The sequence below is a fragment of the Bacillus sp. MC1252 genome, from assembly GCF_056838025.1.
Genome location: NZ_CM166369.1, coordinates 3,275,067 through 3,332,737 on the forward strand (window position 1 = coordinate 3,275,067; position 57,671 = coordinate 3,332,737).

Consider the following 57,671-nt stretch of genomic DNA (forward strand, 5'->3'; position numbering starts at 1 on the left):
ATCTCCTTTTGTTGAAATAGTTGAGATTGTGCCTCGTAAAGCCTTTTGTACTCTCCGTTTAGCGTCATAAGCTCATCATGGTTCCCCTCTTCGACGAAAGCACCATCTTTCATAACGATAATACGGTCTGCTAAGCGGGCCGCTCCCATACGATGTGTAATAAACAAAACACCTTGATCCTGCGTATGATCGAATAACTTTCGAATGAGTGAAATCTCCGACAGTGGGTCGAGAGCAGAAGTTGGTTCATCTAAAATGATAAAATCACTCTCTCTAAAAAAGGTTCTCGCCATCGCAAGCTTTTGCCATTGTCCACCAGACAGTTCATGGCCTTCTTCAAAAAAGCGGCCAAGCTGCGCATCATACGTTTCTTCCATTTGATTGATTCTTTTTTCTATACCTGCTTGCCGCGCAGCTAAAATCATTCGCTCTTCCTCATCTATATCGTCGATACGGCCAAACCCAATGTTTTCTTTCACAGTGAATTCGTACTTCATAAAATCTTGAAAAAGAACAGACATTCTAGCATGATATGACCTTTTATGAATGGTGGAAATAGACTCACCATTGACTTTCTGCATATTCGGCTGATCTGGATCGTATAAGCCGGTCAAACATTTGATCAAGGTGGTTTTACCTGATCCGTTATCCCCGACTAATGCTATACGTTCACCTTTATTGATATGAAAATGTATATGCTCAATAGCAGGCGTTTTCATATTCGGATAAGTAAAAGAGAGATTTTCTAGTGTGATGGACTGAATATGCTCGATCCTCCGAAGCGATGCTGCACTTTCTGACTGTTCATGAATTTCCTCTTCTCTCTTTTGAAAAGTTCTCATTTCATCAACATAAAGACTCGTTTCATATAAACTAGAGAATTCCCTCGTTAAATCTTGAAAACCACTTTGAATGTTTTGTACAGCTTGCAGCACAGCGACAAACGTCCCCGCCGCGATTTTTTTTTGGAAAATAAGAAAGACAATAAAAAGACCGCAGCACACATAGGCAAAGGTCATGAGCAATCCGCCCGCCATCTCCCAGCGGACTTGTCGTTTAAGCAATTTATATTTCTCATCTGCACTTTTTACATAATGACCTTTCCATTTTTGAAGAAGATAATTCCCTATTCCATATAAACGTATTTCCTTCAGAGAATCTCTTTGTGCTACAAGATCGGACACATACATTTCTCTTCGATCATTGGCAGTTAACATGCGGTTTAATTGATAACGCGCACCTCCAAAAAAAAGTTCAATCCACAAGACAGGCAGGGTAAACACGATCAGAATGACCGCCAAGCCCCAGTGGATACCGACCATGTAAATGAGAAGTGATACAACAGTAATCAACGCGCTCATGATTGTGAAAATACTCCTGACCATACTCAGAACGTGCTGATGACTGTTCATCACACGTTGACTTTCATTATAAAAAGACGGGTGTTCAAACGTAATAAACGGAAGCCTTATCGCCTTCTGAAGCAATTCACCCTTCAAATGCAAACCAATCAGATTTGTCGCTTTCTGCTGACTAAGCTGAAGAATGAACTGAAGCCCATATCCTAAAACCACAATGACCATTTGCAACCCAAATAACCACAAAACCTTTTGGATGTCTCCTGAAGAAGTCATAAATAAAATAATTTCATTAATCAATGTTTGAATAATCCAGACGCTAGCCAAGGGCATAAAACCAACGATCACTTGGACCAACAAGGTTAAAAGAAGATAAGAACGACTTCTTTTCCAAGTATAGGAGATTGCATATAAACAATGGTTTACTGTACTCATCAAATGCTCCACCTTACACCATTTAGTATAATTGACATATTTTTGATATTTGTATTATGATAGCTTTGCGTAACTTCACTCTGAGAGGACGATATACGATGAATTCAATCTTACTTTTACAGCTCACTCTTATTCTTTGCAGTCTTTTATTAACTGTCGGAGTCATCACTTATTTAAAACATCAGATGAAGCTGATCATCTTACCTATTCAACATGTTGGACAAAAACTTGTGCATCCGCTTCTCGAACAACCATCACCCATTCATATGAATGATCTGCTGCAAACAAGTCAAATGCAGCAATTACTTATTTTCACTGACACAGCATGTCCGCACTGCATCCCGTCACTTGAACAATTCCTAGAAACGAAAGAACAGCGTAAATTAAACGTCTCATTTAGTATCTTGTTAAAGAATGGGCAAGAAAAGGATCAAGAATTATATCGTGATAACCAAACCAACATGCGAATTATCCCGGTAGATGAGCAATTGATAGAGGCATTCCAGATTCAAGAGTTTCCATATTACATCATGGTAGAAGACGATGAAACAATCTCATATGCGGCACCTTTTCCGGATGGTCTTTATTCAAGGTTGCCTGCAAAATAAAGATAAATGAGGCATGTGAAGAGTATCAAACACACGCCTCATTATTTATTATTGTGGATTTGGCTGAACATCCTTATCTTTTTCCCCTGTAGCGATTTCACTAGCTTCACCTGAAGCTGATGCTTGTTCCTCAGCTTGTTCAAACTCACTGCGAGCTTCATTTGAAATGTCTACTTGATCACCGTGCTGATTCACAGTAACGGACGAAGAAGACCCCTCTTTTTGAACCTCTTCCTCTAGTTCCTTTAATTTAGAAACATGAAGCTCTAAATCTTTTCCTTGCTGAACTAAAGTCAGTTGTTGAAATAATGCCTTTCTCTCTTCTGGAGAATGGTCGCCTTGAACAATTTGCGCAGCTTGGGTTAAAAAAGAATTTGATGTCTGGCCCGCTTGACGACTGTTCGACGTCTGCATAGCATCTGTTAAGAATGAAATTGAAGATATGCTCATGCGTTCACATCCTATTAAATAAGATACCTAGATTTAGCAGCCGCATCTAACGCGTTCTTGGCTAGTACAAATCTCACCTGTGTCACGATCCACGTAGTAACGGAAAGTTCCAACACCTTGAAGGAAACAAGTTGGTGCTGATTTGCAAGAAGTTACTAATTTTTGCAAAATGCATCTAGCAGCTGCAGGTTGAACATTGGTCATTTTGTTTAAAAACCGATCTAACATATAAATTCCACCTTCCAATTTTTATGGTAATACAACACAATAATAACCAATCTAAAGACAACTAACAACATATTTTGATATTTTTACTAATTATTTTTAACTACTATCCTTATTTATGACATAATTTGTCGTTAAAAATCATAGTAAATGTTACTTTTTTCTTATTTGAAAATAATTTATTTATCCATAAATAGTAAAGTGAAGATAAAACATATTTAATTGTTCAACATTCACTCTTCCTAAAGTACTACTTGCTCAAGTATGATAAAGAGTGAATACATAAAGGAGTGAACACGATTGCAACAAACTGAAAAAATCATTCAATCTCTTCATTCAATAGCAAAGTGGGGAAAAGTTGGTAGTATCTTTCTCTATATTTCAGGTGGACTTTCGATCCTTATTGGGTTTTGGCTTGTTCTTCCTGCTGCCCTTGGCGTTTTCCTCATTATGATGGGGATACATGTACAAAAATCTGTGAAAGCAGCTGAACAATTGATTCAAGCTCCTGATACTTCTTACGAAGACTTGTTAGAACAATATGCTAAGATGATGAAAATGCAGACACTGTTCGCCATTTCAAGTATTGCCGCAGTCATTCTCTCATTCATCGCCATCATTTTGATGCTTGTACTAGGAGGACTAGCCTTTCTCCAAGAGATCCCTAGTGATGTCCAGCAGTACGAAGGTGATTACGAACAAGAACTCGGTGACTTTTATTAAAGGATGGGGGTATCAATTAAAATTCGATACCCCTTTGTTTTGTGATTTGGCATTGATCATTTGATACTAAGCTTGACAATCAGCCTTTATCATTTTAAAATACAAATCGTAACTATTACGAATTAAAGGAGGATCATATCACTTATGCGTGTGAAAATCACCTTAGCCTGTACTGAAACAGGTGACAGAAACTATATCACTACAAAAAATAAACGAACAAATCCAGACCGATTGGAATTAAAAAAATATTCTCCTCGATTAAAGAAATATACCCTTCATAGAGAAACAAAATAATTTTTTAAGTTTTAAATCGTAATGATTACTTTTAAGTGAGGCGGAAAACAAAATGAGCATTTTCAAAAGGACAGAAACAAATGAATAAACGAATACCTGTTACAGTATTAAGCGGCTTTTTAGGAGCGGGAAAAACAACGATATTAAATCATGTTCTTCAAAATCGTAAAGGATTAAAAGTAGCTGTTATTGTAAATGACATGAGTGAAATTAATATTGATGCGGAATTAGTCAAGCAAGGCGGCGAGCTCTCTCGATCAGATGAGAAACTTGTTGAACTATCTAATGGTTGTATTTGCTGCACATTGAGAGAGGATTTATTAATCGAAGTAGAACGCCTTTGTAAGGCTGGTAATATCGATTATATCGTCATTGAGTCAACAGGTATTAGTGAACCAATCCCTGTCGCTCAAACTTTTTCTTACATCGATGAAGAAATGGGCATAGACTTGACACGCTTTTGCCGGCTAGACACGATGGTAACAGTGGTAGATGCAAACCGTTTCTGGACTGATTTCCAATCTGGAGAAAGTCTATTAGATCGTAAAGAAGCCGTTTCCGATGATGATGAACGTGAAATTTCCGATTTACTCATTGATCAAATTGAATTTTGTGACGTGCTGATTATCAATAAATGTGATCTTGTATCACCATCAGAACTAGATCGACTTGAGCACGTGCTAACCACACTTCAACCAGAAGCAACTATCATAAGAACCACAAAAGGTAAAGTACAGCCAAGCGACATTTTGAATACTGGTTTATTCGACTTTGAAAAATCCAGTGCTTCTGCTGGCTGGATAAAAGAAATCAACGCTGGACATTCTCAGCATACGCCGGAAACAGAAGAATACCAAATCTCATCATTTGTTTATGAAAGAAGACTCCCTTTTCATACCGGCAGGCTGAATAATTGGTTAGATCAGATGCCTGAGCAGATTGTTCGCGCTAAAGGATTTACATGGCTTGCCACACATAATGATTTAACCATTTTAATTTCACAAGCCGGAAAATCCGTGGCAATTGAACCTATTGCATACTGGATTGATGCCTTGTCCGAGCAAGAAAAAGCACGGATTTTAAATCAGGAACCAGAGCTTCTTGATGAGTGGGACGCAGAGTTTGGCGATCGACATACTAAACTGGTTTTTATCGGTGTGGACTTACCTAAAGCAGATATCATTCGCACACTTGATCAATGCTTACTCACTCCTGAGGAATTTGATCAAGATTGGACAACGTTTGAAGACCCCTTTCAATGGAAAATACACAATTAAACCAGGAGGGTTTTAAATGGCAAAGAAATCAAAGATTGCTAAAGAAAAAAAGCGGCAGCAGCTTGTTTTGAAATATGCGGAATTAAGGAAAGAGTTAAAAGAAAAAGGTGACTATGAAGCTTTGCAGAAATTACCTAGAGATTCCTCTCCCACTCGCTTAAAAAACCGCTGTGAATTAACGGGCCGTCCTAGAGGTTACTTACGGAAGTTCAAAATGTCTAGGATTGCTTTTCGTGAGCTTGCTTATAAAGGCCATATCCCAGGAGTGAAAAAATCGAGCTGGTAAAGATTGATTCGATGTTATCACAGCTCCTGTAAAAGTAAAGCAGCGCAGTATGATTGAAAATCTATTTTCCACACTTATCTTACGGTTTTTGAGGCAAAAAATAGCATTTTAAAAAACAGCAGAACCCTCTGCTGTTTTTTTATGATGATTGCGTTTATATGATGAATCAGCCTGTTTTCAAAAAAAGATTTTCAACAGTGATTATGCCATTTCCTCTTCTTTTCAAAAATACATGATCATGATACTTTGTTGTCACTACCCACCGATGTATGACATCTCAACTTTTTTCTGATCTTTCTTTTGCTCTCTCTCGGCTGAATATTGATCATGTCTATTTGACCATAGCTCCTTCAATATTTTCGTTATATCTTCATCATTTTCTGTCGTACGAATGATCCGTTTCAGATCAAAACCCGAAGATGCAAAGAGACATGTGAACAATTCACCGCGTGCAGATAGCCTTGCTCTATTACATGATCCACAAAAAGCATCTGAGACAGAAGAAATAATGCCAATCTCTCCTGAACCATCTTCGTAAAAAAAGCGATTGGCTACTTCACCCGCATATCGAGGGGGTTCTGGTTTGATAGGATATTTTGAATCAATCAGATCAATTATCTCTTTTTTCGTCATCACATGCTCTAGATTCCATTTATTTGTATTGCCGACATCCATAAATTCGATAAATCTCAGAATGTGTCCTTCTTTTTTAAAATAGTCTGCCATTGGTAAGATATCCTGATCATTCACACCTTTTTGGACAACCATATTGATCTTAATAGCAAGTCCAGCCTTTTTTGCAGCCTTAATTCCATCAAACACTTTTTGGATGGAAATATGCCTTCCATTCATTTGCTTAAAACGTTCGGGATTTAATGAATCCAAACTAATAGTAACTCTCTGAAGACCTGCTTTCTTTAACTTATCAGCATATAAAGGTAAAAGCGTTCCATTGGTTGTCATAGCGATGTCTTCGATTCCTGGGATTTTTGCGAGCTTTTCTATTAAGATGGACAAATCTTTACGTATTAAAGGTTCACCGCCCGTGATGCGTAATTTCACCACACCTAAGTCCTTTGCAAAAAGGGTAGCAAGTCGTTCAATTTCTTCGAAACTAAGCAGCTCTTCTTTATTCAAAAAAGGAAAATCTGGTCCAAAGATTTCAGCAGGCATACAGTACGTACATCTAAAGTTACAGCGATCGGTTACCGAGATTCTTAAATCGCGCAATGATCGATGTCTTTTATCCAAAATACTGACCATACTTTGCCTCCTATTCTGTAATACGCTGGTGATGAGTATAGATATTAAAAGATCCTCCTCTGACGAATCCAACTGTCGTGATATTTAATTCTTCTGCCATTTTAAGCGCTAGCTCTGTAGGTGCTGATTTTGATATCACAATAGATACTCCTAGTTTCGCTGCCTTCAACAGAACTTCCGACGATATCCGGCCGCTAAACACAAGGATTTTATCTCTAAGTGGGATTCGGTGAAGTAAACAATATCCATAGATTTTATCCAAAGCATTATGTCTTCCTATATCAGTTCTAGTGATGAATAGCTTCTCTGTGTCACACAGTCCAGCATTATGCACACCACCAGTATGTCGAAATAATTGGCTTTCGTCTTGTAAACACTTCATTAAGTGCATACAGGTTTCAGCAGAAATGTTAATTTGATCAATGGCTGTTTTTGCAGTCTTCACATCTTGGAGAAAATAAAAGTGTCTCCCTTTCCCACAGCAAGAACCAATCACTCGTTTTGTAAAGTCTGATGAATGAAAACGACTTGAGTGGATTAAATCAACATATGCAAAGCCCATACTTTCATCTATTGTAAACCTTTTAATCTCATTTTCAAATCGAATGACTCCTTCTGAAGCTAAAAAGCCGATAACCAATTCTTTCAAATGCTCTGGTGAACAAACGAGTGTCACAAACTCTTCTCCATTCACCATCACAGTTAAAGGAAATTCTTCTACAACTTCATCTGTTTTGCAGGTAAATTTTCCTTCACGATATTGGTGTATGACTCGTTTCGTTTTAACAGAAGGATTCATTGTATGATCTTCCTTTCAACACAAATTTAGTTATATGAACCAATCAAATTGTGATATTATTTTAAAAAGTCATAAAAATGTAACATATTTCTATCTTATCAAACTTTTTGATTGCTTTATATGGGGGGAACACAATGAACAAATCAAAAAATCGTTGGCTCATTGCGACAAGTGCTGTGGGAATCCATTTATCTATTGGGTCTGTTTATGCATGGAGTGTTTTTACGAATCCTTTACATCAAACCTTTCAGTGGTCATTAACAGAAATAAGCCTCACCTTCAGCATTGCTATTTTATTTTTAGGTTTATCTGCTGCTTTCATGGGACATTTCGTTGAAAAGTATGGCCCAAGGGCATCGGGGCTCTTCTCAGCTATTTTCTTTGGCATTGGAATGACTGGGTCAGGGTTCGCTGTCCACATGTCTTCACTGCCTCTCCTCTATTTATTTTATGGTGTACTTGCTGGAATAGGATTAGGTGTAGGCTATATTGCACCTGTATCAACATTAGTCAAATGGTTTCCGGATCGAAGAGGACTTGCAACCGGTTTAGCCATTATGGGTTTTGGATTTGCTTCACTTATCTGCAGCCCAATTATTCAATTTCTCATTGAAAAAGTTGATATCGCAAATACCTTTTATATTCTTGGACTCTCCTATTTTACGATCATGGTGATCTCATCTCTTTATTTATCACCACCAACGCCAGATGACATCAAACAATTTGACGTGTTGAAAACAAGTCAAAGAAAATTCCCTCAAGATTTATCACAGCTCACAGCAAATGAAGCGATCAAAACACGGCGTTTTTATTATTTGTGGCTCATGCTCTTTATTAATATCACGTGCGGAATTGCCATTATTTCAGTAGCGTCGCCTCTTGCTCAAGAAAGTGTTGGATTCACTGCAGGCGCTGCAGCTACTCTTGTTGGTGTTTTAGGTGCTTTTAATGGGCTAGGACGAATTGGCTGGGCATCCTTCTCTGATTATATCGGAAGGCCAAATACGTATACGATTTTCTTTAGTATACAGCTCATCGCTTTTCCCTTACTTCCCTACTTAAAAGAACCACTTATCTTTTCAATCGTGATGGCGATCATTTATACGTGCTATGGAGGAGGGTTTGCCTCAATTCCAGCCTATATTGGAGATTTGTTTGGTACGAAACAACTTGGTGCAATACACGGTTATATTCTGACCGCTTGGGCCGCTGCTGGTTTAGCAGGACCTTTATTTTCATCCTTTATTCGAGATATAACAGGCAATTACACACAAAGTCTCATGGTGTTCTCTGGCTTATTTTTCATTGCTTTTATCCTATCTCTTCTCATTCGGAAGGATATTCAACAGCTTAGAGAATCAAACCTTACTGCTACTTCTTCTGTCACAGCCCGTCCTTAATTTGAATTTGACAGAATCACAATCTACAGGTAATTTTTAGATATGAAAACGCTTTACAAAGTAATAGGAGGGTGATGATATCATGGGGAAAACAAAACACAAGGGGCCTGTTAAACTCAACAAAAAACCCTCACCAAAGCTATGGGCCTCTTTTGCTCCTATGGGGCTTGGAAAAGTGAAACCTAAGCACATTCGGGATACGATGAAGGTGGCTTGGGAAAACAAAGATAACCTCCCTTACGCGTACCGTATTTTAACGCAGGGCGTTTGTGACGGCTGCGCCCTTGGTGTATCAGGTTTATACGATCAGACACTTGCAGGACCCCATATATGCACAACAAGGCTAAATGTTCTTCGCCTTAACACAATGCCAGCTATTGACCCAAAATGGTTCGAAGATATTCATCAGCTAAAAAAAATGGATAGTACCTCTCTGCGTAAGCTTGGGCGTATTCCTTATCCACTGATCCGAAAAAAAGGGCAAAATGCCTTTACACGTATTTCTTGGGATGATGCATTAGATCAAATCGCTGCTAAAATCAAATCAATTGACAAACGACAGCTCGCTTTCTACTTAACAGCCAGAGGAATTACAAATGAAGTTTATTATACCGCTGCGAAGGCTGCACGATTTATAGGAACAAATCATATCGATAATGCTTCCCGCATTTGCCATTCACCGAGCAAAACCGCTCTTAAACGTTCCCTTGGCATAGGTGCTTCTAGCTGTAATTACAGTGATTGGATCGGAACGGATGTATTGGTTTTTTGGGGATCAGTCGCAGCAAACAATCAGCCTGTTTCCACTAAATATATGTACGCTGCTAAAAAGAAAGGAACTAAAATTATTGTCATTAATCCGTATAAAGAGCCTGCGATGGAAAAGTACTGGGTTCCCTCTATTCCAGAAAGTGCTTTATTCGGAACAAAAATAGCTGATGATTTTTACCAAGTCAATATAGGCGGCGATATTGCGTTTATGAACGGCGTCATCAAACATTGGTTTGATATGGAGCAGCATGCTCCTCACTCCGCTCTTGACCATGAATTTATTCAAGCCCATACAACTGGCATAAAGGATTTAAAGCAACATGTCGAACAGTTGAAGTGGGAGGACCTAGAAGCATCGTCAGGCTTGTCAAAAGAAAGAATGAAGGAATTCGCAGTCCTCCTTGCCAATGCCAATTCTGGCGTTTTTATTTGGAGTATGGGTCTTACCCAGCATCGATTTGCAACAGATAATATATCGCAAGTCGCAAACCTTGCCATGTTACGTGGATTTATTGGCAGAAAACATTGTGGCGTCATGCCGATTCGCGGACATAGTGGTGTCCAGGGTTCAGGCGAAATGGGCGCCGATCCATTTGTTTTGCCAGGCAGTGATTTTGATGAAGAGAATATTGAAAGAATTGAGAAGATATGGGGATTTGACATTCCGAAATGGCATGGTGATACCATCGGTCAATCGTTTGAAAAGATGGCTCTCCCAAAAGAACACCCGCAAAAACTCAGCATGCTGTTTACTAGCGGTGGAAACTTTTTAGAAACGATGCCAAATCCAGAAGCGATCGAAAAAGCATTATCTGGGCTCGAACTCCGTGTCCATCAAGATATCATTTTGAATACCTCTACACTGGTAGAGGCAGAAGAGACGGTGATTGTTCTGCCTGCTATGACAAGGTATGAACAGCCAGGCGGCGGTACGTCAACCAGTACGGAACGCATGGTATATTTCAGTCCGGAAATTGAAGGACCTCGTATTGAAGAAGCCAGAGCAGAATGGGACATTTATATTGATCTTGCGAAAAGGGTCCGACCAGAGGATGCCGAGCTGATTCATTTTGAACATGCTGAAGACATTCGCCGCGAGATTGCCATCGCAAATCGAAACTATGATGGCATACAGCATTTGCGTCATAAAGGAGACGTTTTCCAATGGGGAGGCGCATGGCTTTGCGAAGATGGTGCATGTCCAACACCGGACGGCAAGGGACACCTTCTTCCTGCCCAGCTGCCTCAATACCGGAAAACTGAGGGGCATTTCAATATTACGACAAGACGAGGTAAACAATTTAACTCTATGATCTACAGTGAAAAGGATGCCTTTAATGGCGGAAAGCGTCATTCTATCTTGATGAATGAGGAAGATGCAAAAGAGCTTTACGTCCAAGAAGGTGATCCAGTTGTTCTTTTTAATCAATATGGGTCCTATCAAGGAGCTGCTCAATTGGGGGAATTGAAGCGGGGAAATATCGCTGTTTATTGGCCTGAAGGGAACGTTTTAATTCCTAAAGGTGTTTATGAGAGCTATTCACAGATTCCAGAATATAATACGACTGCGATATTAGAAAAAGCCGAAACCTTTCATGCAAGAAAAGATCAGCACTACGTGGAGAAACGAATTGATGAATTAGAAACGACTTTAAATTGATCTCCAACTAAAAAACAGCTGGGGAGTGTTTTCCCCAGCTGCCATTCACACCCTACTGACCAAAAGTGCTCGCTTCTTGTTGAAGAATCTGTTTCAATTCTTCTGCATTTGCTGCCGGTTGATATTGTCCACCACCAGCTTTTGCAACAGATTTTAGACTGTTTGCTTCTTTTTCATTCACATCGAAGCCAATGATATTGACGATTGTATCAATACCGTCTTCATGTAATTCCTTTGCTGATTGAGAAGGGCTTCCACCACACGTTTCTTCACCATCGCTGACAACATATACGATATTTTTCCCTTCAGCCTGGTGATCTTCAAAATCTTGTTTCGTATCAGTTAATGCTTTTGCTAGTGGTGTCCAGCCTGTTGGACCATACACATTCAGCGCTTGCTGAAATGTTGTTTGCTCATATGTTCCAAATCCATAAACGGCTTCAGAACTTGCACATGAAACGGCTTTTCCTGCATTTTTATTGGTCCCTTCATGACCAAATACACGAAGCAGGACTTGCGTATCTTCTGATAAAATACTTGCGAAGCTTTGAATAGAACGTTTTGCGATATCGATTTTCTTTTCTCCCTCAACCGATTGTGCCATGCTGCCGCTTAAATCGAGTAATATGACCACATGAGCAGGCTCCTGTTTTGTCACAGCATGAGCTGGTGAAGAAAGAAGCAAGACAAGACTAGCTAAAATGGTTAATACAATATTTTTTTTCATCAATGAAAACCTCCCTTTTTACATTTGTACAGAAAAAGAGAAACGAAAGCATAAATCAATCGTTTCCCTTTTGTTCAACAAGTTATTCGTGTAGTTTTAATGATTCTGCCGTAAAGATAGAACCCATTTCTTTACCAGTACTTGCTTGGTAGTAGTGACCTTTACCAGCTTTGGCTACTTGCTTTAATTGGCCTTCATAGCCATCGTTAAAGTCTAATCCGATGACATTGACAACAGTAGATCCTTTTGATTGATGCAATTCTTTTGCTACCTTCACAGGATCTCCGCCACAAGTTTCTTCACCATCAGTAATTAAATACACAATATGTTTTGTTCCCTCATGAAGCTGCTTATCCGTTTGCTTTGCACTTTCAAGGGCACGTGCAATCGGTGTCCAGCCGTTTGGTCCAAGTCCGTTTAAAGAGTTTTCAAAGCTTTGCTTTTCGTAAGGCTGTACGCCGTAAACTCCTCTAATGACTTCACATGATTGAGCTTTACCTGAATTTTTGTTGTTTCCTTCAGAGCCAAACAAGCTCATACGAATTTTAGCGTCTTTCGGAAGTGACTGGGCAAATTTAAATACCTCTTGTTTTGCGAGATCAAATTTGCGCTCTCCATCTACTTTTCTTGCCATGCTTCCACTTGCATCAAGTAAAATTGTGACTCTTACATCATTCTTATGTTTTTTGGCTGCTGTTGCTTCTGCAAACACTGGTGAAGAGATTGACATGGATAATGTCAATACAGCTAAGGCTACGAGTGTAAATACTTTTTTCAACATACTTTTCATTCCTCCTTATGTATTTAATTGAAACATCTTAATCGTAAATTATTCTTTCTTGGAATGGTATAGGACTCGATCCCTTTTTCTCTTTCATCGAAATCACTAAAATTCTGTCAGATGTCTAGATATTTTCACCTAACGCATCATTTATCCCTTCGTTTTCTCTGTCTTTCGAGGGACTTTGTATCGGCCATCGGTTCTTGTCAGGACATAAATGTTTAAGATTTCCTGACCTGCATCTTAAGTCGCAATTTGACACATTCTGTTCAAACCTCTTTGAACAAACAAAAAGATGCCCCGTTTCTAAGGCACCTTTTCTTTTATTTTTTAGCCATATACGTGTTGAGAAAACGATCAGCTGATTCAATTTGAATCCCTTTATAATAATGTTTCACAATGGCTTCTACTTTTTTGCCTGACTGCGCCATATAATGCGCACCATATTGGCTCATCCCTACACCATGGCCGTATCCTTTTGTCGTGATCACAATTTGCTGGCCCTTTCTTTCCCATGTAAAATCTGCAGAGTGAAGTCCCAGTGATTCTCGAATGTCTCTGCCTGTCAGTGTTTTACCGTTTATCACGGCTTTTGCTACTTGGTTTCCTGGTGTCCGCTCTACAATCTCTCCTACCTGAGTCTGCTGACTGAGGGTCACACCTAGTTTTTGCTGAAATTCACTAACCGTGATGGTCTTCGTGTTTTGAAATTTTGGTGATTTTTCGTCCCATTTACTTGAGACACTTTTCAAATAAGGGATTTCGTTTTTCCAATAGGCTTCTGCATTTTCAGTTTTCCCATTACTTGTAGAAAAGAAAGAAGCATCAATTGGTTTTTCGTCATAGGTCAGCACTTTCCCTTGTGTGCTGGCGACAGCTTCTGTGACCTTTTTTAATTTCCAGTTGTACGCTTTCCCCCAAATTTTCTTGAGTTCCTGCTTATTTTTGTAGACTTGGAACATTTGTGTGTCATCTACAAGAGAGCCCTTTGGTGATTTGACAGTCTTATCGATGATCATTTGTCTGACGATATACGTTCTAGCAGCGAGTGCCTGTGCCTTGAGCGCCTCCATTTCAAAATCAGCTGGCATTTCAGAAGCTACGACACCGATCACATACTCTTCTAGGGGAATGTTTTCTACCTGCTGATGAGTTGAACGATAGACGGGAATGGAGACGGGCGATTGCTTCAATTTGACTGAACCTTTCACTTCTTTTTTAACTGATGGTTCTGCTGCTACGTGTTGGCTAGCCGCGGGTTTCCCTTGGAATGTCGGCAACACGAGTAAGGTTGGAATCATTAAAATGATGATGCATATTCCTGCGATTGTCCATATCATTGGTTTCATATTTGGCTGCCCCCATTTGTCATTGAATCTCTTTTATCCTATGGGCAAGGACAAGCTAATATGACAGCTTCTTTCATTCATTGGACAAGACTTTCGATCATGCCAACATGCTCTTCACCAATTGATTTTACTGTTCGTCTTTATGAATAAAATTTAAAACGATTGGATACACTAATGATAAGCTTTTAAAAATGAAGCATTCTATGATTCTAAAAAAAAATCAGTATGCCCCAATGGACACACTGATTTCTTTATCATTACGCGTTCAGATCTGACACAACTTGTTCTTGTGTAACATCAGCTGATTCATCGTTTACTCTTTCAATATCTGCACCGATTGCTGCAAGTTTTTGGTGGAAGTTCACATATCCACGGTCAATATGCTTCAATTCCGTGACACGTGTATGACCTTCTGCCACTAATCCAGCAAGTACAAGTGCTGCTCCTGCTCTTAAGTCAGTCGCTGAAACTTCAGCACCTTGAAGTTGAACCGGCCCATTGATAATCACAGAGCGACCCTCAATTTTAATATCGCCATTCATGCGGCGGAATTCTTCAGCATGCATAAAACGGTTTTCAAACACAGTTTCTGTGATCATGCTTGTTCCGTTCGCACGAAGCAATAGCGCCATCATCTGAGACTGCATATCCGTTGGGAACCCAGGATGCGGCATTGTTTTTAGATCGATTGGCTTGAGCTCAGATGGTCCAATCACTCTTAAACCTTCTTCTTCTTCAATGATCTGAATACCCATTTCTTCCATTTTTGCAACAAGTGATGTCATGTGCTCTGGCACTGCGCCTTTTACAAGAACATTTCCTTCTGTAATGGCTGCTGCCACCATGAAAGTACCCGCTTCAATTCTGTCAGGGATGATGTTGTGTTTTGCACCGTGAAGTGTTTCCACACCTTCGATTTTGATTGTACCAGTACCAGCCCCGCGAACCTTACCGCCCATGGCATTGATGTAGTTTGCCAAATCAACAATTTCAGGTTCTTTTGCTACGTTTTCTAAAATCGTTGTTCCTTCAGCTAGTGCTGCTGCCATGATGATGTTTTCAGTTGCACCCACACTTGGGAAATCCAAATAGATTTTTGCACCTTTTAAACGGCCTTCTACTTCAGCCTCGATGAAACCATTGCCTACTTGAATTTTAGCTCCCATTGCTTCGAAGCCTTTTAAATGCTGATCAATTGGTCTTGAACCAATCGCACAGCCTCCAGGTAATGCGACTCTTGCATGACCTGTTCTTGCTAAAAGTGGTCCCATGACGAGCACAGATGCTCGCATTTTACGCACATACTCAAACGGAGCCTCAGTTTCTAGTGCATGAGATGCATCTACTGATACTTCGTTATTTTCAAAATGTACTTCTGCTCCTAAATGACGTAACACTTCATTGATTGTATATACATCGGAGAGCGTAGGTACATCACAAATTACGCTTTTTTCTGTACTTGCTAACAAAGATGCAGCGATAACTGGTAAAACGGCATTTTTTGCGCCTTCTACTTTAACTGTGCCGTTTAACTTTTGACCGCCGCGGACGATGATTTTTTCCAAGGTCTTCCCCTCCGCGTCCCAAATTCTCTATATTAATATTCAGTCGTTACGATTGGTGTGCCAACCGTAATCGTATGATTTTCGTTCATTTCCGAACTTCTGATGGCAATTTGAACATTCATTTTATCATTTGAAGTCATAATGAACTGTTCCCACTTATCTGTGTAAGCGGAAAGCGACACAAAATTAGACTCAACGAGATACTCAACTGGTTTTGCTTGAAATTCTTTTGCTAACATTTCAGCTTTTTTTTGCAAAACAACATCCATCATACCATTTACATGACCATCGAGACAAGTAAAAATCACAAATTTTTCTTGTAATATGCTTTTTGCATGACGTACGAACTGATCATATGTATGCTCCCAGGTATTCAGTGGGCGAGCACCTTTTTGCTCATATAATAAATACGACTTTTGGTTTGATTTTGTGTCGGTCTTCACGAGTAAAATTTTCGATAAGGTATCATTTTTTTCATCTTTGTACATTCCTGTGACTTTGGTGACATGTTTCTCTTTTTTTTCGGTCCACTCATACTGTCGTAGTTCGTCTTTCAAACGTTTCACTTTTTTTGAAAATTGTTCGGATGAAATGTCTACATTTTTTTTGGCATGAAGGGTCCAGCCATCGACTTCGATTTGCTGGTTTTTCAGACCTTCTGCTATTTGAGCGAGTGGGGAAGATTCTTCCGCACGAACACCTTGAATCATCAGAACAAAAAAAAGAATAAACGCAAATAATGGCCAGCCTTTCAAATAATTTCTCACTTGTCATTCCCCCTTGCTACCAGTGTTGCCGCAAGGGGTTAAATGCATACGTGGAAAAGTCAACAAAGGCCATGCTTTTGACACTTCTTTTTACGTTCCCGCAGAAGGCTTTAACCAAACCTTTTATGTTAGAACATATAAGGAATTTGTCTGGAGAAATTTAAATAATCAAGGAAGAAATTGCTGACCGCAGATGCGATAGCAATGGTGATGAGCATCATCAGCAATCTTGCCTGAATGATTTTCCCTTTTTTAATCAGTGGATCAATATTTACGGCAAGCAATGCCCACCACGTAATGGCAATAAAAAATAGGTGGATCACAATACTCACAATTGCTTGTTGTCCTACGTCTTCCATACAGCTGAATCCTCCTTTTATTTATTTCTGTAAAGGAAAACTCCCTTTCATTATATCCTCGAAAATCGGAAAGATGAATCATTTGGAAAAAAGAGCTACATTTAGTGTGAATCCCCTCTTATACTGTTGCCTAGGAGATGATATACTGCGTGTGGAAGGAGCTGATCAGTTTGAAAGATTCTTTTCCTGACTTTGTTGATTTGTACGGAGAATTGGTTCCCTCATTTGATCATGAATGGGAGGCCATTGCTTTCTACTTTGATTATAGACAGACACAGCTAGAAGAATTAGCACAATTGTGTCATTTTCATAACATTTCTTTGGATTACTCAGAGGAAAGCCTGTATCAGTTAGAATCTTTATACTTTGATGCGTTTACCCAGCAGCTTTTTGCTGAGTGGAAAATGCCCATTGATGCATTAGAAGCAATGATGAGTGTGTATATAGGAGAGGTTGTCCTCCGTCATCATTCAGATGCTGACTGGGTGGTGCGGCCTTATATGGACTCTCCGCATCAATATACGCTTGGTTTGCGCCGGCACAATAAAACGTGGCATAGTACGCAGTTTTGCGAGCACTTATATCTTGAAAAACAGGATTCTCACCCTTATGTGTCGATGTACCAATCCCTCATGTCATTCTAAAAAAAATCCTTCTTATCATTGTGATAAGAAGGATTTTCTGTTTTATTTCCCTGCTACATTTAAACGGTTTAACGCCCGTTTTAATGCGAGTTCCGCCCGGCGTACATCACTTTCATTCGGGTGGTTCAAATGCTCTTCAGCACGCTGTTTCGCTGATTTCGCACGATCTACATCAACTTTGTCTGATGTTTCAGCGGCCTGAGCAAGAATGGTTACTTTTTCAGGGCGAACTTCAACAAATCCGCCACTTACTGCAACCAATTCAGTTGATCCACTATGTTTTAAGCGAACTGCACCGATTTTTAGCGGAGCAACCATTGGAACGTGGCCAGCTAAAATACCAAGCTCACCGCTTTCTGCTCTGACACTGACCATTTCCACATCCGCTTCATACACTGGGCCGTCGGGAGTAACGATATTGACTTGAACGGTCTTCATGCTTTTACCCTCCTAAGGACCAGATTAGGCCTCTACACCCATCTCTTTGGCTTTTTCAACCACTTCTTCAATGCGTCCAACTAAGCGGAATGCATCTTCTGGAAGGTGATCGTATTTACCAGATAAGATTTCCTTGAAGCCTTTAACAGTTTCTTTCAATGGCACGTAAGAACCTTTTTGGCCAGTGAACTGTTCTGCTACGTGGAAGTTTTGAGATAGGAAGAATTGAACACGACGTGCTCTGTGTACCACAAGCTTATCGTCCTCAGATAATTCATCCATACCTAAAATGGCAATGATATCTTGTAGCTCTTTATAACGTTGCAATGTTTGCTGAACTTCACGCGCAATCGCATAATGCTCTTCGCCAACAATCTCAGGTGCAAGTGCACGAGATGTTGATGCAAGTGGATCAACCGCTGGGTAAATACCCATTTCTGTCAGCTTACGCTCAAGGTTCGTCGTTGCATCAAGGTGAGCGAACGTTGTGGCTGGAGCTGGATCCGTATAGTCATCCGCAGGTACATAGATCGCTTGAATCGATGTAACCGATCCTACGTTTGTAGACGTGATACGCTCTTGCAGCTGACCCATTTCTGTTGCAAGTGTCGGCTGATAACCTACCGCTGAAGGCATACGTCCAAGAAGGGCTGATACTTCAGAACCTGCTTGTGTAAAACGATAGATGTTATCGATGAAGAACAATACGTCTTGACCTTGTTCATCACGGAAATGCTCTGCCATTGTCAAACCAGTTAAGGCAACACGCATACGTGCACCTGGTGGCTCGTTCATTTGACCGAAGACCATCGCTGTTTTTTCGATAACGCCAGAATCTTTCATTTCGTAGTAAAGGTCGTTTCCTTCACGTGTACGCTCTCCAACACCAGCGAATACAGAAATACCGCCGTGTTCTTGTGCGATGTTGTTGATTAATTCTTGAATCAGAACGGTTTTACCTACACCGGCTCCACCGAATAGACCGATCTTTCCACCCTTGATATAAGGAGCTAGAAGGTCAACAACTTTGATACCTGTTTCAAGAATTTCAACTTCTGTAGAAAGTTGATCAAAAGAAGGCGCTTGTCTGTGGATTGGATCTCTCTGAGCTTCCACACCAAGTGGCTCATCTAAGTCAATGTTATCTCCCAGTACGTTGAATACACGTCCAAGTGTTACGTTACCAACTGGTACTGAAATTGGTGATCCAACGTCTACAGCTTCCATGCCGCGCTTAACACCGTCTGTTGATGCCATTGCGATGGTTCTCACTGTATCATCACCTAAATGTAGTGCTACTTCTAAAGTTAAGTCGATATCAACTTCACTTTCGCTTTCCGCTTTATGCGAAACTTTGATCGCATTATAAATCTCAGGCAAGTGACCGTCTTCAAAACGAACGTCTACGACTGGTCCCATGATCTGACTGATGCGTCCTGTTTTCATTGCATTCCCTCCTGACAATTATTTCTATTCTAAGGCAGCTGCTCCGCCGACAATTTCTGTAATCTCTTGTGTAATCGCTGCTTGACGAGCACGGTTATAAGAGAGTGTCAGGTTGTCGATCAATTCTTTCGCGTTGTCTGTTGCACTCTTCATTGCTGTCATTCTTGCAGCATGTTCACTGGCTTTGCTGTCAAGAAGCGCACCGAAAATCAAACTCTCTGCATATTGAGGAAGGAGAACTTCTAGAATTTCTTCTTCAGAAGGCTCAAACTCATAAGATGCGGAACGTTTATTTGGTGTCGCTGCGGCCGAAAGGTCCGTTAGCGGCAATAATTTTTTCTCTGTTACTTCTTGTGAAATGGCACTGACAAAATGGTTGTAGAACATGTAAAGTTCATCAAACGCTCCATCAGAGAACATTTGAACTGTACTGCTTGCTAATTCTTTAATATCAGCAAACGCTACTTCATCACCAAGCCCTGTTACTTCAGAAATAACTGGAATACCGCGCTTTTTGAAGAAGTCGCGTCCGATTTTACCAATGACAATCACCGCATATTCATCAGCGGATTGATGACGAGATTGAATGGTTTGGTAAGCGGCACGCAAAATCGAGCTGTTAAAAGGTCCTGCAAGCCCTCGATCAGATGTAATGACGAGATACCCTGTTTTTTTGACAGGTCTTGAAAGAAGCATTGGGTGCTTAGCACTTGTTCCAGTTGCTATTGCTGCAACGACTTCTTGGATTTTCTCCATGTAAGGAACAAAAGACTTCGCATTGTTTTCAGCACGATTCAGTTTCGCAGCTGATACCATTTGCATCGCTTTTGTGATCTGACTCGATTTTTTCGTTGACGTGATCCTTGACTTAATATCGCGTAATGAGGCCAAAGATTTCACCACCTTTTTTCAGGAATCCGTGTTCATTTACGTGAAAAGAGAGAAAAAGAGAATCTTTTTCTCTCGGAAAGATTACTAATTAGTTGCTTGGCGCAAACGTACGTTTAAAGCCTTCGATTGCTGTATTCCACTCTTCATCAGCAGGCATGTTTCCTGTTTGAGAGATTGTATCGAACAAGTCTTTATGGTTTTCTTCAATGTACATGAATAACTCAGCTTCAAAACGTTTGACATCAGCAATTGCCACATCGTCTAAGTATCCTTTTGTCAGTGCATAAAGAATCGCTACTTGTTTTTCAACTTTAAGCGGTTTGTTCAAGTCTTGTTTTAAGACTTCAACTGTTCTTGCACCACGGTTTAATTTCGCTTGAGTCGCTTGGTCTAGATCAGAACCAAACTGAGCGAATGCTTCAAGCTCACGATATGAAGCAAGGTCCAAACGAAGTGTACCTGCTACCTTTTTCATCGCTTTGATTTGTGCAGAACCACCTACACGGGATACAGACAATCCTGCGTTTACTGCTGGACGTACGCCTGAGAAGAAGAGATCAGATTGTAAGAAGATCTGTCCATCTGTGATCGAAATCACGTTTGTTGGGATATATGCAGAGATATCACCAGCCTGCGTTTCTACGAAAGGCAATGCTGTGATAGAACCGCCACCCTTTTCGTCACTAAGCTTCGCTGCACGTTCTAATAAACGAGAGTGAAGGTAGAAAACATCACCAGGGAATGCCTCACGACCTGGAGGACGACGAAGCAATAATGAAAGCTCACGGTAAGCTGCCGCTTGTTTAGAAAGGTCATCATATACAACAAGTACGTGCTTGCCGTTATACATGAATTCCTCCCCCATCGTTACACCTGCATATGGAGCAAGGTAAAGAAGTGGAGCTGGCTGTGATGCAGAAGCTGTCACAACGATTGTGTAATCAAGCGCACCATGCTTACGTAGTGTTTCAACAACGCCACGAACTGTTGATTCTTTTTGTCCGATCGCTACATAGATACAGATCATGTTTTGATCTTTTTGGTTTAGGATCGTATCAATTGCAACAGATGTTTTACCTGTTTGACGGTCACCAATGATCAATTCACGCTGTCCACGTCCGATTGGAATCAAGGCATCAATCGCTTTAATTCCTGTTTGAAGCGGCTCATGTACAGATTTACGATCCATAACGCCTGGTGCTTCACTTTCGATTGGACGTGTTTTGCTTGTTAAGATTGGACCTAGTCCATCAACAGGCTGACCAAGTGGGTTCACAATACGACCGATTAACTCTTCACCTACTGGAACCTCCATGATACGACCTGTACGTTTTACGTCATCACCTTCGCGGATATCTTTGTAAGGTCCTAAAATAACGATACCTACGTTAGACTCCTCAAGGTTTTGAGCCATACCCATTACACCGTTAGAGAACTCAACCAGTTCTCCTGCCATAATGTTGTCAAGGCCATGTACACGCGCGATACCGTCCCCTACTTGAATGACTGTACCGACATCTTTTACTTCGATTTCAGATTGATAGTTTTGGATTTGCTGCTTTATCAGCGCGCTAATCTCTTCAGCTTTGATACTCACTAAGGTTTCACCCCTTCTAACGATTTTCGCCTGCAAGCTGACGTTCAATGCGGGAAAGCTTTCCGCTGACACTGCCGTCATAAATGCGGTTTCCGATACGGATTTTCACTCCGCCTATTAGATCCTTGTCAATCACATTTTCAACACGCAGTGATGTGACTCCGGCTTTTTTGGCAAATACTTCAGATAATGATTGAATTTCAGCCCCGCTAAGCGGTTTAACTGAATACACGATCGCATCGTCTATTTGTTTCGTACGGTTTGCAAGTTTCACAAACTCAGACGTCATTTCAGGAAAAATATTCGTGCGTCCGCGGTCAATCAGTAAATACATTGTGTGCAATACATAAGTTGAAACACCTTTGAAAGCTTCTGCAATCAAATGTTTCTTTTTGTCTGCCGTAATCTTCGGATGAACAAGAAAGTCGTTCAGTTCTTGATCAGCCTTTAGCACTTTTTTGATCTCATTCAGCTCTTTTTCAGTTTCGTCTACTGCCGAAGAAGCAAGAACGATGTCAAAAAGAGCAGAAGCGTAACGCTTAGAGACAATAGTTACGCTCATCGGCTTTCGCCTGCCTCTTTAAGATACTCTTGGATCAATTTCTCTTGTGCTTGCTCATCAAGTTCTTTTTCAATCACTTTAGAAGCAATTAGCACAGATAGTGATGCAACCTGCTCACGCAGCGCAGCCACAGCTTGTTCTTTTTCTTTCACGATTTCAGTTCTAGCAGATTCTTTCAAGCGCTCTGACTCTTGACGTGCTGCTTGAATGATTTCTTCTTTTTGTTTCTCACCAAGCTTTTTCGCATTTTCGATGAGTGTATGTGATTCTTCACGTGCTTCTTTCAATAAAACACGTTGTTCTTCAAGAAGATTTTCAGCTTGAACATGCTTTTGTTCAGCACTTGAAATTTCATTTCCTATATAATCTTCACGCTGCTTCATAATACCTAATAAAGGTTTAAGCGCAAATTTCTTTAAAAGTGCAAGCAGGATGAGCATAGCGATCAGCTGGAATAACATATCCCCGGCGTTGAAACTTAAGCCTCCTGCTCCTAAAACCAATGGTAACTGAGACATTTAGTACGGCAACTCCCTTCTTCAAATAATATGTTAAGAAACAAAACATAAAGGAATGGCGAAGTTTCGAACTAATCTGATCTTCGCCATTAAAATTCATATTAGAACGCTTCTCACATATTAACCAAAGAATGCCAAGAATGCGATAACGACAGCGATAATTGGAAGTGCCTCAACTAAAGCGACCCCGATGAACATAAGTGTTCTTAGTTCTCTACCAGCTTCTGGCTGACGGGCGATTCCTTCAACTGTTTTAGATACGATTAGACCGTTACCAATACCTGCTCCTAGTGCTCCTAAACCGATTGCAATTGCTGCTGCTATTAAATTCATTAAAAAGCTCCTCCTTTAAAATAACGTCCTTTTTGGACTCTCAATTTTTTTAGTGTTCGTCGCTGACTTTATGGGATATGTACACCATTGTCAGCATGGTGAAGATAAATGCCTGGATTGTTCCGACAAACAAACTGAATGCCTGCCATACAATCATCGGCACGATGGCACCTAATGTACCAACGATACCAAGCGCAATGTTTTGCGTGTAGAAATTGGTCGCAAGTCCTGCAAGTAAACCAAGAAGAATCTCTCCAGCGAAAATATTTCCGTAAAGACGCAAACCAAGTGTTAGCGTGTTTGCAAATTCTTCAATAAGTTTCAATGGTACTAAAAGCGGAATTGGTCTAAAGTAGTCTTTCGTATATTCCTTGACTCCTTTTGCCTTGACACCGTAGTAATGTGTTAATCCCATGACCATAATCGCTAGTGTCATTGTGATTGCTGGGTCTGCTGTTGGTGATTTCCACCACAAGTTGTGATCGACCGTAATCGAGAATGGCAGTCCAAGCATGTTTGAAACAAATATGTACATGAGTAATGTAACGCCAAGCGCTAGAAATGGGGCTCCTGTTTTCATGTCCATCGAACTACCTATGATATTTCGAACAAAATCAACAATCCATTCCATGAAGTTCTGCGCCTTTGTCGGACGAATAGACAGAACACGAGTAGTCAGCACCGCTATGAGAAGAACGATGATACTAGCAATCGTAATCATGAGAACATTGGATAAGTTGAACGTTAACCCTAAAAATTCTGTAGTTTTTGAACTGTGACCCAAAGAGTATTCACCTCTCTTCCATAGTAGAACGTTTAAGTTGAATGAAGGAATCTATCATAATGACAGGATATATTGTCATTAATCCTATAACAACACCTGCCAGATGAACTTCATTAGGGTAACGCCAAGCAATCGCTACTGCGAGAATCGCGTTGGCCCACCTGGCTGTACTTCCCATTGAACGAATGGATTTTCCTTTTTTAACCGCCCGATCAAAAGCGTGCATTCTCCGTATAAGTAGGAATAAATTAAAGAAAGCAAAAATTGTGCCGATAATGAAACCGAGGAACAGTGGTTTAAAACCAAGCATGGCATAGCCAAACACAAAAATTGCCAATAGATACAACATGTATTTACTCTGTCTGCGGAAAATCGCGTTTGGATCGTTCATTCATCTGACTCCCGATGAAAAATATTGTAAAAAAGGTGATAAATGGTGATGAAAACTGCGTAGAAGACGCTGATGATAAGACGTCCTGTTCGAAAAAAATCAATCACCCATCGGTCTAATTACACAATCAGACTTGGAATCTTTAGATCTATGGGATGCTGCTTCATTCGCTGATACAAACCCTGATAATTAAAGGGTTCACAATGAGGATTAGTAGAGTGCTATAGGCTATGAAAACCTTACCATAATACCCTCGTTTAGCATACAATAGCGTCTATGATGTGTCAATCCGTTGAAAGTTAAAAAACTTTTCTATAATGATAGAGCACACAAAATGTTCACAATTTCATCAAACTTTAGGAGACACGTGACATTCATTGAAAAAAACAGCTAATGTTCAGTATACATTGATTTTTCTAAGAACGATATCAACCGTTTGTCATATTTTTCAAAAAACCCACATGCACGTTTGCATGTGGATTTCATTTGAACATTCTTATTTTGTTCCATACATACGGTCACCAGCATCACCAAGGCCTGGGATGATGTAACCTTTTTCGTTTAATTTCTCATCTAATGCTGCAATGTAGATATCCACATCTGGATGATGTTTTTGCATTTCTTCTACACCTTCAGGGGCAGCAATCAGACACATGAAGCGGATGTTTTTCGCACCGCGTTTTTTCAAGCTGTTTAACGCTTCGACTGCTGAGCCGCCAGTTGCAAGCATTGGGTCTACGACGATAAATTCACGCTCTTCCACATCAGATGGAAGCTTCACATAATATTCAACAGGCTTTAATGTTTTCGGATCACGGTATAAACCGACATGTCCCACTTTAGCAGCTGGAATGAGCTTCAAAATCCCGTCTACCATTCCAAGACCTGCTCTTAAAATTGGCACAACACCGAGTTTTTTCCCTGAGATCACGTTTGATTTAGCTACTTGTACAGGTGTTTCTACATCTACCTCTTCAAGCGGTAAGTCTCTTGTGATTTCGAATGCCATTAATGTGGCGACTTCATCCACTAGCTCTCTAAATTCTTTTGTTCCTGTATGAACGTCACGAATATATGTAAGTTTGTGCTGAATTAGCGGGTGATCAAATACATAAACCTTTGCCATTGCTTGCTACAACTCCTTCTCTGTCATCTTCCGGTGAACTTTGCACACTTCCTACAATTCTACATAAAAAGACATCATCTTTCAATATGATTCGCAAATCCTACAAAAAAAACCCACATGCCAAAAATAGGCAAATGGGTCTGCTTTTTAATAATCTAATTCATTATATAGAGGGAAGCGGGCAGTGAGATCAGACACACGCTTTTTCGCCTCTTCTAATTTCGCTTCATCTTCATGATGTTTCAGAGCAAGCGCAATAATGGAACCAACTTCTTTCATCGCTTCTTGATCGAACCCGCGGCTTGTCACTGCTGCTGTACCTACACGTACACCACTTGTGACAAATGGTTTCTCTGGATCATAAGGAATCGCATTTTTGTTCACTGTGATGCCGATTTCATCTAGAACATTTTCTGCAATTTTCCCTGTGATGCCAAGAGTACGCAAGTCGATGAGAACAAGATGGTTATCTGTTCCACCAGATACAAGCTGAATATCCTCAGATAAAAGTGTTTCAGCTAGTTGTTTTGCGTTATCAATCACGTTTTGTGCATATGTTTTGAAATCTCCGTTCAATACTTCACCGAAAGAAACAGCTTTTGCAGAGATGACATGCATCAGTGGTCCACCTTGAATACCAGGGAAGATCGATTTGTCGATCTTTTTACCAAACTCTTCACGGCATAAAATCATTCCGCCGCGAGGTCCGCGTAAGGTTTTGTGTGTCGTCGTTGTCACAAAATCTGCGTAAGGAACTGGATTTGGATGAAGACCTGCTGCAACAAGACCCGCAATGTGAGCCATGTCGACCATAAAGTAAGCCCCGACTTCATCAGCAATTTCACGGAACTTTTTGAAATCAATTTGACGCGGGTATGCACTTGCACCCGCAACGATTAGCTTCGGCTTATGCTCACGTGCTTTTTCAAGTACATCTTGATAGTCGATATGCTGTGTTTCTTTATCTACACCATATTCTACAAAGTTGTATTGTACCCCGCTAAAATTTACAGGGCTTCCGTGTGTTAAATGCCCACCATGTGATAAGTTCATGCCTAGCACTGTATCGCCATGCTCAAGAATTGTAAAGTATACGGCCATATTCGCTTGAGCACCTGAGTGAGGCTGTACGTTCACATACTCAGCGCCAAAAATTTCTTTTGCGCGATCACGTGCGATATCTTCTACAACGTCTACATGTTCACAGCCGCCATAGTAGCGTTTACCAGGGTAGCCCTCAGCATATTTGTTTGTTAAAACTGAGCCCTGTGCTTCCATGACTGCTTCGCTTACGAAGTTTTCTGATGCAATTAATTCGATTTTGTCCTGCTGGCGTTTCCGCTCTAGTTGAATTGCTTTGAATACTTGTGCGTCTTGCTCAGGTAAATGTTTCATCAGCGAAATCCTCTCCAATCTATTTCCATTCGATGTTTTCACCATCTCATTGTACACGGTTTTTGAGTAAAATGTAAAAGTTTTTTTTGGAAAACGGACTTCTTTTTTATGAAAAACCGAATATTAAAGGGGTGAAGCGTCTTCATCATTCAACATTATATTAGAAATATAATCGAGCTATGATCTTGTATAAACTGCTCGTTCTCCGCCAATCAGCTTCGGACGTGTTTTCGCAAACGTCACGTGCGCTTGTCCTAATTGATGTCGACTAAGACGGACAGGAACGGCTACTCGCTTTAAGTGCATTCCAATCAATGTATCGCCGATATCAATTCCTGCATGCGCCGTAATGGATTCAACTAACACAGGGTGTTCCATTTGCTGATACGCATGAGCTGCCATAGAACCCCCCGCCTTACGAACAGGTACTGCGGCCACAATTTCTAGGTTCAGCCGGAAAGCCACTTCTTCTTCAACGACGAGGGCACGATTGAGATGCTCGCAGCACTGGAAGGCCAGCTCAATACCAGTCTCTCTTCTTAGCTGGTCCAGCTCTTGATAGATGGCCTCCGCAATTTGCTCGCTTCCTGCTGTACCAATATGTTCGCCAGCCACTTCCGACGTACTGCAGCCAATCACTAAAATTTGGCCAGCACGCAGTTCGACTGCTTGATGAAACTCTTTTAACATTTCAAGCCAATCTTGACCAATGTTCATGTTAAGCGCTCCTTATAGGTGCTTTTCTTCGTAATCAGCGATTTTACCAATCCGCGTAGCATGACGTCCTGCCATAAATTCTGTCGTCAGCCAAATGTGTGCGATCTCACGTGCTAGTCCCGGTCCAATGACACGTTCTCCCATCGCAAGAACATTTGTATCATTATGTTCTCTCGTTGCTTTCGCACTAAATGTATCATGTGCCAGCGCACAGCGAATGCCTTTCACTTTGTTTGCTGAGATGCTCATGCCGATGCCTGTCCCGCAAATTAAAATACCACGATCGACTTCTCCGTTTGCCACCATATTGGCTACAGGAAAAGCATAATCTGGGTAGTCTACAGATCCTGATCCACATTCACAACCCATATCAATGTATTCAATCTTCAATTCATCCATCAGTTGCTTGATTTCTTCACGAATATTCGTTCCGCCGTGATCGGATGCAATGGCTACTTTCATCGGGCTATTCCTCCTAAGGGTGAGTTGATCTGTCATGTCTTACATTCATTCTTTATTCACAGTTATATTTTAACCTCTGCCTAGTCATTTGCAAACAAAAGCAGAAAAACCGTTTTCGCAACGGTTTTACAGGTTGTCCATTTATGAGGATGTTCTATCCTTTTTCAGTTTTTCAGCCAGCTGATAAAGCAATGCTTCTAGTTCATCACGTGTTTCCTGATAAACAGCAAGACTTCCTCCAAATGGATCGGATACATCGCCTTCTGTCCCTGTCGCAAATTCCTTTAATGTGAAAACCTTCTCTTTTGCATGTGCATATTGCTCCACAATCAACTGTTTATGCTGAATCGTCATGGTGAAAACGTAATCAGCTTCGTGAAGAAGATCCTCTGTCAGCAATGACGATGAGTGATTGAGTGGAATGCTTTTCTCAAATAATGCTTCGACCGCTTGCGGAGAAGCCTTCCCCTCATTCGAGGCAAAGATGCCCGCTGATTTTACAGTGGCCTGCAAACCTTTTTCATCCGCAATTGAAGCAAAAAGGGCTTGAGCCATCGGACTTCTGCATGTATTTCCAGTACAAACAAATAAGATATTCATCATTCGCCCTCCTTTTCTTCTATTATATAGGATTTCATTCTACATGTTATGTAAGGAGACTGGCTATAGCGGGAATAATAATTTGATTCCAAAGGCTAGTAAAATGATGCCGCCAAGCGCCCCGCTATATGAACCAATCCATGAACGGACCTGTTTACCGAGTAATAATCCGAGCCACGTAAGCATCATACTAAAAAAACCAAACAATAAAATGGTCACCCACACCCGAGAACCGTAAATTCCCAGGCTTAAGCCAACGGAGAAACTGTCTAAGCTCACACTTGTCGCAAAAAGAACGAGACCAGTACCAACAGGCGCGATAAATGGTTTATCCTCTTTTCGGATAGACGCAATGATCATTTGCAGCCCCAGCACCAAAAGCAGCGCCCCTCCGATATAGGTTGCAAGGAGACCGAGCCAACCAGATAAAAGCTGACCTGTCAGCATGCCAAAAAGCGGCATAAACATATGAAATATCCCAATGACAAGTCCAATATAAATGATCTGGCGGAACCTCAGCTGAATCATCCCCATCCCAAGTCCAACCGAAAAGGCATCCATCCCAAGCGCAAAAGCCATGATACTGAGTGTCAGCAATTCGCCAGCTAGTTCGTTCATGTAAATCCCCCTTGGACACGCATTCTCCTTTAACCTATGTTTGTCCAAGAAAGGTTAGAACTATTTGACCGAAGAGAGTGTACGCCCTCCTGCCGCTTTTTGCAGACGGTTCATAATGGCAGAACCAACACCCTGCTCTGAAAAGGCTTCTGAAATGATCATGTCTACATCCGTCTCATCAAATTGTCTCAGCACACGATATAGGTTTGCAGCAACAGTTTCAGGCTTCTCTCTCCATCCACAACAGTAAACAACATCTGCCGTAAACAACGATTTCTTTTCTTCTGTTGTGAGTACACCAACTTTTTTCCCCTCAGCCTGGTACTTTTGAATGTGACGCTGCATCTCTTCATCACTTCCATAAAATATATACATATGTGCTTCAGGTGCATAATGTGTGTATTTCATCCCTGGCGATACTGGTGCCTCGTCCTTTTTCGTTAACCCTGGATCGACGCTGACTGTCCCCACTACTTCTTCTAAAGCTTCTTTTGTAATACCGCCCGGCCTTAAAATCACTGGAATTTCGTCTACACAGGATACAACCGTTGACTCAACGCCAATACCAGTAGAACCACCATCGACAATCCCAGCAATTCTTCCATCGAGATCACTCGCTACATGGTCAGCTAGTGTCGGTGATGGTTTCCCTGAGCGATTGGCACTCGGTGCGGCAATTGGCAGACCAGCTGCTCGGATGAGTTCAAGTGCAATGGGATGATCAGGCATTCTCACGCCAACTGTGGATAGACCCGCTGTGACCTGCTTTGATAAAGTGCCCGGTTTACATGGAAGAACAATGGTTAAGGCACCCGGCCAAAAGGCATCCATCAGCGCCTTCGCTTTTTCATTTTCTATTTGTGCAAATTCATGAAGCTGCTGAACGTCCGCAATGTGGACAATCAACGGATTATCACTTGGACGCCCTTTCGCTTCATAAATTTTCATGACGGCCTCTGTCTCTTTCGCATTTGCCCCTAGTCCGTAAACGGTCTCTGTCGGGAAAGCGACCACTTCGTTTTGCTGTAACAGCAGGGCTGCCTGTTCAATTTGTGGATAGTATGTGGATAAATCCTTTTCTAAATCCACAGACCACCTTTTTGTATTTAACATCATACAAACTCCTTTTAAAAAAGATAAAACTGTTGATATATCTCAATTATCCTTTTGAAAGTATAAAAGATGACGCTAAATAAAACAAGCGTTGTCCACAATTTGTGGATAACGCTTGTTTAACAGTGGATAAGTATGTGTATAAGTCCAGTGTTTTGTGATTAACTGACCTTTTTTTGCAGTACCACGGCCTGTTCTTTCCCCAATGACTCTTTTGCATGCGCAGATACCAACACGCTATCCGGAATGCTCTCTAAAGGTGTGAATCCCATTAATGCTAAAAATTCATGTGAGGATGAATGGTTTGCTACGACATAAAAGGTATCCACACCTATTTTTTCTCCCAGCGTTTGAACACTTTGGAATAAAGAAACAATGTGCCCCTGACCAAGTTTATCTGAAATGACAAGTGACCGCAGTAACCCCTCTTGTTCATTTAGCCGTTCAAGACCTAAGCAGCCTGCCAGCTGCCCGTCCCCATCTTCCATGACAACAAAAGTCGTACACTCTGCAATCGTTACTCCGCCTTTCGCTTGTCCCTTTTCAAGAAACGCATTGATAGCTGGGGCATCATCTTCTGTGGCTATTCTTAATTGATAATACATGCTTTCACCTCTTTTTGATCTCTTACTTCAACTCTATGAGGCAAAAACAGATTTATACCTTTTTTAAGAGAAAAGACTAGAGACCCATTCGAACAGAAAGAATTTCACTTCTCCAGTCTCTTCCTCCTCTTCTTTCACCACTTCATTGACGGACTCACCTGTTTGCTGCTCTGCCACTTGGTCTTCACCATCCCCTTCTGGCGAGGCAATCGCTTCTCCATTTGAAAAGTCGATAAAGCAGAGAGGCGGGAATAACACACACCACCAATTGGCTCCGTCCCCTTCCCCAAGCGTAATTAAAATGGCTTCATATTTCCCAGCAGGATAGACGAAATTTCCATAAAGCTTTGTTGGAAAAGAAGCTTTTTGAAAACTCACTGATACGGATTGATCAATGTGTTGTTCTTTCAATTTTGCTTTCGCAATACGATTGATTTCTGGCAGCTTTGAACGAATGACACGTCTTGCTTCTTCAATGGATGTCAGGTCTTTGACCCACTCGGTCATATTGGCATTGACCTCATCTCGAATGCTTCTTTTCACATCCTGATCCGCCGATCGATCACTATTTGCTAAAATTCGCAATCGAATCGCTTCATCTGGTATCACAACAGGCTTGTTTGCAGAAGCAGCCGCTGTCTCCTCCCGGCCAAGGTTTGCAAAAGCACCGCATAATAATAGAAACATATAAAGACAAATCATCATTTTACTTTTCAACATGATGTGTTCCCCCCACTTTTTCTCTTCGCTACAAACATTGTGTCCAGGAAACTCATCTCTTAAACAGCAAACATGATTTTTTTAATAGATTCTGAGTCAAACTTCCGTTCAGCGTAATAGAAAGCCCTTGAAGTCTAGGAAGGACGAGTTCCGGAGCGAATGAACGATTCGTTAGCACCGGCACGTGATAAAGAACATGAGGGTTTGTCTACACGCTGAAAAGCCGTTCAATTTAAGAACGGCTTTGGAGTGAGGATTGGTAGTCAGAGGGGTACAGTCTCCCATCCCAATCACGGCTGATTTTCAAACCTGATTCTGTTTGGATGACAGTCATTGCCCCCTTTTTCTCAATTTCTTTTTTGATTTTTCCGTTTTGATCAATAAATTGAATGATCATTTCATAGTCAAATTCAATTCTGTCATCGCTTTCATCTGAAGGCGTAAACTTAATTTTTTTCAGCTTAATTTGACAATCTTGATCCTTGGCTGCTTCTAATACGTTTGGAAACATGCTGTCTTGTGTATATTCTTGATATTCATGCTCGGTTAAATAAAACTTCAACTTCTCCTTCATGTCAGATAGGTCATCCGTTCGATTCACTGTGTATTGTGCTTTTTTATAGCTTTCTCCAAATGCTGCTGCCTCTTTTTTAAAGCTCGGTTTACCGCAAGCACTCACAATCAATAGTACACTGACGATGACCAACACCATCGCATACCTTCTGTTCACACCATTCGCTCCTTCAAAACAAATTTATGTAAAAAAATCATGATCAGAATGTTCATTCTTTTATATATACGTTTCTCTTTTACCATAAGTTTCATCTTTACATAATAAAATAGTCCGACTTTATTCAGCCGGACTTTTCGTTTTGAATGTGTGCGCAAACAGCTCGGTCCTTCTCGTTAATATCCTTAACGATGCGAACATCAGCTGCAGGAAATGCCTGCATGAGAAGCGCTTTTACATCTTGCGCTTGCGTGTGTCCAATTTCAAAGACGACCACCGCCTGCTCGCTCAGTACGTTGTGGAGATCATGAACGAGCCGCTGGTAAAACCACAGACCGTCACGTCCATCCGTCAGCGCATTGACTGGCTCATGCTTTGTGACAACCTCTGATAGACTGTCCATTTCTTCTACGGCAATATAGGGTGGATTGGAAATAAACAAATCCACTTTGATGCCTTGATCTATGACTGGTTCAAGTAAATCTCCATGTAAAAAATGAACGTCTGCACCAAGCGCTTGTTGATTCCGCTTCGCTACCGCAAGTGCATCACGTGAGATATCAGTCGCTGTGACAGATAGAGATTCCTTTTCAAGAGCTAACGTAATGGCGATTGCCCCGCTTCCTGTGCCAACATCAACTGCTTTGAGCGGCTGATCGTGCGGGAATACGTCACCTGCCATATTGAGCGCTGCCAGTACGACTTCTTCCGTTTCAGGGCGAGGAATGAGCACATGTTTGTTCACCTCGAAGGGACGACCATAAAAGAATTCAATGCCTGTTAAATGCTGCACAGGCACTCCAAGTTTGTGCTGTGTGACAAACTCGCTGAACAGTCGATCTTTCTCTTCTGGCAGCGGGTCATGAAAACGCGCAAGAAGTTCACTTCTGCTCCATCCAAGTACATGCATCAGAAGAAGCTCTGCTGCATTTCGATCTCTACCGGCTTCCGTTAACAAAGAAGAAGCCCATTTAAGGGCTTCAAAGATCGTTCGCTGATTATTTTGCATTTTGAAGCTTTCTTGCTTGGTCTTCCATAATTAAAGCATCTATGACCTCGTCAAGTTTTCCTTCTAAAATTTGATCAAGCTTTTGAATCGTCAACCCGATGCGGTGGTCCGTTACACGGTTTTGCGGGAAATTATACGTACGGATACGCTCTGAACGATCCCCTGTTCCAACAGCAGATTTACGTGTTTGATCATATTCAGCTTGTGCTTCACGCTGGAATTTATCATAAATTCTCGCCCGTAACACTTTCATTGCTTTTTCTTTGTTTTTGATTTGCGACTTCTCATCCTGACAGGATACAACGACACCTGTTGGAAGGTGAGTTAATCGAACAGCAGACATGGTCGTGTTTACACTCTGTCCGCCAGGTCCGCTTGATGTGAAAGTATCTACACGGATGTCTTTTTCATGGATATCAATTTCAACTTCTTCAGCCTCAGGCAAGACAGCAACTGTCGCTGTTGATGTATGAATCCGTCCGCCTGATTCTGTTTCTGGAACACGCTGCACGCGGTGAGCACCGTTTTCAAACTTTAGTTTGGAATATGCGCCTTTCCCACTGATCATAAAGATAATCTCTTTATAACCGCCAGTTCCAGTCACACTCGCTTCCATGACTTCCGTTTTCCAGCCTTGCATTTCAGCATAACGGCTATACATACGGTAAAGATTTCCGGCAAAAAGCGCGGCCTCTTCCCCTCCTGCTGCACCACGAACCTCCACAATAACGTTTTTGTTGTCGTTCGGATCTTTCGGGATCAGCAAGATTTTCAGCTCGTCTTCTAAACGTTCCGTTTCCTCTGTGAGCTCTGAAATTTCTTCTTTGACCATGTCGCGCATCTCGGCATCCAGCTTTTCTTCCAGCATTGCTTTCGCTTCGCTCAACTGGTCGTATGCCGCACGATATTGTCTATATACCTCAACAGTTTCTTGAATATCAGATTGTTCCTTCGAATATTCACGAAGCTTCTTAGGGTCGTTCACCACTTCAGGATCACTTAAATATTCATTTAGCTTTTCATAGCGTTCTTCGATTGATTTTAAACGGTCTAACATGGTCTTCACCTCTGTTTTGTGCGTAACAGTCTAATTATAGTATAGCGGGGTATGACAGTCAAAAAAATTTCCAAAACAATTGATTTTCTGCGATTTTTCGCTAGAAAGCACGATCTTTGGCGATTGGTTACTTGTTTTGTCTAACGTGAAGGAACAGGTCCTCCCTGAAGAGAATGGTACTTATAATTGAAAAAAGGGAGGGCATTTGGTTTGAATACAAATGAGGTTGCAAAAGAAATTGGTGTTTCTTCAAAAACGATTCAGCGTTGGGTTAAACAGCTCAACATCCCTGTCGCCCGGAATGAACTTGGACATTATGAATTTCATGAAGATATTGTACAGCTGCTAAAAGAAGTCAAACACCAAATGAGTGAAGGGGTGATCCTCCAAGACATTCGACTGCCAATCCATGAGGAAACAGTTCGTCAGTTATCGTCTGCTGTAGAAACTGATGAATCTACACAAAGGTTTGAAGCATTAGAAGAGCAAGTGAAGCAGCTACTTCAGCAGCAATCACACGTCCATGACGTTGAAGTGCGTTTACAAGAGCTCGAACGGAAACTGGCTAAAAAAGCAGATGAAGGTGTGTCCTATCAGCTGCTCCAGCATCGTAGAGAAATTGAAGATTTAACCACTAAACTTGAACGCCTCGCAGCCACACTCAAACAACCGTCTCAAGTAGAAGAAGACAAGGAAATCGAGCGCCCTAAGATCAAAAAGAAGCGTATGCTTTTCCCTCTGTTTCATTCATTTCGCTAAGAAAGGCTGCCTGGTTAGGCAGCCTTAGATTGTTGACAAAGGGCTAAAATAATCTTTATTTTAGCCCTTTGTCTTCTTTTCAGCGTGATAGAAAACCTTTGCAGTCTAGGAAGGACGAGCACTGGAGCGGAGCGAATTTGATATTCGTGAGCACCAGCGCGCAGGACTGACAACGAATGCGAGGGTTTGTCTACACGCTGAGGCTGCCTGGTTTGGCAGCCTTTCTACTATATTATACGGTAAGTGCAATAATGATCGGTAATGTAATTAATGACATGATTGCACTGATGACAAATGCGGATGCAGTCTCCGCTTCTTGTTTTTCAAATCGTGTTGCGATCATCGCTGCAACGGCTGAACCTGGGAAGGCAACAAGTAATACAGCTTTTGTAATTTCATCTGCCGAAAGACCCATAAGAATGGCGATAAAATACATAAGTAATGGTTGTACAGCTACTTTTAGCAATGCGATACTGAATGCTGGTAGGCTGAATTTAATCTTACGGATACCAACAGTGACACCGACTGCAAATAGCGCAACCCCTGATGTAACACTTCCAATTTCCTCTAACATTTCGTGTCCGATTTCAGGAAGTTTAAACCCTAAAAGAACAAGAATGATACTCGCTAGTGGTGCAAGTGCAAGCGGCTCTGATAAACCGTGCAAAATGGCTTTTGTTGTCATTTTCAAGAAGCTTTCGCCGTCTTTGGCTTTTCCTTTTGTTTTTTCACCGACAGTTGACACAATAATCGCAATTGGATCAAGCAATGCATTTACAACTATTCCGGTAATTGCAATCGGAATTGCAACTTCTTGGGCCCCAAATAAACTGCCTAGGACCGGAATCCCCATAAATGCAAAGGTCGGTTGAGCTGAGTTTAACGAAAAGATAGATGAATCTGTTAAATCATATTTAAAAGCAAATTTCGTAACAAGAAGGATAATGATATAAAAACCAACGATTCCTAAAATCAATGCAACGAAGAACGGAATTTGACTATAGAATTTATCTTTTGGTGTTGACAGAATGCTGGCGATAAAGTGCGCTGGCAAAGCATACTTTGTAACAAGTGTGCTTACACCTTTTGCAGATTTAGCGTCATAGCTGCCGAAGTTCCCTGCGAACCAACCCAGCGCGATAACGAAAAAAATCGGTGCTAGGAGGATCAAAATATTTAAAAAGTCCATCTTACTATTCCTCCTTAAATCCTTTACATGTTTCAATTTATTGCGGCATTGTTTAGATTACCCTAAACAACGCCGCATGACATATTTTATTATGCTCTTACAATTTTTTTATATTCAGGAGTCCACATTGCGTCTTTCACAGCTTGTTCGATGTTGTCAGGCGTTTTTCTTGCGACCCCATCTTCAATTGCTGCTTTCGCTACTTCAATTGCCACATGGATTGACACTTCTTGCAATTTATCAATGCTTGGAAGTAGGCCAGCACCTGGTTTTTTGTGATCAACCATTTCAGCGATCGCATTCGCAGAAGCGACGAACATTCCTTTTGTGATGATTTTTGATTCCGTTACGATAGAACCAAGACCAAGTCCTGGGAAAACGAAGGCATTGTTTGATTGTCCGATTTCATGTTCGATGCCATTATACTCAACATTTTCGAATGGGCTTCCTGTTGCAACAAGTACACGGCCGTCTGTCCATTTAAATAGATCCTCTGGCACTGCCTCAGCAAGTGGTGTTGGGTTAGACATTGGCATGATCACTGGACGTTCTGTATGAGCTGCCATTTCTTTAATGATTTCTTCAGTGAATGCGCCGCCTTGACCTGATGTACCGATTAGGATCGTTGGCTTCACTTTGCGAACGGTTTCTGCAAATGAAATTTGTCCTTTTTCATCACGAGCCCAGCCCTGAACTTCGTCAGATGAACGAAGATACGGTTTTTGGAAATCAAGCACTTCATCTTCAAATTGATCTGTTAACAATCCTCTGTAGTCTAATGTCCAGAAGGCATTGTTTGCTTCTTCTTCAGTCAGACCTTCAAGTACCATTGTGTCACGCACTTGATCTGCGATTCCGATACCAGCTGAACCAGCTCCAAAAATCACAACACGGTGATCTTTCAATTGAGTACCAGTTTTCTTGACAGCGGCAAGTACTCCCGCTAAAGTAATGGCACCAGTACCTTGAATATCATCATTGAATGTTAAGATGTTGTCGTTGTATTTTTTCATGATGTTACGCGCATTTTTGTTTCCAAGGTCTTCCCAGTGAAGCAATGCTTTCGGGAAGAATTTAAGTGCTGCTTTTACATAAGCATCAATGAATTCTTCGTATTTTTCACCTTGTACACGTTTGTGGTGGTTACCGATGTATAATGGATCATTCAATAATTTTTCATTGTTTGTTCCAACATCTAATACAACTGGAATCACGCGGCTTGGATCAATACCTGCTGCTGCAGTGTAAACAGCTAATTTACCGATTGCGATGTTGATACCACCAACACCCCAGTCACCAATTCCAAGAATACTCTCAGAGTCAGTTGCAACGATTAGATCAATATCGCCAGCTGTTGCATGTAAGTTTTCAAATGCTTTCTCAATGCCGTCAATGTTGTCGATTGAAAGATAGACACCATGAGGTCTTCTGTATTCATGGCTGTATTCTTGAATCGCTTCACCAACAGTTGGCGTGTAAACAACAGGGAGCATTTCACGAAGCTTGTCTGTAAGAAGCTTGTAGAACAATACTTCGTTACGGTTTTGCAAATCACTTAAGTATACGTTTTGACGAAGACGATCTGGCTGAGCTAGAAATTGCTTGTACGCTCTCTCCGCTTGCTGTTCTAAAGTCAGAACAGTTGGAGGAAGTAATCCTTCTAGTCCAAGCTCTTGTCTTTCTTCTTCAGAAAAAGCAACGCCTTTGTTCAACGTTGGAATCGATAATACATCTTTACCTGTTAAAGTGGTTTCGAGGTACCCTTCTTTTGTTTTCTTCACGTTGTTCATCAAAAACTACCCTCTTTCTAAAATATAAATAAAGTTAACTATTAATCAAAAGAATGATTAAGGAGAAAAATCCTTAATCAAAAAAATTATGACAAGAAATCGAACTTTTCGTTAAAATGCTTTACACTACAGTTAGTCATTTTATGCCTGCTTATGCTAAAACGCAAGCGTTGAAAATTAGATAATTTTTTCGTAGTGTTATTTAATTTATTTAAGTACAAATGATGGGTGTTCATCCAAAATCTCAAAAACAAAACACAGCGGCATTTGCTATTTTTTTAATTGTCAAGTGTTGTACCAACGTCAAGTCTTGGTACTTCATGGTGATGTCTGCATCGTGCTTCGTATGATTCCTGCGCACCTACTAAAATAATGGGATCATCATAGGATGCGGGTTTACCGTCGATCAAGCGTTGTGTTCTACTCGCTGGGGAGCCGCATACCGAACAAACTGCTTGAAGTTTTGTTACAAGCTCTGCACATGCCATTAAATGCGGAACAACACCAAATGGCTCTCCTCTGAAGTCCTGATCCAGGCCTGCAACAATGACTCGGTAGCCTTTATCAGCCAATTGAGTGACAATATCAATGATTGTCTCATCAAAAAATTGCACCTCATCAATGCCAATGACATCGGTTCTTTCTGATATGTGCGTTATTATGTCTTTTGGTGAGGCTACTGCAATCCCATCTACTGATGAACCGTTATGTGACACAACTGAGCTTGTACTATATCGGTTATCGATCGCTGGTTTGAATATTTTTACTTCTTGTTTGGCAAAGGTGGCTCTTTTGACTCTCCGAATCAATTCTTCCGACTTTCCAGAAAACATACTACCGCAGATGACTTCAAGCCAACCGCTTTGTTTCATCACATACATAAGGTCTTCTCCCCCGTTTTAAAGTTCCATCAATCCACGTAAAAAAACAGGCAAGAACGGATTCCTGCCTGTTTATTGTATCTATTATTACTTAAGACCGTATTTTTTGTTAAAGCGGTCAACACGTCCATCAGCAGAAGCGAATTTTTGACGGCCTGTATAGAAAGGATGGCACTCAGAGCAAATCTCGATGCGAACCTCTTCTTTTACTGATCCAGTTTCAAACTCATTTCCACAAGCGCATTTGACTGTAGCTTTTTTGTAGTTAGGATGAATTCCTGTTTTCATCTACTGTCATCTCCTTCCGCCCTGAATCCAATTCGGAAACAGAGTTAATATCTCAGAATAAATTCTGAAACGCACATGATAAAATTATAACAGCGAGAGTCTATGATTGCAAATGTATTTTTTCAGGAAGTTATCTTCTTGATGCAGACATATTTGCTTGTTTCCATTCTTGCGTTAAAATATCGAAAAATTCTTGGTTTGTCTTTGTTTTTCTCATTTTGCGCATGAACTTCTCAGCGAAGTCAGGTGTATCTGACATCGATTTTCTCATCGCCCATAGACGATCAAGATGCTCTTTTGGCACAAGCAGTTCTTCTTTTCTCGTACCCGAACGTCTAATGTCGATCGCTGGGAAGATTCTTCTCTCTGCAAGAGAACGGTCCAAATGAAGCTCCATGTTTCCAGTTCCTTTAAACTCCTCATAGATCACATCATCCATACGTGATCCAGTATCAACAAGGGCAGTAGCTAAAATCGTCAAGCTTCCGCCTTCTTCGATGTTACGCGCAGCACCAAAGAAACGTTTCGGGCGATGGAAAGCCGCTGGATCAATCCCCCCAGAAAGCGTTCGGCCGCTTGGTGGGATGACAAGGTTGTATGCACGAGCAAGCCTTGTGATGCTGTCCATTAAGATGATGACATCTTTTTTATGTTCAACAAGACGCATGGCACGCTCTAATACAAGCTCTGCTACTTTAATATGGTTTTCCGGTACTTCGTCAAAGGTTGAACTAACAACATCCCCTGCAACAGAACGTTCGATATCTGTTACTTCCTCCGGACGTTCGTCAATAAGAAGGACAATCAGTTCTGCCTCTGGATGATTTTCAGAAATGCTGTTGGCAATTTCTTTGAGCAGAATGGTTTTTCCTGCCTTAGGCGGCGCAACGATTAATCCACGCTGTCCAAACCCAACTGGCGCCATCATATCCATAATTCTAGTAGACAGGTGATTAGGCTGTGTTTCAAGAATCATTTGGCGATCAGGAAATAGCGGTGTGAGTGCAGGAAAGTGAACACGTTCCTTTGCTGATTCTGGGTCATCCCCATTTACCGCTTCTACATGAAGGAGGCCATAGTAGCGTTCATTCTCTTTTGGAGGTCGTACCTTTCCAGACACTTTATCTCCATTTCGTAAATCAAAGCGTCTGATTTGTGAAGCAGAAATATAAATATCTTCAGAACTTGGGGAGTAGTTAATCGGTCTTAAGAACCCAAAGCCCTCAGACTGAATAATTTCAAGAACCCCTTCCATAAATAAGAGATCCTCTTGCTCAGCATTTGCCTTTAGAATGGCAAAGATTAATTCTTTTTTTGTTAGTTTGCTGTAATAAGAGATTTTGTAGCGTTTTGCTAACTCATACAGCTCTTTTAATTTCATATTTTCCAAAGATGAGATTGAAACATCTTTCAATATGGACACCACACTTTTCTAGTCAATGTATTTCATTACAAATGCATGACCATTGTATTTGATTAGCTTTTTAATTCCTTTTTTGTTGGGATGACCTTGCTCTAATGGTAACGCTCCACTCGTTTTATCGTGATAGATAGAAACAATGTGGAATAGAGCTTTGTCAACATAGAGAAGGATAAAGAGTATATCGTCATGATGCGGCAGTATTTAAACTTGTTGAAGCTTAAAAGAAGTAAATTCGCAGGAAATTTCGCAGCACTCTTTAGTTTTACCTCATTTGAAGAGAATATTCAACTTTAAACAGAAAATGATATACATTTGAAACCTATATGAAAAGCGGGTAATGAATACCCGCTTTCTGATTACGGACGAATGAAAAGATTCGGTTTTTTCTTTAAGCTGTGTCTGCCATCAACGAATCGAACAGTACCCGATTTCGCACGCATGACAACACTTTGTGTTGTTCCAACAGAGCCTTTGAATTGAACACCTTTTAATAACTCGCCGTCCGTTACACCTGTCGCTGCAAAAATGGCATCGTCTCCTTTTACGAGGTCTTCCATTCTTAGGACTTTCCCAACATCCAGCCCCATTTTCTCACAGCGTCTCTGCTCTTCTTCACTTTGAGGAAGAAGCTTACCATGGATTTCACCACCAAGTGCCTTTAACGCGACAGCAGAAAGGACACCCTCAGGCGCTCCACCTGAACCAAATAGAATATCAACACCTGTGTGATCAAATGCTGTATTAATGGCTCCTGCAACGTCACCATCATCGATTAGTTTAATTCTTGCTCCTGCTTCTCTCAGCTCAGCAATAATTTTCTCATGTCGACCTCTGTTTAAAATTGTCGCAACAACATCTTCAATATCTTTGTTTTTCGCTTTTGCAACAGCGCGAAGATTATCAATGACAGGCGCTTCAATGTCGATGCAGCCTACCGCTTCTGGACCTACTGCGATCTTATCCATGTACATATCAGGTGCATTCAGCAAGTTGCCATGATCTGCAACCGCAATGACAGCTAAGGCATTCCAGCCGCCGCTTGCCACAATATTTGTTCCTTCTAATGGATCAACAGCGACATCCACGCGAGGTCCATATCCGTTGCCAAGCTTTTCCCCAATATAAAGCATTGGTGCTTCGTCCATTTCTCCCTCGCCGATGACGACTGTTCCCTTCATCGGAATGGTGTCAAACACATCACGCATTGCACTTGTTGCAGCATCATCCGCTTCGTCTTTCTTTCCTCTTCCCATCCAACGGGCAGATTTTAAAGCGGCTGCTTCTGTCACCCGTACTAGTTCCATCGATAAACTTCTTTCCATTTTTGTCCAAATCTCCTCTCACAGTCAAAGCCTTATGAATTTTGAAGTTCTTCTATTTCTTGGTCATTCAGCTTTTCACGCCAGATGGTTGCACCCAAGCCTTCAAGCTTCTCCTCAAGCAAACTATATCCTCTGTCTATATGTTCAAGCCCTGTGATTTCGGTCACGCCGTCTGCCATTAACCCTGCGACAACGAGACAGGCACCTGCACGCAGATCACTTGCTTTTACCTTTGCTCCTTGAAGCTGCGTTTGTCCGGTAATAATAGCAGATCTTCCTTCCACCTTCATGTTTGCACCCATTCTACGCAATTCGTCAATGTGCTTAAAGCGGGCAGAGTAGATCGTATCTGTGACCACACTCGTGCCTTTCGCTTTTGTTAACAAGGCTGTCATCGGCTGCTGAAGATCAGTCGGAAAGCCCGGATACACAAGGGTTTTGATATCGACAGGCTTGAGTCCTTCGTTTCTGCCAACGATCAGCATCTGATCGTTGCTCGTTTCAATGGTGAACCCCATTTCTCTAAGTTTCGCCGTAATTGATTCTAAATGAGTTGGGATCACATTATCAAGTACAACTTCATCTCCCATCGCTGCACCAGCAATTAAAAACGTACCTGCTTCTATGCGGTCAGGGATGATGGAATGCTTACAGCCATGAAGAGATTCTACACCTTCGATTCGAATCACATCAGTACCCGCACCTTTGATTTTGGCTCCCATGCTTGCAAGCAGTGTCGCTACATCAATAATTTCGGGCTCTTTTGCGGCATTTTCAATCACCGTTTTTCCTTCAGCCAGTACAGCTGCCAGCATGATATTGATGGTCGCACCCACACTGACAACATCAAGATAAATACGGGCCCCGACTAATTTTTCAGCACGCAAATAAATTGCACCCTGCTCGTTTGTCACCTCGGCTCCAAGTGCTTCAAAGCCTTTGATATGCTGATCGATCGGTCTAGGTCCTAAGTGACATCCTCCTGGCAAACCGATGACAGCCTGCTTGAACCTGCCTAGCATGGCTCCCATTAAATAATAGGACGCACGCAGTTTCTTCACTTTCCCATTAGGAAGCGGCATGCTGATCATTGCTTTAGGATTGACAACCATTTCACCTTTTTCAAATGTTACCTTCCCGCCAATTTCTTCTAACAGATCTCGTAATGTGTCTATATCTGAAATATGCGGTAGGCCCTCAATGGTTACTGGAGAATCTGCGAGAATCGTGGCAGGAATCAGTGCCACAGCACTATTTTTCGCACCACTAATATGTACGGTCCCGCGTAAGGGGTCACCGCCGGCAATGTTTAACTTTTCCATATTTGTCTCCCTTCTTAAAGAAGATCACTGTTGGAGTTATACTGTTTGTGGATGTCGCGCTTTAAAAGGTCTTGTCCAAAATTTAGCCAATATCAAGAGAAAGAATACAGGTTAAACGAAATTTGTCGGAAGAAAAATAATCGAAGCTTTGCGAGGCTGTGATGTTCTCTTCTTTGCACAAAACATTTCTTAGCGTTTTTAAAGAAAACTGCGGCAAACGGAATACGCTCCCGCCTGCCACAATCACTTATTTATTCCAGTCTGCTAAAAATTGCTCAATGCCTGCATCCGTTAATGGGTGTTTTGTCAGCTGCTTGATGACTTTCAGCGGCATTGTGCCGATATGAGCACCTCTAATGGCAGCTTCTGTCACATGCTGCGGGTGACGAATGGATGCAGCAATGATTTGTGTATCTAATCCATGAACATCAAAAATGGTTTTCACTTCGCTAATGAGATCAAGACCATTGTGGCCGATGTCATCTAAACGACCGAGGAATGGAGAAACATACGTCGCACCAGCTCTAGCTGCAAGCAGAGCCTGATTTGAATTAAAAATCAAAGTGACGTTTGTTTTAATACCAAGGTCTGTTAACGCTTTGACAGCTTTCAGGCCGTCCGTTGTCATTGGAACTTTGACAGTGATATTTGGTGCAATGGCAGCAAGCTCTTTTCCTTCTTCAATCATTTCCTCTGCTTTTAAGGAAATGACTTCCGCACTGACAGAACCTGACACGACGTCAGTGATTTCACGAAGGCGATCGTGGAATGATACGTCCTTTTCTTTCGCTACTAAACTAGGGTTTGTTGTGACGCCTGCTAAAATGCCAAGCTCGTGCGCCTCTTTGATGTCTGCAATATTCGCTGTATCTACGAAAAATAACATAACTGTGCCACTCTCCTATCAAAAAATTGTCTGAAATGTAAATTTTGATTGCGCTTTCTCAAGATATGGAGAAAACCGCCTGTGACTCAGGCGGCTTTCGGTTCTCATCAAATTATGCTTGGTTAGAAGAACCAAATTCGCGCATTTTGCCGATAACAGTTGCTTTAATTGCGTCACGAGCTGGTCCAAGATATTTACGTGGATCATACTCTTCTGTTTTTGCAGCAAGTGTTTCGCGAACTGCTTTCGCAGAAGCAATTTGGTTTTCAGTGTTTACATTGATTTTTGCTGTACCAAGTGAAATTGAACGCTTGATGTCAGCAGTTGGGATACCTGTTCCGCCGTGAAGAACAAGTGGAAGACCTGTCATTTTACCAATTTCTTCCATTTCAGCGAAACCAAGGTTTGGTTCACCTTTGTATGGACCATGAACTGAACCTAGTGCAGGTGCAAGGCAGTCGATACCAGTACGTTCTACAAGCTCTTGGCATTCTTTTGGATCAGCATAAATAACGCCCTCAGCGATGACGTCGTCTTCTTGTCCACCAACAGTTCCAAGCTCAGCTTCTACAGATACACCGTGGAAATGTGCAAGCTCAACTACTTTCGCAGTTGTTGCTACGTTCTCATCGAATGGGTGGTGAGAAGCATCGATCATAACAGAAGTAAATCCTGCATGAATCGCTTTTGCACAAGATTCAAAGCTTGAACCGTGATCTAAATGAATCGCAACAGGAACTGTTACATTATATTCTTCGATTAACGCTTTAACCATTGCGACAACTGTTTTGAAGCCGCCCATGTAGCGTCCTGCTCCTTCAGATACTCCTAAAATAACTGGAGATTTCTCTTCTTCAGCAGCTTGTAAAATCGCTTGCGTGAATTCTAAGTTATTTAAGTTAAACTGTCCAACAGCGTAACCTTTTTCCTTTGCGTCTTTCAACATTTCTGTCATTGAAACTAAAGGCATGATGAAAAATCCTCCCTATGTAGCTAATTTGCTTACTAAAAAAAGCTCTCCACCCTAGCATGACCAGAATTTCTCGCCATATGTAAACTTTCAAAGTCAGATCGCTTTCTTCTTCTTATCTAGAATACCAATTATTCGACAAATCGGCAACAGAATGAATCGATTCAATCATTTCCAGCTAGCCATTTGTTTCAAGAGGCAGGTATTCTTTGACTGCATCTCGGATTTCATCAATATCAAATGGTTTAGCGAAGTGCGTCAATGCACCGAGTTCTTTGGATTCTTGAATCATATCTAATTCACCATAAGCTGTCATAATGATCACGCGGATGTCTTCATCAATTAATTTCATCCGTTTTAAAATCTCAATCCCATCCATTCCAGGAATCTTCATATCAAGCAGAACAAGGTTCGGTCTATGGTTTTTCACAATATCTAACGCTTGTAGACCATTAGCTGCTTGGAAGGTTTGATAGCCTTCTTTATGAAACACTTCATTCAGTAATATTCTAATACCGTACTGATCATCGACAATTAAAATTTTCTCATTCATCTGTTACACCCCATTGCTTTCATTTTTCGCCATAAAAAGAGCAGTTGTTAAATAATTCTGTTTGATTTTCACATTTCCTTTATTTATAATAGTTTACTTTACGACATTTTCTGAGCATTTTTCCTAATATTCTCTTTATATTCTATTATAAAATGATCTGACCGAAGGAGGAAATGAGTCTTGTTAAAAATTTTCACCACCCAGTTATCAGGTATTTTTTCACGTATTGGAGAAAAGCAGGCAGAAGCGATTGAGGACGGTGCACGCCTTCTTGCTCAAGCCGTCGTCAGTGGACATGCTGTTTATTTCCATGGAAGAAATGAGCTGGCTGCTGTAGCCCTAGAGGCATCCGAAAGCAAGGAGCCATTTCCCGGTGCAAAAGTACTGCCACTGGATCAAAAGGAGCGCAGCTTACTTCATCCAAGTGACAGGGTTCTGCTTTTTTATTCAGATCCAGAAGATCAGGAGATTCAATCCCTTGTAAAAGAACTGCACATGCAAGGTACGCCCATTGTTGGAGTTGGGCCAGCACAAAAGGAGCCGTCAATAATTGAAGAGCATTGCGATGTCCACATTGATTTCCAGCTCAAGAAACCACTTGTGCCTGCCGAGGATGGAACAAGGTTCGGCTATCCTGCTTTAATGACCTGCTTATATGTCTACCATGCTCTATCGTTTACTGTGAAAGAAATCGTTGAGGAATATGAATAAAAAAACTGCCGAGAAGATGATATTCTCGGCAGTTTTTTGTTTTATTTTGATTCAGATGCTTGCAGTGAAGCACCAACGAAATCTCTAAATAACGGCTGTGGTCTTGTTGGTCTTGAAATGAATTCTGGATGGAACTGAGAAGCAAGGAACCAAGGGTGATCCTTCAGCTCAATAATTTCAACAAGGCGTCCGTCTGGGCTTGTACCAGAGAATACAAATCCTGCTGCTTCCATTTGCTGTCTGTATTCGTTATTAAACTCATAACGATGACGGTGGCGTTCGTAGACCACTTCGTCATTGTATGCAGCATATGCTTTCGAGTCTTCATTTAATTTACAAGGGTACAGCCCTAGACGAAGTGTTCCGCCTAGATCATCTACATCCTTCTGTTCCGGAAGAAGGTCGATGATTGGGAATGCTGTTTCTGGATCAATTTCCGCTGAATGAGCTCCCTCAAGGCCTAGTACGTTTCTCGCATATTCGATAGACGCGACTTGCATTCCTAGGCAAATTCCGAAGAATGGTACTTTGTTTTCGCGGGCATATTGTGTTGCAATGATTTTCCCTTCCACTCCGCGGTCTCCGAAGCCTCCAGGAACGATCATACCGTCTACATCTTGAGCGAGATCAGCTATATTCCCTGCTGTGACTTCCTCTGCATTGATCCATTTGATTTGAACATCAGCATCAAATGCATAGCCAGCATGACGAAGTGATTCAACAACAGAAATGTATGCATCTTGCAGCTCAACATATTTCCCTACAAGTCCAATCGTTACTTGTTTTGAAAGGTTTTGCACTTTGTCGACAAGAGCCGTCCACTCAGTCATGTCCGCATCTTGGCATTCAAGCTTCATGTGCTCACATACAAGCTTGTCTAATCCTTGTTTTTGTAAATCAAGCGGAATGGAGTAAAGGGTGTCTGCATCCTGGCATTCGATGACAGCTTTTGTATCAATATCACAGAATAGAGCAATTTTGTCCTTCATGTCTTGTGTCATTGGCATTTCTGTTCTGACAACAATGACGTTTGGCTGAATGCCAAGGCTGCGAAGTTCTTTCACACTATGCTGTGTTGGTTTTGTTTTCAATTCGCCTGCTGCACGGATGTAAGGAACAAGGGTACAATGAATGTACATGACATTTTCACGTCCGATGTCACTCTTCATTTGACGAATCGCTTCAAGGAATGGGAGGGATTCGATATCTCCAACTGTTCCGCCGATTTCTGTAATGACAACATCCGCACCAGTTTCTTTTCCTGCACGGTATACACGGTCTTTGATTTCATTTGTAATGTGGGGAATGACCTGTACTGTACCGCCTAAATAGTCGCCGCGGCGCTCTTTTTTCAAGACAGTAGAGTAGATTTTACCCGTTGTTACGTTGCTGTACTTATTTAAGTTAATATCAATGAAACGCTCGTAGTGACCTAAGTCAAGGTCTGTTTCAGCACCGTCATCTGTAACAAATACTTCACCGTGCTGGTATGGACTCATTGTCCCAGGGTCTACATTTATATATGGATCGAATTTTTGAATGGTGACATCCATCCCTCTGTTTTTTAGAAGGCGGCCTAACGATGCAGCCGTGATCCCTTTTCCAAGTGAGGAAACAACTCCTCCTGTTACAAAAATATACTTTGTCATTTCGTATGCTCCTCTCTTTTTTACCCTTGCATGACTAGACATGCACAGCTTCATCCTTTTTAGAGTGTATCCCTAAATCTCTTGAAAAATAAGAAAGCTCCCTTTCAAATAAATGAAAGGGAGCGTAAATGAACGTATCTTTACGTACTCTTTTTAGAGAGCCCAAAATACATACTACATAGTTCGCTCTCGAAAGTCAAGACGGTTTTGTCCTGTTTTAAGGACCGGTTTGAGAGGGTTATTTGCCTTCCTCTTCCTCGTCTAAATCGTCTTCATCAATCTCCGTTAAGCCGTCATCATCTTCGTCATCATCTTCGTCGAAGTCTTCTAGATCTTCATCAACTTCTTCTTCATCTAAGTCGAGATCATCGTCGGCTTCAACAAGATCAAGATCTTCTTCAAGCTCTTCGATTTCTTCTTCCTCTTCAATCTCATCGAAGTCTTCTTCAACGACAGCTGCTTTTGTTTTTTTCTTTTTCGCTTTTGTTTTCACAGCTGGCTGAACTTCTTCTTCGATTTGATCAACTGGATACCAGCTGCGAAGTCCCCATCTCTGATCACCTAACGAAATAAAGCGGCCATCTATATTTAAGTCTGTATAAAATTGGGCAAGTCGATCATCTAGATCAGATTTTTGTATCCCTTGCAAACGGATCATTTCATCTATTAACTCGGAAAACGTGATCGGTGTTTTGCTGTCTCTGAAAATTTCATAAGCAAGTTCAACTAAAGACATTTGTTTGAGCTGTTCCTGTGAGTATTCTTTCAAACTCAAGGTCAGACACTCCCTTTCTATTACATGTATGTATCCATTTATCAGTGAAATAATAAGTATTTATACCTTATTCTTACGACAAACCATACCTCTCATTATAAACAAATTAGGGGAGTTTATGCCACCTTTATCGATGTTAAATTTTGATTTTTTCTCACGGGGAGCACCTAGAGGTTCATCATCTGCGTTAAATTGGACTGGTTCTTGTGTCCGGCATGCTTTTAGTATGCATCCGTTTTATTTATTTCAAATGAAAAAAACCGAAATAGTCGGAGGCGGTATTAATGAATGAAGACATTGACTGTACAAAACAATAGGACATGATCAGCTATCGATCGAACGATGTAATTGTCCATTTTTTATAAAGCTTATAAAAAGGTACACGTAAACAGATTTAAGTCTACGTGTACCCATAATGAAAAAACTTGTATAAAACCTTTTTCTTTGATAACCTTGTCTTCGTTTTTTGAGCGAATACCGTTGCCTCTTACGCAAGCTTTACGTATCTTGAAAACCAACTATACATCTTATTTTTTTACTTGAAAATTCATGCTTTACTTATCTTTCTTTACATTACAGTGACTATTTCTTTTCCTAAGGAAATTAAAGCATCAATAATAAATGGTGCTGCAAAGAGAATCGATGCTTTCCAGTTCGCTTTTTTGTACTGAAAAAAGATCAAAATGAGAATCGATCCTATAAGGGCTGTGAAGATGTACATCCATAAGCTATGTACTTGCAAAATCCCCATACATATCACATTAACAAACATAATGAGAATCTTAGGAATCAGAGCATAAAACAAATGACTCTTAACCTCAGGAGCAAAGATCATTAATAAGAATTTACCGATTAGATACTGTACTAAGAGACTGATTGTGGTTAGGGTTGTGGTAATGACAACAATTAGATTCAGCATCGTATCATAGGAAATATCCTCTAACAAAGCTCGCAAATCACCTAGTTTTGAAATGTAGCCATTCAATTCAATAGCAAAAGTGACAAAATAATAATTGGCAAGAATAAAAATGACCAACGATATCAGTGATGTTATTCTTGGACGTTGTTCCATAATAGCCTCCCATCCCCTATACTCATAATGCTTGAATGATCGTTTAAGCGTTTATTTACCATGCTATGGGAAACATATATGATGGTTGCTATATTTTTAATAGAAAGATTCACTAACCTTTCAGATAGCATATCTATACTTTCTGAATCTAGAGATGACATGGTTTCATCAATTAGTATGGTTTCCCAATCTTTTACGAATACTAAAGATAACCCTACCTTCGCTTTCATACCCGTGGATGCTCTGCTATACGAATCATCTAGTTTACCATCAAAAAAATCATTCACATTGCACATTTGTTCTTCGGTGGGTGTAATCTTAAACGTATTCCACAGAATCTCTAGATTCTCTCTAATTGTAAATGGATGAATACCAATAGGATCCACATTTAAATAAAGAGTCGATTTATTGTTTGTCTCAATACCTCCAGAGTATCTCTTATCTAAACCAGCTATCATTTTAAGGAGAGTGCTTTTACCCGCACCATTTCGCCCTACTAAATGAAAGAGACCTGATGGAATTGAAAAATTCACTTTATCTAGTATCATAGTGTTCTTGAAATTCTTCGTACATTCTACAAATTCTAATCCCATTTGAATCCCCTTCTCTGTAATATAGAGTCTTCAATAAAACCAGCTATTATTGATAAAGATAGAAAATAATAAGGAATCATACCCTTCAATAAAAGCAGCTATTATTAGGATCGTTAACGATAGCAGATAATAAGGAATCATTTTTTTCATGACACCTAAAGCAGCTTTAATTGATTTCGTATAAATTAATGTAAAAAGCACATACTGGCTTATGCCTTGATACAGCAACATATTTGGAAATTCTAATAACCCATGAGGAATTAGTTTATCCAAAGCTTCTTGTGCTCCTAGCGTTCTAAAACCCATTGTAATGACGAAGGACGAACCTCCAAAATCCATTATTTGAAATAACGGTGACAATAAGAATCCCAGTAAATACATTGCAAAGTTTGTTAAGTTATGCGTCAGAACTACAGACATAAAATCCTGGCCCGAAGTTGGCGGTGCTGCTTCAAATAAATCTTTGTTGACTATGTTCCCAAGATAAATCCCTGTACCTATCAGTAAGATACAGTAGATAGAATAGTACCACAGAAAATATTTCAATCTTTTATGTATCATTTTCCTCCTCTTTTCATGAAGTAATAGTGAAAATTGTAATGCATATGAGTAACAAAATAGGCAAGGATAGCTTCAGCAACTTATGTTCATAATCGCTGATTAATAGTTCTGTTTTTCTGAAATATACGACCCCAATAAAGATGATTAAAGGAAGCGATAACGTATTTTTAAGAATGATTGAGATATCGGACGTGTTTATCATCACTCCGACTATTCCACACACGCTTACAAAAATCAGCACAAGACATAGTAAATAAATCGTACTGGATTTAAACCTTTCGTACGGACTTACGATCAAAGAGGATTGTAATGTCTCGACTCTTGCCTTATCAAGAACGATCTCTTCCTTTTTCGAACCTATTAAGATTTCTAATATCGTTATAAAATTTATATAGACTAGAATGAGCGCAGGCAGGTTTTCTACTTTCGTTAAAAAGGATTGGGCGAAATAAGTAAGCACTGATACTAAGGCGCCTATTAAGACCATTAATATTTTATTACTAGTGGTATAAGACAAAAATAGATACAGAATATTTCCAGACCTATATTTCCTTTTAGCACTTTTTAGAAAGGAAAGTCCAGTTGTCAAAGGTATCCTATGCGAATTACTTATGTAAATGTAAATAAGAAGGGACTGTACTATTTGCAGTATCATAACTGCTTCAAAAATGGACGTTATCATATACCAAAATTGCAACAAAAGGAATATTCTGTTTATGATATTGAATAGACCAGACAACAATTGAGATGCAAACGAAAGCATTACGACCACAAGAGCTAATATCATAATGAAATATTGATTTTCTACTAACAAAAAGGTTAGAGCGATGAAACAAGTAAGAAGTAATTGAACTGCATACCCTTTTTTAATCGTAAAGAATAAATGTTTCAACAACAATTGTTTAGAGATAAAGACCAAGCCTGGCTGCTGTCTTCTATACGGTAATACACAACGATTAATATTAGCTGTAGCTACAATGTATATTGAAATAAAAATAAAGCTGTTTAGGTAAGTGCTGGGAATCCCATCGCGATAGAAAATCACCGCTACCATAACAATGAAAGAAAAAAGAATCAACCCAATATAATTGAGATACCCCATTATACTTTGATCATATATTTTAAATAGCTTATTTAATTTATGCATAAGTCATTTTAAAAAGCAGCAGCCTTGGCTTTTCCTTGTTTTTTAAGTACAGCCAAAATTGCAGCAGCCCCAGTACTAACACCAAGATTCGCTGCTATCAAAGAACCATTTCTTCCAACTACTAAAGATGCCATTGTAACTACAAATAACAATAGTGAGAATAAGCCAAGATTTTTTGCTTTTATCATAAATTTACCTCCTAATTAATGTTTTATTACAAGCCACAATGGGCATAAAACGTTAAATTAGTTTTTAAGTCACTGTCTATTGAACGCCGTTTCACCTGATATCAATACACTTTTGGAAAAAAAATCATCTCAATAAAGATTGAGATGATTTTTTTCAAGATTAAAAAGCAGCAGCTTTAGCTTTTCCTTTTTTCTTAAGGATAGCCAAAATAGTAGCAGCTACACCCGCACTAATTGTTCCTACACCAGTGAACATGCCAACGACAGTAATGACAGTTGCTACTGAGGACCAAGTATCTAAGAAATTAACCATTGCAAACGCGGTTCCAGAACTAACACCAAGATTTGCTGCAATTAAAGAACCATTACCAATCACTAAAGCTACTAATGTTACCGCAAGAAGTAACAGCGATAATAAAGCATAAAACTTAGAATCTGTTGCTTTTGTCATAATATGACCTCCTTCTATTATTTATCACTCTTTTAGTCTAACAAGAATTAAATTACATTTCAACATTTTTTGTAAAATATGTAATATTAATTTAAATAGAGGTATTTATAACCAACTATTATCAGGGATTAAGTTCATTTTCCATTTTTACAGGGCACTTATGTAATGGCATAAAATGCTCTGATTCTCTAAAAGCTAGTCAAAATTTCTAATAAACACTATCAAAAAATCAATTCGTTTCATATTTTTATTGACCTGTCTTAGAGGTAGGTAACTTTTTTATCATGACTTAAAAGATGATGGCATTTATATTTATAGGTATGATAAGCTACCTTTATCCTTGAAGTTATTACATCTTTACTAAAGGCAGAGCTAAATTCAATGAATAGCTTTCTCTCATTCTATTCTCTGTAAACTTATTTTGAATTCAAGAGAATTGATGAATTGAATTGGCAGTACATCATACACTTGAATCTTATAAAGACAAGAACCTTATCATTTATTAAAATGCTAATAACCTGATCGAACATGTCAGTATCTTTATACATCGCAGTTCCTATGACATCCTTTGAAAAATTGTAATGTATTAGAAAATTCAATAAACTTACTATTCTTCAAAACCCAATATAAGCCCCTGTATACCGATGATAAAAAAGACTTAAATGGGTGGAATCAACTACTTAAAATAAACCAATTTCTCGATTTCAAAAAAATCGAAACACTCATATTGAGCTGTCTCGACTTCGGTTGATAATAGAATAAATGTACTTAATTAAAGGCTTTATTTTCGAAGGTGTTATTCGTATTATTTTTGACTGTTTTGTATTAAACATCTCACTGGTCATCTCTGCAATTTCTTTAAATCAAGATATTCGGACAAATAAAATCTTTTCTTCATTTATGTAGTTTGAATAATATTCATCATTTATTTACTAATGATTAATTTTATATATATCTCAAGCATTGAGATTTGCTTTAATTATGTGATGTCTAAGAGATGATTGCCTCAGTTTTACTTAAAATATATAATCTGCTTAAAAATTAATTGATGAAAACTTTATAGCTATACACTTTTATACTCTATCTTAATCTAAAGTTTCTGAAATAATGAGATTACTACAGCTATGGTCAATACAATTCCCGCAAACATTAATACAATTAATTTTCTATTACTATTTTCTTTTTGATCATTGTCTTTTTTTGAAGTCTTCGAAAGTTCTACGGATACCAGAATCCATATAACCATGGTTACGATTCCTAAGGTGGTAGCAGCGTTCATAATAACCTCCCATATTCATATTTCTTCAATTTTAACATAATCCCATGATAAGATGGATCTATACTGGAAATTATCTTAAATTAAGGAGAAATTAACTATTACCTTTAATGCATATTTACCTATTTCTTTATTATCGTCTAATACTTTAGTAAGTTTGTTGCCAGTTCATATGTATCAATACTCTCTACATCATAGGTGACAGTTCACTATTAAGTTAAAGCTGTTATACTGCTGACAAAATCCTTTTTCCACCACTAAAAAACCTTTAGATTTTGCTACTGATTTAAAATTTTAAAGCTGATTGAACCGCACCAAAACAGACCACCTCACGTTCAGGTGGTCTTTGCTTTTTTCTACATATCTAGCAGTTTCCGCGAAATGACCAGCCGCTGGATTTCCTGTGTTCCTTCGTAAATTTGAGTGATTTTCGCATCACGCATGTATCGTTCGACTGGGTAATCCTTTGTATAGCCGTATCCGCCGAAGATTTGAACCGCTTCTGTCGTCACCTTCATGGCTGTATCACCCGCAAAGAGCTTGGACATGGCTGATTCCTTTCCATACGGAAGCCCTTTCGTTTCAAGCCATGCTGCCTGGTACGTGAGCAGTCTCGACGCCTCGATCGCTGTCGCCATATCGGCTAGCTTAAAAGCGATCCCTTGCTGCTGAATGATTGGTTTTCCAAATTGCTTGCGCTCCTTTGCATAATTGACCGCCGCATCAAGAGCGCCTTGGGCGATCCCAACAGCCTGTGCAGCAATGCCGTTTCTGCCGCCATCGAGCGTCATCATGGCTATTTTAAACCCTTCTCCTTCTTTGCCGAGCCGGTTCCTTTCATGAATGCGACAATCTTCAAAGATGATTTCAGTTGTTGGCGATGAGCGTATGCCCAGCTTGCTTTCTTTTTTACCTATCGAGAAGCCAGGTGTCTCTTTTTCTACAATAAAGGCGGTTGTATTTCGAGATGCAGCTTCTTGGTCTGTCACGGCAAACACAATATAATAATCTGCGATGCCTCCATTTGTTATAAAGATTTTCGCACCATTCAGGACGTATTCACTACCCGCTTTCACTGCTGTTGTCTTCATTCCGCCGGCATCAGAACCGGAGCCGTTTTCAGTGAGAGCGTATGCTCCTATCTTCTGTCCCTCTGCAAGCGGCTTTAAATAGGTCTCCTTTTGTTCAGCTGTTCCGAAAGTAAAGATAGGCCATGAGGCGAGAGATGTATGGGCAGACAGGGTAACGCCTGTAGAGGCGCACACTCTTGAAAGCTCCTCAACTGCAATGACGTAGGCTAAATAGTCACTCCCGATCCCGCCTACCTCTTCTGGCCATGGGATACCCGTTAAACCGAGCTCCGCCATTTGGCGAAAAATAGCTGGATCATAGGTTTCTGTCTCATCTCGCTCTGCTGCTGTTGGCTCCACTTCATTTCTCGCAAAATCTCTCACCATTTTTTGTATCATTTCATGTTCGTCACTTAATTGGAACTGCATCATGAGCCACCTCATTTCATATTAGCTGTTTACAAATGACCAGCCTTTGAATTTCACTTGTTCCTTCATAGATTTCACAAATTTTCGCATCACGAAAATAGCGTTCTGTGTGATATCGATTGGTATAACCGTCCATGCCTAGCAAATGGATCGCTTCTGTACTGATCTCAACCGCCGTTTTTGAAGCAAATAACTTCGCCATCGACGCTTCCTTTGTGACCGGGCGGTTTGCCTCTTTATAAGAAGCTGCTTGATAGACGAGCAGCTTGGCCGCTTCAAGCTTCGCCGCTAAATCGCCTAGCCGAATGGTCGTTTCAAGACCGGCTGGATGCTGCTTTAAATAAGTCACTGCCTCCGTTAATGCGGCTTCTGCAATACCAAGGCTTTGGGCCGCGATACCAATTCTCCCCGCATTTAAGCTAGACATGGCCAATCGGAAGCCCTCACCTTCTGCACCGAGCAGCTGCGCCTTCGGAATTCGCACGCCATCAAAATGAAGCGTCACTGTTTTTGACCCGTGCAGCCCCATTTTCTTCTCATCTTTTCCGATCGTAAACCCCGGCGTATCTTTTTCGACAATGAACGCCGATATATTTTTTTTAGCAGAGGCAGGGTCTGTCACTGCAAATACAAGATACAGTTCTGCTTCCCCGCCGCTTGTGATAAAAATTTTCGTTCCATTTAACTCATAGTGGTCGTCTATCCGCTCTGCTCTAAGCTGAATACTAGAAGCATCTGAGCCAGCTGTTGGTTCAGTCAGGCAAAAGGCGCCCAGCTTCTGCCCAGACGCAAGCAGCGGAACATAGGATTTTTTTTGCTCGGTCGTACCAAAAGCCAAAATAGGCATCGTCACAACAGATGTATGAACGGACACAATGACACCGATGGTTGCACTCACTTTCGATAATTCATGAATCGCGATGATATACGTTGTAAAATCTGCCCCTAATCCTTGATACGCAGCTGGTATCGGAAGCCCTAGAAAGCCTTGCCGTCCCATCTCAGCTAAAAGTGTGCTTGGAAACTGGCCTTGTTCCATGGCTTCTACTTCAGGGAATACATGCTGGCGTGCAAATGATGCTACTTGTTCTCTCCAGAGACGCTGTTTTTCCGTTAGCATAACATCCATCTTGACTCCCCCTATGAGTGGTCGTGGTATGTGTAAAAACCTCTCTTTGTCTTTCTGCCAAGCCAGCCTGCGCTTACGTATTTTTTCAAAAGAGGACAAGGTCGATATTTGCTATCTCCAAGACCCTCGTGAAGGGTATTCATAATAAATAAACATGTATCCAGTCCGATTAAATCAGCGAGACGAAGCGGACCCATTGGGTGATTCATTCCAAGTGTCATGACGCTGTCAATGCTTTCTGCATCTGCCACGCCTTCATAAAGGGTATAAATCGCTTCATTGATCATCGGCATCAATATACGATTTGAGACAAACCCCGGGAAGTCTTCCACTTCAATTGGGGTCTTGTTTAATTTCTTCGCTGTTTCAAAAACGAGTTGATAC

62 protein-coding genes (2 of these 62 cut by a window edge) are annotated in these 57,671 nt (G+C 40.6%); 10 read left to right on the top strand and 52 right to left on the bottom strand.

Annotation, left to right across the window (positions count from 1 at the left end; genetic code table 11):
* A protein-coding gene (locus ACYH0L_RS16890; protein WP_256499070.1) for an ABC transporter ATP-binding protein crosses the window boundary here: on the bottom strand, positions 1-1,793 show its 5' portion. Its footprint begins 7 nt before the window's first position; the window shows 1,793 of its 1,800 coding nt (coding positions 1-1,793); the start codon lies at positions 1,791-1,793; its stop codon lies off the left edge, out of view.
* A 98-nt stretch (positions 1,794-1,891) separates the two neighbouring features.
* Here ACYH0L_RS16890 and ACYH0L_RS16895 point away from each other — a divergent pair, with 98 nt between their 5' ends.
* Complete coding sequence (locus ACYH0L_RS16895) at positions 1,892-2,401, top strand: thiol:disulfide interchange protein (protein WP_482354174.1); 510 nt, start codon at positions 1,892-1,894, stop codon at positions 2,399-2,401.
* A gap of 48 nt (positions 2,402-2,449) precedes the next feature.
* Here ACYH0L_RS16895 and ACYH0L_RS16900 read toward each other — a convergent pair whose 3' ends face one another.
* The gene (locus tag ACYH0L_RS16900; RefSeq protein ID WP_099726485.1) at positions 2,450-2,851 is read right to left on the bottom strand and encodes a hypothetical protein; all 402 of its coding nucleotides are present in this window, start codon (positions 2,849-2,851) and stop codon (positions 2,450-2,452) included.
* Positions 2,852-3,376: 525 nt separating this feature from the next.
* Here ACYH0L_RS16900 and ACYH0L_RS16905 point away from each other — a divergent pair.
* The 4 genes from ACYH0L_RS16905 to rpsN all read left to right on the top strand — a co-directional run bounded on the left by ACYH0L_RS16905 (position 3,377) and on the right by rpsN (position 5,656).
* On the top strand, positions 3,377-3,799 hold the full coding sequence (locus ACYH0L_RS16905) for a DUF5362 family protein (protein ID WP_099726486.1): 423 nt from the start codon (positions 3,377-3,379) through the stop codon (positions 3,797-3,799).
* A gap of 144 nt (positions 3,800-3,943) precedes the next feature.
* Positions 3,944-4,093 carry a 50S ribosomal protein L33 gene (gene rpmG, locus ACYH0L_RS16910; RefSeq protein WP_003214771.1) on the top strand — a complete coding sequence of 50 codons (150 nt, stop codon included), beginning with the start codon at positions 3,944-3,946 and terminating at the stop codon, positions 4,091-4,093.
* Positions 4,094-4,173: 80 nt separating this feature from the next.
* Positions 4,174-5,370 (top strand): GTP-binding protein, encoded by a 1,197-nt coding sequence (locus ACYH0L_RS16915; protein ID WP_230030626.1) that lies wholly within the window; start codon positions 4,174-4,176, stop codon positions 5,368-5,370.
* A 16-nt stretch (positions 5,371-5,386) separates the two neighbouring features.
* Positions 5,387-5,656 (top strand): 30S ribosomal protein S14, encoded by a 270-nt coding sequence (gene rpsN, locus ACYH0L_RS16920; RefSeq protein ID WP_099726488.1) that lies wholly within the window; start codon positions 5,387-5,389, stop codon positions 5,654-5,656.
* A 255-nt stretch (positions 5,657-5,911) separates the two neighbouring features.
* Here rpsN and moaA read toward each other — a convergent pair whose 3' ends face one another.
* Together moaA and fdhD are read right to left on the bottom strand one after the other, a co-directional pair.
* A complete protein-coding gene (gene moaA / locus ACYH0L_RS16925) occupies positions 5,912-6,919 on the bottom strand; it encodes a GTP 3',8-cyclase MoaA (protein WP_249704862.1) in 1,008 nt (335 codons plus the stop codon).
* A 10-nt stretch (positions 6,920-6,929) separates the two neighbouring features.
* Positions 6,930-7,718 carry a formate dehydrogenase accessory sulfurtransferase FdhD gene (gene fdhD, locus ACYH0L_RS16930; RefSeq protein ID WP_230030624.1) on the bottom strand — a complete coding sequence of 263 codons (789 nt, stop codon included), beginning with the start codon at positions 7,716-7,718 and terminating at the stop codon, positions 6,930-6,932.
* 134 nt (positions 7,719-7,852) lie between these two features.
* Between fdhD and ACYH0L_RS16935 the strand changes: the two genes are divergently transcribed.
* Positions 7,853-9,118 (top strand): L-lactate MFS transporter, encoded by a 1,266-nt coding sequence (locus tag ACYH0L_RS16935; RefSeq protein WP_230030623.1) that lies wholly within the window; start codon positions 7,853-7,855, stop codon positions 9,116-9,118.
* An 82-nt stretch (positions 9,119-9,200) separates the two neighbouring features.
* Positions 9,201-11,549 (top strand): FdhF/YdeP family oxidoreductase, encoded by a 2,349-nt coding sequence (locus ACYH0L_RS16940; protein WP_482354175.1) that lies wholly within the window; start codon positions 9,201-9,203, stop codon positions 11,547-11,549.
* Between the two features lie 52 nt (positions 11,550-11,601).
* Here ACYH0L_RS16940 and ACYH0L_RS16945 read toward each other — a convergent pair whose 3' ends face one another.
* From ACYH0L_RS16945 to ACYH0L_RS16970, 6 genes are all read right to left on the bottom strand, one after another.
* Positions 11,602-12,276, bottom strand: coding sequence for a VWA domain-containing protein (locus ACYH0L_RS16945; RefSeq protein WP_099726493.1), 675 nt, complete (start codon positions 12,274-12,276; stop codon positions 11,602-11,604).
* 82 nt (positions 12,277-12,358) lie between these two features.
* Positions 12,359-13,057 carry a VWA domain-containing protein gene (locus ACYH0L_RS16950; protein WP_099726494.1) on the bottom strand — a complete coding sequence of 233 codons (699 nt, stop codon included), beginning with the start codon at positions 13,055-13,057 and terminating at the stop codon, positions 12,359-12,361.
* A 323-nt stretch (positions 13,058-13,380) separates the two neighbouring features.
* The gene (gene spoIID, locus ACYH0L_RS16955; protein ID WP_230030620.1) at positions 13,381-14,406 is read right to left on the bottom strand and encodes a stage II sporulation protein D; all 1,026 of its coding nucleotides are present in this window, start codon (positions 14,404-14,406) and stop codon (positions 13,381-13,383) included.
* A 257-nt stretch (positions 14,407-14,663) separates the two neighbouring features.
* A complete protein-coding gene (murA, locus tag ACYH0L_RS16960) occupies positions 14,664-15,971 on the bottom strand; it encodes a UDP-N-acetylglucosamine 1-carboxyvinyltransferase (protein ID WP_099726496.1) in 1,308 nt (435 codons plus the stop codon).
* Between the two features lie 32 nt (positions 15,972-16,003).
* Entirely contained in the window at positions 16,004-16,738 is a 735-nt protein-coding gene (locus ACYH0L_RS16965) for a YwmB family TATA-box binding protein (RefSeq protein ID WP_230030618.1), read from the bottom strand.
* A 128-nt stretch (positions 16,739-16,866) separates the two neighbouring features.
* On the bottom strand, positions 16,867-17,097 hold the full coding sequence (locus ACYH0L_RS16970) for a DUF1146 family protein (protein ID WP_025208130.1): 231 nt from the start codon (positions 17,095-17,097) through the stop codon (positions 16,867-16,869).
* Between the two features lie 137 nt (positions 17,098-17,234).
* On the opposite strand from ACYH0L_RS16970, the gene ACYH0L_RS16975 reads away from it, so the two are divergent.
* On the top strand, positions 17,235-17,741 hold the full coding sequence (locus ACYH0L_RS16975; protein ID WP_370461108.1) for a hypothetical protein: 507 nt from the start codon (positions 17,235-17,237) through the stop codon (positions 17,739-17,741).
* A 42-nt stretch (positions 17,742-17,783) separates the two neighbouring features.
* Here ACYH0L_RS16975 and ACYH0L_RS16980 read toward each other — a convergent pair whose 3' ends face one another.
* The 21 genes from ACYH0L_RS16980 to prfA form a co-directional block, all read right to left on the bottom strand.
* Positions 17,784-18,179: a F0F1 ATP synthase subunit epsilon gene (locus ACYH0L_RS16980; protein WP_008343393.1), complete on the bottom strand. Its 396-nt coding sequence runs from the start codon at positions 18,177-18,179 to the stop codon at positions 17,784-17,786.
* A 24-nt stretch (positions 18,180-18,203) separates the two neighbouring features.
* Positions 18,204-19,625: a F0F1 ATP synthase subunit beta gene (gene atpD, locus ACYH0L_RS16985; RefSeq protein WP_099726498.1), complete on the bottom strand. Its 1,422-nt coding sequence runs from the start codon at positions 19,623-19,625 to the stop codon at positions 18,204-18,206.
* 24 nt (positions 19,626-19,649) lie between these two features.
* On the bottom strand, positions 19,650-20,516 hold the full coding sequence (locus ACYH0L_RS16990) for a F0F1 ATP synthase subunit gamma (protein ID WP_099726499.1): 867 nt from the start codon (positions 20,514-20,516) through the stop codon (positions 19,650-19,652).
* An 88-nt stretch (positions 20,517-20,604) separates the two neighbouring features.
* Positions 20,605-22,113, bottom strand: coding sequence for a F0F1 ATP synthase subunit alpha (atpA, locus tag ACYH0L_RS16995; protein WP_099726500.1), 1,509 nt, complete (start codon positions 22,111-22,113; stop codon positions 20,605-20,607).
* A 16-nt stretch (positions 22,114-22,129) separates the two neighbouring features.
* Entirely contained in the window at positions 22,130-22,675 is a 546-nt protein-coding gene (locus ACYH0L_RS17000) for a F0F1 ATP synthase subunit delta (RefSeq protein ID WP_099726501.1), read from the bottom strand.
* Positions 22,672-23,193: a F0F1 ATP synthase subunit B gene (gene atpF, locus ACYH0L_RS17005; RefSeq protein ID WP_367307916.1), complete on the bottom strand. Its 522-nt coding sequence runs from the start codon at positions 23,191-23,193 to the stop codon at positions 22,672-22,674. Before atpF ends, ACYH0L_RS17000 begins: the two co-directional genes overlap by 4 nt.
* A gap of 120 nt (positions 23,194-23,313) precedes the next feature.
* Positions 23,314-23,526: a F0F1 ATP synthase subunit C gene (atpE, locus tag ACYH0L_RS17010; RefSeq protein WP_003214968.1), complete on the bottom strand. Its 213-nt coding sequence runs from the start codon at positions 23,524-23,526 to the stop codon at positions 23,314-23,316.
* A gap of 49 nt (positions 23,527-23,575) precedes the next feature.
* Entirely contained in the window at positions 23,576-24,310 is a 735-nt protein-coding gene (atpB, locus tag ACYH0L_RS17015; RefSeq protein WP_003215198.1) for a F0F1 ATP synthase subunit A, read from the bottom strand.
* A 7-nt stretch (positions 24,311-24,317) separates the two neighbouring features.
* Positions 24,318-24,701 carry an ATP synthase subunit I gene (locus ACYH0L_RS17020; RefSeq protein ID WP_482354176.1) on the bottom strand — a complete coding sequence of 128 codons (384 nt, stop codon included), beginning with the start codon at positions 24,699-24,701 and terminating at the stop codon, positions 24,318-24,320.
* A 496-nt stretch (positions 24,702-25,197) separates the two neighbouring features.
* Positions 25,198-25,827: a uracil phosphoribosyltransferase gene (gene upp / locus ACYH0L_RS17025; RefSeq protein ID WP_003214553.1), complete on the bottom strand. Its 630-nt coding sequence runs from the start codon at positions 25,825-25,827 to the stop codon at positions 25,198-25,200.
* A 147-nt stretch (positions 25,828-25,974) separates the two neighbouring features.
* Positions 25,975-27,222: a serine hydroxymethyltransferase gene (gene glyA / locus ACYH0L_RS17030; RefSeq protein WP_105927222.1), complete on the bottom strand. Its 1,248-nt coding sequence runs from the start codon at positions 27,220-27,222 to the stop codon at positions 25,975-25,977.
* 177 nt (positions 27,223-27,399) lie between these two features.
* Positions 27,400-27,939, bottom strand: a complete 540-nt coding sequence (locus tag ACYH0L_RS17035) for a TIGR01440 family protein (protein WP_034318309.1) — start codon at positions 27,937-27,939, stop codon at positions 27,400-27,402.
* Between the two features lie 12 nt (positions 27,940-27,951).
* Positions 27,952-28,401 (bottom strand): ribose 5-phosphate isomerase B, encoded by a 450-nt coding sequence (gene rpiB, locus ACYH0L_RS17040; protein ID WP_099726505.1) that lies wholly within the window; start codon positions 28,399-28,401, stop codon positions 27,952-27,954.
* A 141-nt stretch (positions 28,402-28,542) separates the two neighbouring features.
* Entirely contained in the window at positions 28,543-29,001 is a 459-nt protein-coding gene (locus tag ACYH0L_RS17045) for a low molecular weight protein arginine phosphatase (protein ID WP_099726506.1), read from the bottom strand.
* A gap of 63 nt (positions 29,002-29,064) precedes the next feature.
* Entirely contained in the window at positions 29,065-29,619 is a 555-nt protein-coding gene (locus ACYH0L_RS17050; RefSeq protein WP_482354177.1) for a manganese efflux pump MntP, read from the bottom strand.
* A gap of 60 nt (positions 29,620-29,679) precedes the next feature.
* Complete coding sequence (locus ACYH0L_RS17055; RefSeq protein ID WP_482354178.1) at positions 29,680-30,732, bottom strand: L-threonylcarbamoyladenylate synthase; 1,053 nt, start codon at positions 30,730-30,732, stop codon at positions 29,680-29,682.
* A gap of 161 nt (positions 30,733-30,893) precedes the next feature.
* Positions 30,894-31,337, bottom strand: a complete 444-nt coding sequence (locus ACYH0L_RS17060; protein ID WP_099726509.1) for a GNAT family N-acetyltransferase — start codon at positions 31,335-31,337, stop codon at positions 30,894-30,896.
* A 63-nt stretch (positions 31,338-31,400) separates the two neighbouring features.
* A complete protein-coding gene (gene spoIIR, locus ACYH0L_RS17065; protein WP_482354179.1) occupies positions 31,401-32,057 on the bottom strand; it encodes a stage II sporulation protein R in 657 nt (218 codons plus the stop codon).
* 232 nt (positions 32,058-32,289) lie between these two features.
* Positions 32,290-32,769 (bottom strand): hypothetical protein, encoded by a 480-nt coding sequence (locus ACYH0L_RS17070; RefSeq protein ID WP_283775101.1) that lies wholly within the window; start codon positions 32,767-32,769, stop codon positions 32,290-32,292.
* Between the two features lie 142 nt (positions 32,770-32,911).
* Complete coding sequence (gene prmC, locus ACYH0L_RS17075) at positions 32,912-33,796, bottom strand: peptide chain release factor N(5)-glutamine methyltransferase (protein WP_482354180.1); 885 nt, start codon at positions 33,794-33,796, stop codon at positions 32,912-32,914.
* On the bottom strand, positions 33,786-34,853 hold the full coding sequence (gene prfA / locus ACYH0L_RS17080; RefSeq protein WP_034660298.1) for a peptide chain release factor 1: 1,068 nt from the start codon (positions 34,851-34,853) through the stop codon (positions 33,786-33,788). Before prfA ends, prmC begins: the two co-directional genes overlap by 11 nt.
* A gap of 210 nt (positions 34,854-35,063) precedes the next feature.
* On the opposite strand from prfA, the gene racA reads away from it, so the two are divergent.
* Positions 35,064-35,612 carry a chromosome-anchoring protein RacA gene (racA, locus tag ACYH0L_RS17085; protein WP_099726513.1) on the top strand — a complete coding sequence of 183 codons (549 nt, stop codon included), beginning with the start codon at positions 35,064-35,066 and terminating at the stop codon, positions 35,610-35,612.
* Positions 35,613-35,844: 232 nt separating this feature from the next.
* Here racA and ACYH0L_RS17090 read toward each other — a convergent pair whose 3' ends face one another.
* The 10 genes from ACYH0L_RS17090 to ACYH0L_RS17135 all read right to left on the bottom strand — a co-directional run bounded on the left by ACYH0L_RS17090 (position 35,845) and on the right by ACYH0L_RS17135 (position 46,236).
* Positions 35,845-36,801 carry an AEC family transporter gene (locus ACYH0L_RS17090; protein WP_099726514.1) on the bottom strand — a complete coding sequence of 319 codons (957 nt, stop codon included), beginning with the start codon at positions 36,799-36,801 and terminating at the stop codon, positions 35,845-35,847.
* 89 nt (positions 36,802-36,890) lie between these two features.
* The gene (gene malS / locus ACYH0L_RS17095; protein WP_230030614.1) at positions 36,891-38,591 is read right to left on the bottom strand and encodes an oxaloacetate-decarboxylating malate dehydrogenase; all 1,701 of its coding nucleotides are present in this window, start codon (positions 38,589-38,591) and stop codon (positions 36,891-36,893) included.
* Positions 38,592-38,869: 278 nt separating this feature from the next.
* The gene (locus ACYH0L_RS17100; protein ID WP_099726516.1) at positions 38,870-39,472 is read right to left on the bottom strand and encodes a thymidine kinase; all 603 of its coding nucleotides are present in this window, start codon (positions 39,470-39,472) and stop codon (positions 38,870-38,872) included.
* A gap of 87 nt (positions 39,473-39,559) precedes the next feature.
* Positions 39,560-39,760, bottom strand: coding sequence for a 50S ribosomal protein L31 (gene rpmE / locus ACYH0L_RS17105; RefSeq protein WP_003215407.1), 201 nt, complete (start codon positions 39,758-39,760; stop codon positions 39,560-39,562).
* A gap of 130 nt (positions 39,761-39,890) precedes the next feature.
* Complete coding sequence (rho, locus tag ACYH0L_RS17110) at positions 39,891-41,174, bottom strand: transcription termination factor Rho (RefSeq protein WP_008354975.1); 1,284 nt, start codon at positions 41,172-41,174, stop codon at positions 39,891-39,893.
* Between the two features lie 365 nt (positions 41,175-41,539).
* The gene (gene glpX / locus ACYH0L_RS17115) at positions 41,540-42,505 is read right to left on the bottom strand and encodes a class II fructose-bisphosphatase (protein ID WP_099726517.1); all 966 of its coding nucleotides are present in this window, start codon (positions 42,503-42,505) and stop codon (positions 41,540-41,542) included.
* Between the two features lie 32 nt (positions 42,506-42,537).
* A complete protein-coding gene (locus tag ACYH0L_RS17120; protein WP_099726518.1) occupies positions 42,538-43,827 on the bottom strand; it encodes a UDP-N-acetylglucosamine 1-carboxyvinyltransferase in 1,290 nt (429 codons plus the stop codon).
* 247 nt (positions 43,828-44,074) lie between these two features.
* Positions 44,075-44,713 carry a fructose-6-phosphate aldolase gene (fsa, locus tag ACYH0L_RS17125; protein WP_099726519.1) on the bottom strand — a complete coding sequence of 213 codons (639 nt, stop codon included), beginning with the start codon at positions 44,711-44,713 and terminating at the stop codon, positions 44,075-44,077.
* 112 nt (positions 44,714-44,825) lie between these two features.
* Positions 44,826-45,683: a class II fructose-bisphosphate aldolase gene (locus ACYH0L_RS17130; RefSeq protein ID WP_034660304.1), complete on the bottom strand. Its 858-nt coding sequence runs from the start codon at positions 45,681-45,683 to the stop codon at positions 44,826-44,828.
* A 178-nt stretch (positions 45,684-45,861) separates the two neighbouring features.
* On the bottom strand, positions 45,862-46,236 hold the full coding sequence (locus ACYH0L_RS17135; protein WP_003214681.1) for a response regulator: 375 nt from the start codon (positions 46,234-46,236) through the stop codon (positions 45,862-45,864).
* A gap of 180 nt (positions 46,237-46,416) precedes the next feature.
* On the opposite strand from ACYH0L_RS17135, the gene ACYH0L_RS17140 reads away from it, so the two are divergent.
* The gene (locus tag ACYH0L_RS17140) at positions 46,417-46,947 is read left to right on the top strand and encodes a DUF2529 domain-containing protein (RefSeq protein WP_256499078.1); all 531 of its coding nucleotides are present in this window, start codon (positions 46,417-46,419) and stop codon (positions 46,945-46,947) included.
* Between the two features lie 41 nt (positions 46,948-46,988).
* On the opposite strand, the gene ACYH0L_RS17145 is transcribed toward ACYH0L_RS17140, so the two are convergent.
* The 11 genes from ACYH0L_RS17145 to ACYH0L_RS17195 form a co-directional block, all read right to left on the bottom strand.
* Positions 46,989-48,596 carry a CTP synthase gene (locus ACYH0L_RS17145; RefSeq protein WP_230030612.1) on the bottom strand — a complete coding sequence of 536 codons (1,608 nt, stop codon included), beginning with the start codon at positions 48,594-48,596 and terminating at the stop codon, positions 46,989-46,991.
* A 238-nt stretch (positions 48,597-48,834) separates the two neighbouring features.
* Positions 48,835-49,371, bottom strand: a complete 537-nt coding sequence (rpoE, locus tag ACYH0L_RS17150; RefSeq protein WP_256499079.1) for a DNA-directed RNA polymerase subunit delta — start codon at positions 49,369-49,371, stop codon at positions 48,835-48,837.
* A 568-nt stretch (positions 49,372-49,939) separates the two neighbouring features.
* Entirely contained in the window at positions 49,940-50,443 is a 504-nt protein-coding gene (locus ACYH0L_RS17155) for a hypothetical protein (protein ID WP_256499080.1), read from the bottom strand.
* Complete coding sequence (locus ACYH0L_RS17160) at positions 50,422-51,036, bottom strand: ATP-binding cassette domain-containing protein (RefSeq protein WP_256499081.1); 615 nt, start codon at positions 51,034-51,036, stop codon at positions 50,422-50,424. Before ACYH0L_RS17160 ends, ACYH0L_RS17155 begins: the two co-directional genes overlap by 22 nt.
* A gap of 30 nt (positions 51,037-51,066) precedes the next feature.
* Positions 51,067-51,597, bottom strand: coding sequence for a stage II sporulation protein M (locus tag ACYH0L_RS17165; protein WP_256499082.1), 531 nt, complete (start codon positions 51,595-51,597; stop codon positions 51,067-51,069).
* Between the two features lie 1,155 nt (positions 51,598-52,752).
* Positions 52,753-52,932: a hypothetical protein gene (locus ACYH0L_RS17170; RefSeq protein WP_256499083.1), complete on the bottom strand. Its 180-nt coding sequence runs from the start codon at positions 52,930-52,932 to the stop codon at positions 52,753-52,755.
* 160 nt (positions 52,933-53,092) lie between these two features.
* Complete coding sequence (locus ACYH0L_RS17175; RefSeq protein WP_256499084.1) at positions 53,093-53,383, bottom strand: uberolysin/carnocyclin family circular bacteriocin; 291 nt, start codon at positions 53,381-53,383, stop codon at positions 53,093-53,095.
* Between the two features lie 1,090 nt (positions 53,384-54,473).
* Positions 54,474-54,662 carry a hypothetical protein gene (locus ACYH0L_RS17180; RefSeq protein WP_075612068.1) on the bottom strand — a complete coding sequence of 63 codons (189 nt, stop codon included), beginning with the start codon at positions 54,660-54,662 and terminating at the stop codon, positions 54,474-54,476.
* A 353-nt stretch (positions 54,663-55,015) separates the two neighbouring features.
* The gene (locus ACYH0L_RS17185; RefSeq protein ID WP_099726525.1) at positions 55,016-56,158 is read right to left on the bottom strand and encodes an acyl-CoA dehydrogenase; all 1,143 of its coding nucleotides are present in this window, start codon (positions 56,156-56,158) and stop codon (positions 55,016-55,018) included.
* Positions 56,159-56,174: 16 nt separating this feature from the next.
* Positions 56,175-57,287, bottom strand: a complete 1,113-nt coding sequence (locus ACYH0L_RS17190) for an acyl-CoA dehydrogenase family protein (RefSeq protein WP_249705364.1) — start codon at positions 57,285-57,287, stop codon at positions 56,175-56,177.
* A gap of 11 nt (positions 57,288-57,298) precedes the next feature.
* Positions 57,299-57,671: the 3' portion of a 3-hydroxybutyryl-CoA dehydrogenase gene (locus tag ACYH0L_RS17195; RefSeq protein WP_249705365.1), read on the bottom strand. It continues 491 nt past the right edge of the window; 373 of the gene's 864 nt are visible here — the last part of the coding sequence; its start codon lies beyond the right edge, outside the window; the stop codon is at positions 57,299-57,301.

Coding starts and splice junctions, on each gene's coding strand:
- ACYH0L_RS16895 (WP_482354174.1), top strand. CDS start 1,892: ATGAATTCAATCTTACTTTTACAGCTCACTCTTATTCTTTGCAGTCTT.
- ACYH0L_RS16900 (WP_099726485.1), bottom strand. CDS start 2,851: ATGAGCATATCTTCAATTTCATTCTTAACAGATGCTATGCAGACGTCG.
- rpmG (WP_003214771.1), top strand. CDS start 3,944: ATGCGTGTGAAAATCACCTTAGCCTGTACTGAAACAGGTGACAGAAAC.
- ACYH0L_RS16915 (WP_230030626.1), top strand. CDS start 4,174: ATGAATAAACGAATACCTGTTACAGTATTAAGCGGCTTTTTAGGAGCG.
- rpsN (WP_099726488.1), top strand. CDS start 5,387: ATGGCAAAGAAATCAAAGATTGCTAAAGAAAAAAAGCGGCAGCAGCTT.
- moaA (WP_249704862.1), bottom strand. CDS start 6,919: ATGGTCAGTATTTTGGATAAAAGACATCGATCATTGCGCGATTTAAGA.
- fdhD (WP_230030624.1), bottom strand. CDS start 7,718: ATGAATCCTTCTGTTAAAACGAAACGAGTCATACACCAATATCGTGAA.
- ACYH0L_RS16935 (WP_230030623.1), top strand. CDS start 7,853: ATGAACAAATCAAAAAATCGTTGGCTCATTGCGACAAGTGCTGTGGGA.
- ACYH0L_RS16940 (WP_482354175.1), top strand. CDS start 9,201: ATGGGGAAAACAAAACACAAGGGGCCTGTTAAACTCAACAAAAAACCC.
- ACYH0L_RS16945 (WP_099726493.1), bottom strand. CDS start 12,276: ATGAAAAAAAATATTGTATTAACCATTTTAGCTAGTCTTGTCTTGCTT.
- ACYH0L_RS16950 (WP_099726494.1), bottom strand. CDS start 13,057: ATGTTGAAAAAAGTATTTACACTCGTAGCCTTAGCTGTATTGACATTA.
- spoIID (WP_230030620.1), bottom strand. CDS start 14,406: ATGAAACCAATGATATGGACAATCGCAGGAATATGCATCATCATTTTA.
- ACYH0L_RS16970 (WP_025208130.1), bottom strand. CDS start 17,097: ATGGAAGACGTAGGACAACAAGCAATTGTGAGTATTGTGATCCACCTA.
- ACYH0L_RS16975 (WP_370461108.1), top strand. CDS start 17,235: ATGATATACTGCGTGTGGAAGGAGCTGATCAGTTTGAAAGATTCTTTT.
- ACYH0L_RS16980 (WP_008343393.1), bottom strand. CDS start 18,179: ATGAAGACCGTTCAAGTCAATATCGTTACTCCCGACGGCCCAGTGTAT.
- atpD (WP_099726498.1), bottom strand. CDS start 19,625: ATGAAAACAGGACGCATCAGTCAGATCATGGGACCAGTCGTAGACGTT.
- ACYH0L_RS17000 (WP_099726501.1), bottom strand. CDS start 22,675: ATGAGCGTAACTATTGTCTCTAAGCGTTACGCTTCTGCTCTTTTTGAC.
- atpF (WP_367307916.1), bottom strand. CDS start 23,193: ATGTCTCAGTTACCATTGGTTTTAGGAGCAGGAGGCTTAAGTTTCAAC.
- atpE (WP_003214968.1), bottom strand. CDS start 23,526: ATGAATTTAATAGCAGCAGCAATTGCAATCGGTTTAGGAGCACTAGGA.
- ACYH0L_RS17020 (WP_482354176.1), bottom strand. CDS start 24,701: ATGAACGATCCAAACGCGATTTTCCGCAGACAGAGTAAATACATGTTG.
- upp (WP_003214553.1), bottom strand. CDS start 25,827: ATGGCAAAGGTTTATGTATTTGATCACCCGCTAATTCAGCACAAACTT.
- glyA (WP_105927222.1), bottom strand. CDS start 27,222: ATGAAACATTTACCTGAGCAAGACGCACAAGTATTCAAAGCAATTCAA.
- ACYH0L_RS17035 (WP_034318309.1), bottom strand. CDS start 27,939: ATGAACATTGGTCAAGATTGGCTTGAAATGTTAAAAGAGTTTCATCAA.
- rpiB (WP_099726505.1), bottom strand. CDS start 28,401: ATGAAAGTAGCCATTGCATCCGATCACGGCGGAACGAATATTCGTGAA.
- ACYH0L_RS17045 (WP_099726506.1), bottom strand. CDS start 29,001: ATGAATATCTTATTTGTTTGTACTGGAAATACATGCAGAAGTCCGATG.
- ACYH0L_RS17050 (WP_482354177.1), bottom strand. CDS start 29,619: ATGAACGAACTAGCTGGCGAATTGCTGACACTCAGTATCATGGCTTTT.
- ACYH0L_RS17055 (WP_482354178.1), bottom strand. CDS start 30,732: ATGTTAAATACAAAAAGGTGGTCTGTGGATTTAGAAAAGGATTTATCC.
- ACYH0L_RS17060 (WP_099726509.1), bottom strand. CDS start 31,337: ATGTATTATCAATTAAGAATAGCCACAGAAGATGATGCCCCAGCTATC.
- spoIIR (WP_482354179.1), bottom strand. CDS start 32,057: ATGTTGAAAAGTAAAATGATGATTTGTCTTTATATGTTTCTATTATTA.
- ACYH0L_RS17070 (WP_283775101.1), bottom strand. CDS start 32,769: ATGGTGTTGGTCATCGTCAGTGTACTATTGATTGTGAGTGCTTGCGGT.
- prmC (WP_482354180.1), bottom strand. CDS start 33,796: ATGCAAAATAATCAGCGAACGATCTTTGAAGCCCTTAAATGGGCTTCT.
- prfA (WP_034660298.1), bottom strand. CDS start 34,853: ATGTTAGACCGTTTAAAATCAATCGAAGAACGCTATGAAAAGCTAAAT.
- ACYH0L_RS17090 (WP_099726514.1), bottom strand. CDS start 36,801: ATGGACTTTTTAAATATTTTGATCCTCCTAGCACCGATTTTTTTCGTT.
- malS (WP_230030614.1), bottom strand. CDS start 38,591: ATGAACAACGTGAAGAAAACAAAAGAAGGGTACCTCGAAACCACTTTA.
- ACYH0L_RS17100 (WP_099726516.1), bottom strand. CDS start 39,472: ATGTATGTGATGAAACAAAGCGGTTGGCTTGAAGTCATCTGCGGTAGT.
- rpmE (WP_003215407.1), bottom strand. CDS start 39,760: ATGAAAACAGGAATTCATCCTAACTACAAAAAAGCTACAGTCAAATGC.
- glpX (WP_099726517.1), bottom strand. CDS start 42,505: ATGGAAAGAAGTTTATCGATGGAACTAGTACGGGTGACAGAAGCAGCC.
- ACYH0L_RS17120 (WP_099726518.1), bottom strand. CDS start 43,827: ATGGAAAAGTTAAACATTGCCGGCGGTGACCCCTTACGCGGGACCGTA.
- fsa (WP_099726519.1), bottom strand. CDS start 44,713: ATGTTATTTTTCGTAGATACAGCGAATATTGCAGACATCAAAGAGGCG.
- ACYH0L_RS17130 (WP_034660304.1), bottom strand. CDS start 45,683: ATGCCTTTAGTTTCAATGACAGAAATGTTGAAAGACGCAAAGGAAAAA.
- ACYH0L_RS17135 (WP_003214681.1), bottom strand. CDS start 46,236: ATGAATGAGAAAATTTTAATTGTCGATGATCAGTACGGTATTAGAATA.
- ACYH0L_RS17145 (WP_230030612.1), bottom strand. CDS start 48,596: ATGACAAAGTATATTTTTGTAACAGGAGGAGTTGTTTCCTCACTTGGA.
- ACYH0L_RS17155 (WP_256499080.1), bottom strand. CDS start 50,443: ATGGAACAACGTCCAAGAATAACATCACTGATATCGTTGGTCATTTTT.
- ACYH0L_RS17160 (WP_256499081.1), bottom strand. CDS start 51,036: ATGGGATTAGAATTTGTAGAATGTACGAAGAATTTCAAGAACACTATG.
- ACYH0L_RS17165 (WP_256499082.1), bottom strand. CDS start 51,597: ATGATACATAAAAGATTGAAATATTTTCTGTGGTACTATTCTATCTAC.
- ACYH0L_RS17170 (WP_256499083.1), bottom strand. CDS start 52,932: ATGATAAAAGCAAAAAATCTTGGCTTATTCTCACTATTGTTATTTGTA.
- ACYH0L_RS17175 (WP_256499084.1), bottom strand. CDS start 53,383: ATGACAAAAGCAACAGATTCTAAGTTTTATGCTTTATTATCGCTGTTA.
- ACYH0L_RS17180 (WP_075612068.1), bottom strand. CDS start 54,662: ATGAACGCTGCTACCACCTTAGGAATCGTAACCATGGTTATATGGATT.
- ACYH0L_RS17185 (WP_099726525.1), bottom strand. CDS start 56,158: ATGCAGTTCCAATTAAGTGACGAACATGAAATGATACAAAAAATGGTG.
- ACYH0L_RS17190 (WP_249705364.1), bottom strand. CDS start 57,287: ATGGATGTTATGCTAACGGAAAAACAGCGTCTCTGGAGAGAACAAGTA.